The sequence below is a fragment of the Gordonia sp. CPCC 205515 genome, assembly GCF_048537925.1.
GTDB lineage: Bacteria > Actinomycetota > Actinomycetes > Mycobacteriales > Mycobacteriaceae > Gordonia.
Genome location: NZ_JBCLVJ010000007.1, coordinates 284,323 through 341,993, shown reverse-complemented (window position 1 = coordinate 341,993; position 57,671 = coordinate 284,323). Strand labels below are relative to the sequence as shown.

46 protein-coding genes and 2 pseudogenes (1 of these 48 running past the window's edge) are annotated in these 57,671 nt (G+C 67.8%); 26 read left to right on the top strand and 22 right to left on the bottom strand.

Annotated elements, in window-relative coordinates:
- Nucleotides 1-65 precede the first annotated feature (65 nt).
- Both AAFP30_RS10695 and AAFP30_RS10690 read right to left on the bottom strand, forming a co-directional pair.
- Nucleotides 66-359 (bottom strand): hypothetical protein, encoded by a 294-nt coding sequence (locus AAFP30_RS10695; protein WP_419229875.1) that lies wholly within the window; start codon nucleotides 357-359, stop codon nucleotides 66-68.
- Nucleotides 360-410: 51 nt separating this feature from the next.
- Nucleotides 411-698: a hypothetical protein gene (locus tag AAFP30_RS10690; protein ID WP_419229874.1), complete on the bottom strand. Its 288-nt coding sequence runs from the start codon at nucleotides 696-698 to the stop codon at nucleotides 411-413.
- 226 nt (nucleotides 699-924) lie between these two features.
- Here AAFP30_RS10690 and AAFP30_RS10685 point away from each other — a divergent pair, with 226 nt between their 5' ends.
- Nucleotides 925-2,052 (top strand): NDMA-dependent alcohol dehydrogenase, encoded by a 1,128-nt coding sequence (locus tag AAFP30_RS10685; protein WP_419230158.1) that lies wholly within the window; start codon nucleotides 925-927, stop codon nucleotides 2,050-2,052.
- Between the two features lie 72 nt (nucleotides 2,053-2,124).
- Here the strand turns inward: AAFP30_RS10685 and AAFP30_RS10680 are convergent, their stop codons facing one another.
- Nucleotides 2,125-2,691: a potassium channel family protein gene (locus AAFP30_RS10680; protein ID WP_419229873.1), complete on the bottom strand. Its 567-nt coding sequence runs from the start codon at nucleotides 2,689-2,691 to the stop codon at nucleotides 2,125-2,127.
- A gap of 8 nt (nucleotides 2,692-2,699) precedes the next feature.
- Nucleotides 2,700-4,697, bottom strand: a complete 1,998-nt coding sequence (locus AAFP30_RS10675) for a M13 family metallopeptidase (protein WP_419229872.1) — start codon at nucleotides 4,695-4,697, stop codon at nucleotides 2,700-2,702.
- 91 nt (nucleotides 4,698-4,788) lie between these two features.
- On the opposite strand from AAFP30_RS10675, the gene AAFP30_RS10670 reads away from it, so the two are divergent.
- On the top strand, nucleotides 4,789-6,240 hold the full coding sequence (locus AAFP30_RS10670) for a dihydrolipoyl dehydrogenase family protein (RefSeq protein ID WP_419229871.1): 1,452 nt from the start codon (nucleotides 4,789-4,791) through the stop codon (nucleotides 6,238-6,240).
- Between the two features lies 1 nt (nucleotide 6,241).
- Here the strand turns inward: AAFP30_RS10670 and AAFP30_RS10665 are convergent, their stop codons facing one another.
- Nucleotides 6,242-6,991, bottom strand: coding sequence for a pirin family protein (locus AAFP30_RS10665; RefSeq protein ID WP_419229870.1), 750 nt, complete (start codon nucleotides 6,989-6,991; stop codon nucleotides 6,242-6,244).
- A gap of 190 nt (nucleotides 6,992-7,181) precedes the next feature.
- Between AAFP30_RS10665 and AAFP30_RS10660 the strand changes: the two genes are divergently transcribed.
- Complete coding sequence (locus AAFP30_RS10660) at nucleotides 7,182-8,819, top strand: NTF2-like N-terminal transpeptidase domain-containing protein (RefSeq protein WP_419229869.1); 1,638 nt, start codon at nucleotides 7,182-7,184, stop codon at nucleotides 8,817-8,819.
- Between the two features lie 15 nt (nucleotides 8,820-8,834).
- Here the strand turns inward: AAFP30_RS10660 and AAFP30_RS10655 are convergent, their stop codons facing one another.
- A complete protein-coding gene (locus AAFP30_RS10655) occupies nucleotides 8,835-9,287 on the bottom strand; it encodes a DUF3054 domain-containing protein (protein ID WP_419229868.1) in 453 nt (150 codons plus the stop codon).
- Between the two features lie 5 nt (nucleotides 9,288-9,292).
- The gene (locus AAFP30_RS10650; protein ID WP_419229867.1) at nucleotides 9,293-10,438 is read right to left on the bottom strand and encodes a lysylphosphatidylglycerol synthase transmembrane domain-containing protein; all 1,146 of its coding nucleotides are present in this window, start codon (nucleotides 10,436-10,438) and stop codon (nucleotides 9,293-9,295) included.
- 34 nt (nucleotides 10,439-10,472) lie between these two features.
- Here AAFP30_RS10650 and AAFP30_RS10645 point away from each other — a divergent pair, with 34 nt between their 5' ends.
- The 3 genes and pseudogenes from AAFP30_RS10645 to AAFP30_RS10635 all read left to right on the top strand — a co-directional run bounded on the left by AAFP30_RS10645 (nucleotide 10,473) and on the right by AAFP30_RS10635 (nucleotide 13,595).
- Entirely contained in the window at nucleotides 10,473-11,741 is a 1,269-nt protein-coding gene (locus AAFP30_RS10645) for an AI-2E family transporter (protein WP_419229866.1), read from the top strand.
- Nucleotides 11,742-11,747: 6 nt separating this feature from the next.
- Nucleotides 11,748-12,929: a MacS family sensor histidine kinase gene (macS, locus tag AAFP30_RS10640; protein WP_419229865.1), complete on the top strand. Its 1,182-nt coding sequence runs from the start codon at nucleotides 11,748-11,750 to the stop codon at nucleotides 12,927-12,929.
- Nucleotides 12,926-13,595: pseudogene (locus AAFP30_RS10635) on the top strand (response regulator). The gene macS and the pseudogene AAFP30_RS10635 overlap by 4 nt, the downstream one beginning before the upstream one ends.
- Before the next feature lie 109 nt (nucleotides 13,596-13,704).
- Here AAFP30_RS10635 and AAFP30_RS10630 read toward each other — a convergent pair.
- The 4 genes from AAFP30_RS10630 to trmB form a co-directional block, all read right to left on the bottom strand.
- A complete protein-coding gene (locus AAFP30_RS10630) occupies nucleotides 13,705-15,057 on the bottom strand; it encodes an MFS transporter (RefSeq protein WP_419229864.1) in 1,353 nt (450 codons plus the stop codon).
- Nucleotides 15,058-15,332: 275 nt separating this feature from the next.
- Entirely contained in the window at nucleotides 15,333-18,314 is a 2,982-nt protein-coding gene (locus AAFP30_RS10625) for an MMPL family transporter (RefSeq protein WP_419229863.1), read from the bottom strand.
- A gap of 98 nt (nucleotides 18,315-18,412) precedes the next feature.
- The gene (locus AAFP30_RS10620) at nucleotides 18,413-19,075 is read right to left on the bottom strand and encodes an NYN domain-containing protein (RefSeq protein ID WP_419229862.1); all 663 of its coding nucleotides are present in this window, start codon (nucleotides 19,073-19,075) and stop codon (nucleotides 18,413-18,415) included.
- Nucleotides 19,072-19,833: a tRNA (guanosine(46)-N7)-methyltransferase TrmB gene (gene trmB, locus AAFP30_RS10615; RefSeq protein WP_419229861.1), complete on the bottom strand. Its 762-nt coding sequence runs from the start codon at nucleotides 19,831-19,833 to the stop codon at nucleotides 19,072-19,074. The genes AAFP30_RS10620 and trmB overlap by 4 nt, the downstream gene beginning before the upstream one ends.
- 90 nt (nucleotides 19,834-19,923) lie before the next feature.
- Here trmB and AAFP30_RS10610 point away from each other — a divergent pair, with 90 nt between their 5' ends.
- The 8 genes from AAFP30_RS10610 to AAFP30_RS10575 all read left to right on the top strand — a co-directional run bounded on the left by AAFP30_RS10610 (nucleotide 19,924) and on the right by AAFP30_RS10575 (nucleotide 30,326).
- The gene (locus AAFP30_RS10610; protein ID WP_419229860.1) at nucleotides 19,924-20,823 is read left to right on the top strand and encodes a hypothetical protein; all 900 of its coding nucleotides are present in this window, start codon (nucleotides 19,924-19,926) and stop codon (nucleotides 20,821-20,823) included.
- Complete coding sequence (locus tag AAFP30_RS10605) at nucleotides 20,820-22,355, top strand: hypothetical protein (protein WP_419229859.1); 1,536 nt, start codon at nucleotides 20,820-20,822, stop codon at nucleotides 22,353-22,355. The genes AAFP30_RS10610 and AAFP30_RS10605 overlap by 4 nt, the downstream gene beginning before the upstream one ends.
- Before the next feature lie 108 nt (nucleotides 22,356-22,463).
- Nucleotides 22,464-22,847 (top strand): DUF6802 family protein, encoded by a 384-nt coding sequence (locus tag AAFP30_RS10600; protein WP_419230157.1) that lies wholly within the window; start codon nucleotides 22,464-22,466, stop codon nucleotides 22,845-22,847.
- Between the two features lie 166 nt (nucleotides 22,848-23,013).
- A complete protein-coding gene (locus tag AAFP30_RS10595; protein ID WP_419229858.1) occupies nucleotides 23,014-24,840 on the top strand; it encodes a phosphoenolpyruvate carboxykinase (GTP) in 1,827 nt (608 codons plus the stop codon).
- Nucleotides 24,841-24,948: 108 nt separating this feature from the next.
- Nucleotides 24,949-25,977: an esterase-like activity of phytase family protein gene (locus AAFP30_RS10590; protein WP_419229857.1), complete on the top strand. Its 1,029-nt coding sequence runs from the start codon at nucleotides 24,949-24,951 to the stop codon at nucleotides 25,975-25,977.
- A 69-nt stretch (nucleotides 25,978-26,046) separates the two neighbouring features.
- The gene (locus AAFP30_RS10585) at nucleotides 26,047-26,892 is read left to right on the top strand and encodes an ABC transporter ATP-binding protein (protein WP_419229856.1); all 846 of its coding nucleotides are present in this window, start codon (nucleotides 26,047-26,049) and stop codon (nucleotides 26,890-26,892) included.
- A gap of 4 nt (nucleotides 26,893-26,896) precedes the next feature.
- Complete coding sequence (locus tag AAFP30_RS10580; RefSeq protein WP_419229855.1) at nucleotides 26,897-29,455, top strand: ABC transporter permease; 2,559 nt, start codon at nucleotides 26,897-26,899, stop codon at nucleotides 29,453-29,455.
- 73 nt (nucleotides 29,456-29,528) lie between these two features.
- On the top strand, nucleotides 29,529-30,326 hold the full coding sequence (locus tag AAFP30_RS10575; protein ID WP_419229854.1) for a hypothetical protein: 798 nt from the start codon (nucleotides 29,529-29,531) through the stop codon (nucleotides 30,324-30,326).
- A gap of 14 nt (nucleotides 30,327-30,340) precedes the next feature.
- Here the strand turns inward: AAFP30_RS10575 and AAFP30_RS10570 are convergent, their stop codons facing one another.
- A complete protein-coding gene (locus AAFP30_RS10570) occupies nucleotides 30,341-31,114 on the bottom strand; it encodes a class I SAM-dependent methyltransferase (RefSeq protein WP_419229853.1) in 774 nt (257 codons plus the stop codon).
- A gap of 217 nt (nucleotides 31,115-31,331) precedes the next feature.
- Here AAFP30_RS10570 and AAFP30_RS10565 point away from each other — a divergent pair, with 217 nt between their 5' ends.
- Nucleotides 31,332-32,495 (top strand): glycosyltransferase family 4 protein, encoded by a 1,164-nt coding sequence (locus AAFP30_RS10565; protein ID WP_419229852.1) that lies wholly within the window; start codon nucleotides 31,332-31,334, stop codon nucleotides 32,493-32,495.
- On the opposite strand, the gene AAFP30_RS10560 is transcribed toward AAFP30_RS10565, so the two are convergent.
- Together AAFP30_RS10560 and AAFP30_RS10555 are read right to left on the bottom strand one after the other, a co-directional pair.
- Entirely contained in the window at nucleotides 32,437-34,158 is a 1,722-nt protein-coding gene (locus AAFP30_RS10560) for a hypothetical protein (protein WP_419229851.1), read from the bottom strand. The two genes, AAFP30_RS10565 and AAFP30_RS10560, sit on opposite strands and share 59 nt — an antisense overlap.
- Nucleotides 34,159-34,165: 7 nt before the next feature.
- Nucleotides 34,166-35,143: an HpcH/HpaI aldolase/citrate lyase family protein gene (locus tag AAFP30_RS10555; protein WP_419230156.1), complete on the bottom strand. Its 978-nt coding sequence runs from the start codon at nucleotides 35,141-35,143 to the stop codon at nucleotides 34,166-34,168.
- A 128-nt stretch (nucleotides 35,144-35,271) separates the two neighbouring features.
- Here AAFP30_RS10555 and AAFP30_RS10550 point away from each other — a divergent pair, with 128 nt between their 5' ends.
- Nucleotides 35,272-36,486 carry a polysaccharide biosynthesis protein gene (locus AAFP30_RS10550; RefSeq protein ID WP_419229850.1) on the top strand — a complete coding sequence of 405 codons (1,215 nt, stop codon included), beginning with the start codon at nucleotides 35,272-35,274 and terminating at the stop codon, nucleotides 36,484-36,486.
- Here AAFP30_RS10550 and AAFP30_RS10545 read toward each other — a convergent pair.
- The gene (locus AAFP30_RS10545) at nucleotides 36,473-37,411 is read right to left on the bottom strand and encodes a LysR family transcriptional regulator (RefSeq protein WP_419229849.1); all 939 of its coding nucleotides are present in this window, start codon (nucleotides 37,409-37,411) and stop codon (nucleotides 36,473-36,475) included. The genes AAFP30_RS10550 and AAFP30_RS10545 overlap by 14 nt on opposite strands.
- 101 nt (nucleotides 37,412-37,512) lie before the next feature.
- Here AAFP30_RS10545 and AAFP30_RS10540 point away from each other — a divergent pair, with 101 nt between their 5' ends.
- Genes AAFP30_RS10540 through AAFP30_RS10525 form a run of 4 tightly spaced genes read left to right on the top strand, consistent with a single transcriptional unit; the run spans nucleotide 37,513 to nucleotide 40,676 of the window.
- Nucleotides 37,513-38,580 (top strand): MBL fold metallo-hydrolase, encoded by a 1,068-nt coding sequence (locus tag AAFP30_RS10540; RefSeq protein WP_419229848.1) that lies wholly within the window; start codon nucleotides 37,513-37,515, stop codon nucleotides 38,578-38,580.
- A 10-nt stretch (nucleotides 38,581-38,590) separates the two neighbouring features.
- Entirely contained in the window at nucleotides 38,591-39,940 is a 1,350-nt protein-coding gene (locus AAFP30_RS10535; RefSeq protein WP_419229847.1) for an MFS transporter, read from the top strand.
- Nucleotides 39,937-40,329 (top strand): YidH family protein, encoded by a 393-nt coding sequence (locus AAFP30_RS10530; RefSeq protein WP_419229846.1) that lies wholly within the window; start codon nucleotides 39,937-39,939, stop codon nucleotides 40,327-40,329. Before AAFP30_RS10535 ends, AAFP30_RS10530 begins: the two co-directional genes overlap by 4 nt.
- A complete protein-coding gene (locus AAFP30_RS10525; protein ID WP_419229845.1) occupies nucleotides 40,326-40,676 on the top strand; it encodes a DUF202 domain-containing protein in 351 nt (116 codons plus the stop codon). The genes AAFP30_RS10530 and AAFP30_RS10525 overlap by 4 nt, the downstream gene beginning before the upstream one ends.
- Here the strand turns inward: AAFP30_RS10525 and AAFP30_RS10520 are convergent.
- Nucleotides 40,654-41,799 (bottom strand): DUF3068 domain-containing protein, encoded by a 1,146-nt coding sequence (locus AAFP30_RS10520; protein WP_419229844.1) that lies wholly within the window; start codon nucleotides 41,797-41,799, stop codon nucleotides 40,654-40,656. The genes AAFP30_RS10525 and AAFP30_RS10520 overlap by 23 nt on opposite strands.
- A gap of 71 nt (nucleotides 41,800-41,870) precedes the next feature.
- On the opposite strand from AAFP30_RS10520, the pseudogene AAFP30_RS10515 reads away from it, so the two are divergent.
- Nucleotides 41,871-42,869, top strand: a pseudogene (locus AAFP30_RS10515) (acyltransferase family protein); the annotation flags it as partial.
- A gap of 62 nt (nucleotides 42,870-42,931) precedes the next feature.
- Here AAFP30_RS10515 and AAFP30_RS10510 read toward each other — a convergent pair.
- Genes AAFP30_RS10510 through AAFP30_RS10500 form a run of 3 tightly spaced genes read right to left on the bottom strand, consistent with a single transcriptional unit; the run spans nucleotide 42,932 to nucleotide 49,209 of the window.
- On the bottom strand, nucleotides 42,932-47,182 hold the full coding sequence (locus tag AAFP30_RS10510) for an alpha-(1->3)-arabinofuranosyltransferase (protein ID WP_419230155.1): 4,251 nt from the start codon (nucleotides 47,180-47,182) through the stop codon (nucleotides 42,932-42,934).
- 19 nt (nucleotides 47,183-47,201) lie between these two features.
- On the bottom strand, nucleotides 47,202-47,402 hold the full coding sequence (locus tag AAFP30_RS10505; protein WP_419229843.1) for a DUF2613 domain-containing protein: 201 nt from the start codon (nucleotides 47,400-47,402) through the stop codon (nucleotides 47,202-47,204).
- Nucleotides 47,403-47,451: 49 nt separating this feature from the next.
- Nucleotides 47,452-49,209, bottom strand: a complete 1,758-nt coding sequence (locus AAFP30_RS10500; RefSeq protein ID WP_419229842.1) for a CocE/NonD family hydrolase — start codon at nucleotides 49,207-49,209, stop codon at nucleotides 47,452-47,454.
- Nucleotides 49,210-49,316: 107 nt separating this feature from the next.
- Here AAFP30_RS10500 and AAFP30_RS10495 point away from each other — a divergent pair, with 107 nt between their 5' ends.
- Nucleotides 49,317-49,958, top strand: a complete 642-nt coding sequence (locus tag AAFP30_RS10495) for a helix-turn-helix domain-containing protein (RefSeq protein WP_419229841.1) — start codon at nucleotides 49,317-49,319, stop codon at nucleotides 49,956-49,958.
- Here AAFP30_RS10495 and AAFP30_RS10490 read toward each other — a convergent pair.
- The gene (locus tag AAFP30_RS10490) at nucleotides 49,948-50,532 is read right to left on the bottom strand and encodes a universal stress protein (protein ID WP_419229840.1); all 585 of its coding nucleotides are present in this window, start codon (nucleotides 50,530-50,532) and stop codon (nucleotides 49,948-49,950) included. The two genes, AAFP30_RS10495 and AAFP30_RS10490, sit on opposite strands and share 11 nt — an antisense overlap.
- 29 nt (nucleotides 50,533-50,561) lie before the next feature.
- Here AAFP30_RS10490 and AAFP30_RS10485 point away from each other — a divergent pair, with 29 nt between their 5' ends.
- The gene (locus tag AAFP30_RS10485) at nucleotides 50,562-51,764 is read left to right on the top strand and encodes a glycoside hydrolase family 3 N-terminal domain-containing protein (protein WP_419229839.1); all 1,203 of its coding nucleotides are present in this window, start codon (nucleotides 50,562-50,564) and stop codon (nucleotides 51,762-51,764) included.
- Between the two features lie 88 nt (nucleotides 51,765-51,852).
- Complete coding sequence (locus AAFP30_RS10480) at nucleotides 51,853-52,476, top strand: TetR/AcrR family transcriptional regulator (protein WP_419229838.1); 624 nt, start codon at nucleotides 51,853-51,855, stop codon at nucleotides 52,474-52,476.
- A gap of 95 nt (nucleotides 52,477-52,571) precedes the next feature.
- Here AAFP30_RS10480 and AAFP30_RS10475 read toward each other — a convergent pair whose 3' ends face one another.
- The gene (locus AAFP30_RS10475; RefSeq protein WP_419229837.1) at nucleotides 52,572-53,459 is read right to left on the bottom strand and encodes a MaoC/PaaZ C-terminal domain-containing protein; all 888 of its coding nucleotides are present in this window, start codon (nucleotides 53,457-53,459) and stop codon (nucleotides 52,572-52,574) included.
- A 4-nt stretch (nucleotides 53,460-53,463) separates the two neighbouring features.
- The gene (locus AAFP30_RS10470) at nucleotides 53,464-54,819 is read right to left on the bottom strand and encodes a 3-oxoacyl-ACP reductase (protein WP_419229836.1); all 1,356 of its coding nucleotides are present in this window, start codon (nucleotides 54,817-54,819) and stop codon (nucleotides 53,464-53,466) included.
- Nucleotides 54,820-54,952: 133 nt separating this feature from the next.
- Between AAFP30_RS10470 and AAFP30_RS10465 the strand changes: the two genes are divergently transcribed.
- Entirely contained in the window at nucleotides 54,953-56,248 is a 1,296-nt protein-coding gene (locus AAFP30_RS10465) for an acetyl-CoA C-acetyltransferase (protein ID WP_419230154.1), read from the top strand.
- Between the two features lie 297 nt (nucleotides 56,249-56,545).
- Nucleotides 56,546-57,671: the 5' portion of a VanW family protein gene (locus AAFP30_RS10460; protein ID WP_419229835.1), read on the top strand. 569 nt of this gene lie beyond the right edge of the window; only the first 1,126 of its 1,695 coding nucleotides appear in the window; it begins with the start codon at nucleotides 56,546-56,548; its stop codon lies off the right edge, out of view.

The window sequence follows — 57,671 nt, the reverse complement described above, 5'->3', positions numbered from 1 at the left end:
GTCGGGCGATCAGCCCCAGGGCGGTCGTCGACGGCAATTGGGATCGCGCGGTGAGTCGAATGGGTTTAGTGGTTCATCAGGTGGGTGTCGAAGCTGGCGATGTTGATCGCGAGCAGGGCGCAAATCGGCAGGAACGTGAGAAGCCAACCAATGATGACTGTGCGGAATCGGCGTGCGACCAGAAGGAGCAGCGCGACGATCGTGGGAACGGCTACCACGGCGAACCAGAAGGCGATAAGGCCCGTCGGGAGCTCACGGGCGGGATACGTGTCGGGCTGGGGAATGTGCATCACTGAAGACAGTCGCAGGCCGAGGTAGGCGATAAGCAGGACACTCGGTACCCCGAGGGCGGCGCCCACCCAAAGCCCCAACGGACCGGGTGAGACGCCTCGACCCAGTGGATGGCGGGGTTACCGGTTCCCACTTCCCGATTCGAGTGATCCGTCACCGTAGATACGATGCGGATTCGCGACTCCGTAGCCGGGGCCGAGTGCCGCGGTTTTGATGGCTTTTTGCGGAAGGTCGCCAACCGCTGGATCGTCTGCGAAAGCGAAGTCGTAAACGTCGGCCAGCGAGCTCGCCTGTTGCCACTGCACGGGGTGCTGGTTAAATGCACCGGGTTTAGCGATGACGGCTGCGCGGCTAGACATCGAGAACCGGCCGAGGTAGAGAACCTGATCGCGGGCATCTCCGGCCACGACATCCCAGGTAGTGCCCCGCGGATCACCTTGACCGGTGCTTTGCGTTCGTCAGCCTCCACGAGAGCGGCTTGAATGAGAGTCAGCTGGTGACTCTAGGGCTCAACGACACCCAAACGACCACCGCGGTAACGTGACTCACCGTTCCATATGCACATGGGCGCATAAGAGAGTAACCATGGCTAAGGACAACTCACGTCGACGTGAACAGAAGGGTGTGCTGCATATGAAGACCAAGGGGGCAATCCTCCACGCTCCGGGCGAGAAGTGGAAGATCGAGGAGTTCGAGCTCGGTGATCCGGTGGCCGGTGAGGTCCAGGTCAAGCTCGTCAGCTCCGGTTTGTGCCACTCCGACCACCACCTGCGGACCGGTGAGAGCCCGGCGCCGATGCCGGTGCTCGGCGGCCATGAGGGTGCCGGTGTGGTCAGCAAGGTCGGGCCGGGCGTCACGCACCTCAAAGAGGGCGACCACGTTGTCACCGCCTTCATTCCGGCATGTGGCGTCTGCGATCCGTGTTCGCGAGGTCACGGGAACTTCTGCGACGAGGGTGCGCGACTGCTCACCGGACTCTCGATCGCCGACGACACCAACCGCCAGACGACGCTTGACGGGCAGCCGATCACCCCGATGTGCCTGCTCGGTACATTCGCGCCGTACATCACCGTGAATCAGGCCTCGGTGGTCAAGATCGAGGACGACATCCCGCTGCAGCAGGCTGCCCTGCTCGGCTGTGGTGTCGCCACCGGCTGGGGTTCGGCGTCGTCCATCGGCGGCACCGTGGCCGGCGACGTCGTCGTCGTGGTCGGCATCGGTGGCGTGGGCATCAACTCGGTGCAGGGCGCCAAGGCCAGTGGTGCGCGCATCATCGTGGCGGTCGACCCGGTGCCGTTCAAGCGGCAGATGGCCGAAAAGCTCGGTGCCACGCACACCTTCGAGTCCATGGAAGAAGCACTGCCGGTCCTCGGTGAGATCAGCTGGGGCAAGATGGCCAACACCACGATCATCACGGTCGGTCGGATCGAAGGCTCGATGATCGCGCCGGCGCTGGCACTGACCGCGAAGGGCGGCCAGGTCATCGTCACCGGCATGGGCAACTACGCGGACATGGATGTCCAGCTGAATCTGTTCGAACTCACCCTGCTGCAGAAGCGCGTCCAGGGTGCGATCTTCGGTGGCTCGAGCCCGCGCACGCAGGTGCCGACGCTGCTCAACGAGTACCGCGCAGGCCGGCTGAACCTCGACGACCTGGTCACTCAGACCTACCGGCTGGACCAGATCAACGAGGCCTACGACGACATGTTGGAGGGCAACAACATTCGCGGCATGATCGTCTACGGCGACGACGACTACTGATCGTCACGCGGCAGAAGTAGAGCGGCGGGTTCCCCGAACATCGGGAACCCGCCGCTCGCGTCTGGGCGTACCTCAGGGCGTGTCTTTCGCCTGCTCGACCGCGTTCGACACCTGGGCCACCCTCGAGTTCACCAACACGTTGAGGAAGCGAATCCCCAAGCCCAGCAATACCAGCGTGCTGACCATCTGAATCGACACCGCAATCCGCGCGCCCTGGGACACCGCGGCGATGTCGCCGAATCCCGTTGTGGTGAAAACGGTCAGGCAGAAATACAGCGCGTCGATCCGGGTCAGGTCTGCATTGAAACTACCTGGGTCGTACTCGGAGAACAGATAGTAGGTGACTGCGAACACCACGATGTAGAACGCGGCGATCGCGACCAGCATCTCGATCGCCGTCGCCACCGGATACTTCGACCGGTTGAAGTGCCGAACCTCCCACCAGCAGAAAACAGTGAACAGAACACCGCCGACGATCAGGCCGGCGAGGTTGGCGTCGGCGGCCTTGTTGATCGGCAACACGAAGTAGCCGACCAGCAGTATCACCGCGACGGCGATGGGACGGATGATCGCCATTGTGATCGCCCGCCGTCCGGCCTCTTTGAGTCGATTCGCGGGCGACCCCACGCCCTCGGTCATCGCGGGTGCTACCAGATCCGAACGCGGTCGGTCGCGTCGAGGAACAACGCGTCGCCGTCGGACACGTCGAAGGCGTCGTAGAAGGCATCGATGTTGCGCACCACGCCGTTGCACCGGAACTCCGGCGGCGAATGCGGGTCGATGGACAGCCGCCGAATCGCTTCGGCATCACGGGTTTTGGTACGCCAGATCTGGGCCCAGCTGTAGAACACCCGCTGCACGCCGGACAATTCGTCGAGCACCGGTGGTTCGGTGCCCTCGGTGGCGAGCCGATAGGCCACCAGGGCGATGGACAGTCCGCCGAGGTCGCCGATGTTCTCGCCGATGGTGAACTCGCCGTTGACCTTGTACTCCGGGTCGAGGCCGTCCGGGGTGAACTCCCCGTACTGATCGATGAGTTTGCGTGTGCGCGAGGAGAACTCGGTACGATCCTGGTCGGTCCACCAGTCGATGAGGTTGCCGTCGCCGTCGTACTTGGCACCCTGATCGTCGAACCCGTGCCCGATCTCGTGGCCGATCACCGCACCGATGCCACCGTAGTTGGCGGCATCGTCGGCGTCCGGATCGAAGAACGGCGGCTGCAGGATCGCGGCCGGGAAGACGATCTCGTTCATGCCGGGGTTGTAGTAGGCGTTGACCGTCTGCGGGGTCATGAACCACTCGTCGCGATCGACCGGCTTGCCGATCTTGCCGAACTCCCGATCCTGCTCGAACGCCGATGCGCGCGCGACATTTCCGAGCAGATCATTGCGATCGACGACCAAGGTGCCGTAGTCGCGCCAGGCGGCCGGGTAGCCGATCTTGGGGGTGAACTTCGCCAGTTTGGCCAGCGCCTTCTGCCGGGTGTCCGGGGTCATCCAGTCCAGATCGGAGATGTTGCGGCGGTACGCGGCCACCAAGTTCTCGATGAGCTCGTCCATCCGGGCCTTGGCCTCGGGCGGGAAGTGTTGGGCCACATAGAGCTTGCCAACCGCGAAGCCCATCGCACCCTCGACGAATCCGACGCCCCGCTTCCACCGGTCCCGGTTGGCCTCGGCACCGGTGAGGGTGCGGCCGTAGAAGTCGAAGTTCTCGTCGACGAACTCGGCTGACAGATACGGTGCCGCGGAACGCAACACGCGCCACGTCAGCCAGGTACGCCACTCGTCGAGCGGGCGTGAGGTGACGAGTTCGGCGGCGCCGGTGACGAACGACGGCTGCCCGACGACCACTTCGGAAAAGGTGGTCTCGCCGGTGGTGCCCAATCCGCCGAACCAGGCGCTGAGGTCGAAACCGTTTGCTGCCTCACCGAATTCGGTAAGACTCATCAGATTGTAGGTGAGGTCGGCGTCGCGTCGACGCACGACGTCCCAGTGCTGGGCGGCCAGCGCCGTCTCCAGTTCGAGGATGGTCTGTGCCCGCGCGTCGGCGTCGTCGAAGCCGGCCAGCCCGAACATCCGGCCGGCATGTGCGACGTAGGCGTCGCGCGTCTGCGCGTGCTTGTCCTCGCGGTAGTAGGACTCGTCGGGCAGCCCGAGGCCGGACTGCGTGACGTGGACCAGGTAGCGGTCGGACTGCTTGGCGTCGGTGTCGACGTAGAACCCGAAGAGTCCGCCGACGCCGCGCCGCTGCAACTGCCCGATGCGGGCGGCAAGGTCGCCGGCCGAGTCGATCGCGGCAATCGCATCGAGCTCGGCGCGGATCGGACCGATGCCGAGAGCGTTGACCTGGTCGGTATCCATGAACGACGCGTACAGGTCGCCGATCTTCTGCGCATCGGTTCCGCTCTCCGGGTCGGACTCCGCGCACTCGGTGATGAGGTCGCGGACGTTCTCCTCGGCGCGGTCGCGCAGCACGTGGAATGAGCCGTCGACGGAACGGTCCTCGGGGATCACATGCGTGGCCAGCCACTTGCCGTTCACGTGCGTGAACAAATCGTCCTGGACGCGTACGTCGTCGTCGACCCAACTGAGGTCGATTCCGGATTCGTCGGTGATGTCGGTCTGCGAAGAGGTCACGACGTCCATCCTGACACCGCTTCGGTGATCCGTCAGCCGCGTGGTGATCGCTTTGAGCGGAACCGGCGTACTGCGGTGGGTCCGCGCTTACGGTGGAGCCATGGCCCCAGCCGAGACCGATACCTACGACGTCGTCGTGATCGGCGGCGGACCGGTCGGCGAGAACGCCGCCGACTACGCGATCCGCAACAGCGATCGCACCGCGGTGATCGTCGAGCACCAACTCGTCGGCGGCGAATGCTCCTTCTGGGCCTGCATGCCCAGCAAGGCGTTGCTCGGACCCGGCGCGGCGCTCGCTACCGCGCGTGGGCTGCCCGGCGCTCGGGAACGGGTGACGCAGGCGTCACCCGACCCGGCCGCGGTGATCGGGTGGCGCGACACCGTCACCCACGGGCGCGACGACACGTCGCAGATCGAGTGGGCGCGGGGCGCCGGTATCGACGTCGTCCGTGGGCACGCCCGGATTGTCGGGGAGCGGACGGTGGAGGTGGGGGAGCGACGGCTGACGGCTCGGCACGCGGTGGTCGTCGCGACCGGCAGCGTCGCGTCGATCCCGCCGATCGACGAGCTGCGCGAAGCGCTGCCGTGGACGTCCCGCGACGCCACCAATGTGGTCGAAGTGCCCGAACGTGTGGTCATTCTCGGCGGCGGCGTCGTGGCATGTGAGGCGGCGACCTGGCTGCTCGACCTGGGTGTTGCCGAGCTCACCATGGTCGTGCGGGGGGAGCGGCTGCTACCCAAGGCCGAACTGTTCGCCTCGGCGGCGATCGCCGACGCGCTCGGCGAACGAGGTGCTCGCGTTCGCTTCGGCTGCCAGATCAGCGCCGTGCAGCGCCCGGACGCCGCCGACACCGGCTACGGCCGAATCCACGGCGGACCGTGCCGGGTCACCCTCACCGACGCCGCCGGCGAGCAAGAACTCGAGGTCGACGAGGTGTTGGTCGCCGCTGGGCGCTCCCCGGCGACCCGCGACCTCGGACTCGACCGGCTCGGCATCGAGGCCGGTAAACCGCTGCGCGTCGACGACCACCTCACGGTGCCCGACCACCCGTGGCTCTACGCCGTCGGCGACGCGAACGGTCGCGTGTCGTTGACCCACATGGGCAAATATCAGGCACGCGTGGCGGGCGAGGTGATCGCGGCCCGTGCCGACGGGCGTTCCCTCGAGGCGCCACGTCTGAGCGCATCCGCCGACCACGACGCGATCCCGCAGGTCGTGTTCACCAGGCCGCAGTTGGCGTCGGTGGGTCGCACCGAGGCGCAGGCGCGCGCCGACGGCGTCGAGGTGCAGACCGTCGAGGCCGACATCGCGGTGGCCGGTTCCTACCTGCACGGTCCCGACGACACCGGTCACGCCAACCTGGTCATCGACCGCGCCCGCGGGGTGGTGGTCGGTGCCACCTTCGTCGGGCCCGATATCGCCGAACTCGTGCATGCGGCGACGATCGCGGTGGTCGGTGAGGTGCCGGTCGATCGGCTGTGGCATGCCGTTCCCGCGTATCCCACGGTCAGCGAGGTGTGGTTGCGGTTGCTGGAGGCAGTCGCTCCCTGAGTCACCCGCCCATCAACTCGCGCAGATCCCGGCCCATCGACCAGATGAGGAGTTCGGCGTCGGCGGTGGCGGTGATCGGCTCGCCGCCGACATCGGTGCCGCGGACGGCATCGCCCTCGTCGAGCCGATGGCCGCCGACATCGACCGATCCCCGGGTGACATAGGCGTGGGAGAAGCGTGCAGTGGGCAAACTCACCGTCGACCCCGCGGTGAGACGCACCGCATGCAGCGTGGCCGATTTGTTGGCGATCCGGATCGCGGAATCAACGGTCGGATCGCCCGACGCGACCGCCACCAGGCGGCCGTCGACGAGCTCGGCCTCGACCTCGTGTTGAGCGTAAGACGGCGCCAGTCCGGACTCGTCGGGCATGATCCACATCTGGACGAACCGCGTCGGCGTCGTTCCGGCGGTCGACAACTGCTCCCAGGTGTCGTTTCGTTCCGAATGCAGCACCCCCGTGCCGGCGCTCATCCGTTGTGCCAGACCGGGATACACGATCCCGGAGTTGCCCTCGGAATCCTGGTGCACCAGCGATCCGGAAGTGACCCAGGTGACGATTTCGGACTCGCGGTGCGGGTGTTGGTCAAAGCCCTGTAACGGACTGACCACATCATCGTTATTTACCAAGAGGACACCGTGATTGGTGTTGGATGGATCGTAGTGATCGCCGAAGGAGAAGCTGTGGCGCGACGTCAACCATTCGGTGTCGGATACCAGACGGTCTTGGCCGGGGATCACCCAGAAGGTCATACGCCCAGTATCTCCTCTCTCGAGTGAGCGGAATGGGAAAGGGGGACCCATAATGAATTCGCGATTCGGCCTGTTGCATCATGTGCGTGTGGCGGCCGACACACCCCGAGACCCGATCGTGACCGGTCGGAGACCCGAATGGAAGCCGGCAAACTCGAAATCCGGTGTTACAAGAGTGAAAATTGAGGTTATGAGGATCTGGGTGAAGCGCGCGCCGATACTGGCCTGCGTGACGGTGGCGTGCAGCGTCGCGGTGGTCGGTTGTAGCGCCGGGGCCGCCGACGACGGGACCGCGGCGGGTGCGGCCCGCCAGTTCGCCGCCGCCATGGGGCGGCAGGACGCGGGTGGCGCAGCCAAATACACCACCGCCCCCGGACAGGCCGGCGAGGCGTTGACCCAGACCCTGCAGTCGATGAATGCGCAGTCCGTGCAGGTGAGCGTCGAGAAGCCGGTCGAGTACAGCGACGGCACCGCGTCGTTCTCGCTGAAGACCACCTACAAGTGGCCCAAGAACCGCACGTTCGAGACGACGACGTCGGGGACTGCACGCCACCTGACCACTGGCTGGAAGATCACCTGGGACCCGGCGATCATCTATCCGGACCTGCCGCCGGGTGGTGCGATCCGGGAGATCCGCACCGACGCGACCCCGTCCCCGACCGTGCGCAGCCGGACCGGCAAGACCTTCATGTACCTGCAGCCGGTCAACGACATCATCCTCGACCCGACCCAGACCAAGGACGTGAACTCCTCGGTGCGGGCGCTCGCGCGCACGCTCAAGCCGATCGCGCCGCTGATAACGTCCCAGGTCCTCAGCGAGAAGCTGGCCGAGTCGCAGGGCAAGCCGATCACCGCGGTGACGCTACGGGACCCCGACATGGAGGTCCTGACGTCGAATCCGGGCGCTGTGCCGGGGGTGACCGTCCGGAAGGCCGGCATGCTGGTCATGGCCGACCGTCGGCTGTCGTCGCCGCTCGAGGACGGACTGACCAACTACTGGCAGGCCATCCGCGATGCCACCGCGGGATGGCAGGTCCAGGTGACCGCGCCGGGTATCAAGCCGCGCAAGCTCGCCGGTGAGCAGGGCCCGCCCGGTCCGAGCGTCAACACCACAGTCGACCAGAATCTGCAGCTCACCCTCGGCGATGCGGCGGTCGAGGTGGCCCAGCCGGCGACTCTCCTCGCGCTGGATGCGACCTCGGGTGCGGTGCTGGGGATGGCGCAGAACGACGCCGCCCGCTCCCGTGGCATCAACGTCGACGACGTCTACCCCGTGGGGTCCACGCTGAACCCGGTGATGGCCGCCGTCGAGCAGACCGCCAACGCCAACCAGGAGGTCAGCGGCGACATCCTCGACCGGTTGGGTCTCGGTGTGCAGTTCACGGTGCCGGGCGCGAGCGCGCCCACGGCCAACCAGCCGGGCGTGGCGACCGTTGACTTCCAGCCGAACCAGACGACCGCGTCGATGATGAACATGGGAGCACTGGGCGTGGCCATGGCGCGCAGCACTGCGGGCCAGATGACGTCGGTGGCCCCCTACGTGATCAACGGGGTGCCCACCACGGTCAGCGGCGGCAAGCTCGGCGAGCTCGACGCGGCGACAACCGCGCCGATCCTCAAGGCGATGGCGACCACGGCGAAGTCCGGCGACGCAAGCGACCTGACCCGGGCGCCGGGATTGAAGGCGCTGGTCGGCACCAACGGACCGCAGGGGCCGGGATGGTTCATCGGCCTGCAGGGCGGCAAGGTCCTGGTGGTCTACTGCGAGGGCGAGAAGTCGGGTACCGCGGCGCTGCAGGTGGCGCAGAAGTACTTCACCATCAGGTAGCGCCAGAGCGGTTCGTCAGTGGGCGGCGCGGCGTCGCAGGATGACGCCGGCGAGGGCGCGCCAGCCCAGCAGGAACACCGCGAGCACCACACTCGCGACGATCACAAAACTGGCGGCGACGCCCTGGTGCAGCAGATACCGCAGGATCATGGCGACGACGACGGTGCAGAACCAGATCGTCACGCCAGCCGGCACTAGCCGATCGGGCCGGAAGTCGTTGCGGAACCAGTCGCTGGACCGGACGTGGGAGAACACATAGCCGATCGACCAGCCCGCCGCGGTGCCGATGAGGAACGGCCACAGCGTTTGCAGGACGCCGAGGATTGCGAAACCCTCGTCGTGACTCGACCGGCCGATCAGCACGAACACGGTCACTGCGACGACGTCGATCAGTGCGGTCACCGCCAACGGCACCCGCGATACCGACGTCGAGACACCGGTGGCGTCGAGCGTTTGAGACCTGACCATGCCCTTTACGGTAGCGGGTCGCCGCGGGCGGAGCCGTCGCTGCCGTCCGTGTCGGCCGCATCGGGCTGCTCGACGGTCGGCTCTGTGTCGCGGTCGGCGTCCATCTCCGCCTCGAGTGTGTCGTTGCGTTTGATGCGGTGGCGGAACGCGACGAACACGATCACCCAGCCGATGGCCGCGATGAGGACGTAGCTGATCACGCGGTAGAGCAACACCGCGGTGATGGCGTCGGCGGCGGGCATGCCGGCACTGGTCAGGGCGGGGACGAGCACCGCGTCGACGACTCCGATGCCGCCGGGCAGCAGGGGTACCGCGGTGCCCACGGCCTTGCCCGCGGCGTAGGCGACCATCAGCCCGGCGATGCTCGGGTGTGCGCCGACCGCCCAGCAGGCGAAGGCGAGGCAGGCGACGTCGGCGACCCAGTTCCACATACTCCAGAGGAATGCGACGGCGAGGTCGCGCTGCTTCATCTGCACCGCACGCAACTGCTCGAGGGTCTCCAGGATGCGCGCCCGGCCGGCTTCTTCGGGCTTGTTGCGGATCTGGTTGTACCAGGACAGCACGCGCAGCAGCCCGGTCTGCAGCACCTCGGGATGGCTGGCCAGGTACTGGAACACGACCGCGACCGCAATGAATCCGACGATGGAGAACACCACCGAGAAGGGGCTGGTCTTGGCGCCCGCGAGCAGCGCACCGCCGAACCCGAGGACGGCCAGGCCGACGCCGGCCAGCAGTCCGGACATCACCACCTGCCACGACGCCACCACGGGTGTCGCACCCCACCTGCGGGTTTCGCGGTAGACGAACGCAGGCGCCAGCACGGGCCCGCCCGGCATCGTCTGGCTGACCGAGTTTGACGCGAGGATCACCGCCAGTGACTGCCGCTGCGTGACCCGCACCCCCGCGGACCGCAACAAGGTGCGCTGCACGTGCGCGAAGCTGTCCATCGACAGCAGTGCCGCCGCGATACTGGCCACCACCCACACCCAGTCGAGGTCGCCGATGCGGTGCCACGCGTCCTCGAGGCTCGGCGCGATGAGCACGATCTCGGCGGTGAGCACCACCACGACGATCGCCAGCAGGACCCACCGAATCCACCAGAAGCGCGACCGGGCGGCTGTGCGCTGGATATTGGGGCCATCCGACGACATAGCCCTCACCCTATCGGCGATTACTCTGGCAACCGTGAGCGATGCCGACACGGACCTGGCCACCCTGGATCGCGCGAAGGTCCATCCACTGGTCCGCGCGGGTGCCGAATGGACCTGGCGCCTGCTGGTACTGGCGGCCGGTGCGTACGTGCTGCTGACGATCTTCCGTCACTTCGAAGAGGTCCTGGTGCCCGTCGCGTTGGCCATCCTGGCCGCGGCGATGCTGGTGCCGGTGGTCGACCTCTTGGACCGCAGGCGATTTCCGCGTTCACTCGCGGTGCTGGTCACCATCATCGTCGCCCTCGGGTTATTGGCCGCGGTGATGACCTTCGTGGTCCAGGAGTTCATCCGCGGATTCCCCGAGTTGACCAGGCAGATCACCGTCACCGTCGACCGCACCCGGGACTGGCTGGTCAACGGTCCACTCGACATCGACGAAGATCAAGTACGCAACCTCGGTGACGACATCACCAATTTCCTGCAGCACAATCAGGACAAAGTGACCAGCGGCGCCTTGGCCACCGCGACCACCGCCACCGAAATCGTCACGGGCGCACTGCTGACCGTCTTCCTACTCATCTTCTTCCTCTACGGCGGTGGACAGATCTGGACGTTCGTCACCAAAGTGATCCCGCACGGCACCCGCGGACGGGTGCGCGCTGCCGGCATCGCCGGGTTCGGCACCCTCGTCGGCTATGTTCGGGCGACGGTCGCGGTCGCCTTCGTCGACGCATTGGGTATCGGGATCGGACTGGCGATTCTCCGTGTCCCGCTGGCGCTTCCGCTGGCCTCACTGGTGTTCCTGGGTGCCTTCATCCCGATCGTCGGCGCGCTCGTGACCGGCACGCTGGCGGTTCTGGTTGCACTCGTCACGCAGGGCTGGATCGCGGCCGTCATCGCGCTGGCCATCGTCATCGGGGTCATGCAATTGGAAAGCCATGTCTTGCAGCCATTTCTGCTGGGCAGATCGGTGCGGCTACACCCGGTGGCGGTGGTGCTTGCCATCGCGGCGGGCATCGTGACCATGGGTATTGTCGGCGGACTGCTCGCAGTCCCGTTGATCGCGTTTGCCAACACCGCGATTCGGCACATGGCCGGCAGTGCGCGACGGCACGCACAGGCGCAGGCCGACGAGCGCATGTACCCGGCGAAACCGGACGAACCGCGGTGGGATCGGCCTTCCGCGGTGGACGAAGCGCAGGTCGAGTCGGAGGCAGAAGACGGTGGGCGGCAGAAGGAATCCCCGCCAGAGAAGGCGGCCTCGGATACGCCGCCGGTGACCCCGCATGCCGAGGACGAATGATCTGTCATGAGCGAGCGCACGCCCGTCAGTGACGCCACCTCGCTGGCGCGGGAAGTCGACACCGACCCGGCGGGCCCGATGTGGCGGGGCGCGCAACTCCTGCGGTTCCTGTCGTATCTCTATGCCTTGGGTTTTCAGATCGCCATCAACGACGACCTGGCGCACGGCATGCTCACCTGGGTGCTGTTCGGCCTGCTGTCGGTGTGGACGCTTGCCTGTGGAATCGCGTATTACGTTGGCTTCGGGCGTAATTGGTACTGGGTCGGCACCGAGGTCATCGTCGCGTGCGGGTTGATGCTCTCGACGTCGTATGTGGCAAGCGCCGATTGGGTGCTGAGCAATCAGTCCTGGCCAACCACCCTGTGGGCGACGAACGCGGTCATCTCGGTAGCGATTCTCGCCGGACCCATCTGGGGGATCGTCGGCGGCCTCATCATCGGCGGCACAAGCATCTTCGTGAAAGGTTGGGTCAACCTGGATTTCGGCCGCAACGCCACCATCATCGTCATCATCGCGACCGGTATGGCAGTGGGGTTGGCGGCGGTGATCACGCGACGCGCACACGACGCGCTCACCCAGGCGGCCAGAATCGCCGCGGCCACCGAGGAACGCGAACGGCTGTCCCGCGAGGTGCACGATGGGGTGCTGCAAGTACTTTCGTTGATCGCCAAGCGTGGCCGCGAGATCGGTGGTCCCACCACCGAACTCGCCGAGTTGGCCGGCGAGCAGGAACGTGCATTGCGTCGGTTGATCGCCGGCACCGGGACCGACATCGCGGTCGCCGGCGGAACGGCCGATCTCGGGGTCATGTTGCACTCTTTTGCCGGAGAACGGATCTCGGTCAGTGCGCCGGCGACCCCCGTCGTCGTCGACGCCGTCTTGGCCCAGGAGATGCATCGTGCGGTGACCAATGCGCTGGACAACGTCGAGTTGCACGCCGGGCCGGGTGCGCAGGCTTACGTGCTCTTGGAAGATCTCGACGATCGCATCGTGGTGAGCATCCGGGACAACGGCGTGGGAATCGCGCCGGGGCGCCTCGCGCAGGCCGAACAGCAAGGCCGGATGGGTATCTCGCGGTCGATCCGCGGCCGCATCGAACGACTCGGCGGGACAGCGGTACTCGATTCGGCGCCCGACGTCGGGACAGAATGGGAACTGACGGTACCCATAGAGCGAGAGGGATCATGACTTCCGACGATGTGGCGCAGGGCGGATTGCGGGTGATGGTGGTCGACGATCATCCGATGTGGCGCGACGGGGTGGCTCGTGACCTCGAGGAATCGGGCTTCGAGGTGGTTGCCACCGCCGACGGGGTGGGTAGTGCCGGGCGACGAGCCGGTGCCGTGCGACCCGACGTCGTGCTGATGGACATGCAGTTGCCCGACGGCAACGGTGCCGACGCGACGGCCGCCGTGCTCGCGGCGTCACCGTCGTCGAAGGTGTTGGTGCTGTCGGCATCCGACGAGCGTGATGACGTGTTGCAGGCGGTCAAGGCGGGCGCGTCGGGCTACCTGGTGAAGAGTTCGTCGAAGGCCGACCTCGTGGCGGCCGTGCGCGCCACCGGCGACGGGCAGGCGGTGTTCACACCCGGTCTGGCCGGCCTGATCCTCGGCGAGTACCGCCGCATGTCGGCCGCACCCGACCCCGACGAGAATCGACCCAGGCTCACCGACCGGGAGACCGAGGTGTTGCGGTATGTGGCAAAGGGGCTGAGCGCCAAGCAGATTGCCACGAAGTTGTCGTTGAGTCACCGGACGGTGGAGAACCACGTCCAAGCGACCCTGCGCAAACTGCAACTGGGCAATCGGGTGGAGCTCACCCCGGTATGCGATCGAGCGCGGGCTGGACGAGTGATGCGGTTCCTACACGCCCTCGTTCCTCGGGCTGCTCAGCCAGCGACATGACGAGTGACGGCCCTCCTCGCGATGATCGCAAGGAGGGCCGTCAGCTCTGGTTTGTCGGGTTACTCGGCAGTGGCCAACCGCGCTGTGGTGGCCGGTGCCTCGACGTCGTCCGTCGGTCGCGACGGCACCAACAGCGTGGCCGCGGCGCCGGCGAGAGCGATACCGGCGAAGATGTAGAACGCCACGCCCGAGGAGATCCCGGCGCCGATCAGCAGGCCACCGATCATCGGGCCGACGATGCCGCCGAGCCGTCCGAAGCCGGCACACCAGGCCACACCGGCCGCACGGGCGTTGGTGGGGTAGTAGTTCGAGGTGTAGCCGTAGATCAGCACCTGGGTGCCGATGGTGCCGGTACCGGCGACGGCGACCGCGGCGAGCAGGATCGGCAGCGGGAATCCGAAGGTGAGCAGGATCAGTGCGAAGGCCGCGATGCAGAACGAGGTGGCCACGATGCGCTGCGGTCCGCGACGATCGGCCATGCGGGCGGCGATCAGGCCGCCGACGATCGCGCCGCCGTTGAGCACCAGCAGGAAGGCGAGCGAGCCCTTGGCGTTGAAGCCTGCCGACTTCATGATCTGCGGCAGCCAGGTGTTGAGGCCGTAGGTCAGTAGCAGACCGGCGAAGCTCATCATGCCCAGGAGCATGGTCGGCACCAGGAAACGCTTGGAGGCGAGGACCGCGAATCCGACTTTCTCGGCGCTGTCGTCGTCGGCGACCGCCGGACGGACCGGGTGCAGATCGACCGGGATGCCGGTGCGGTCGCTGACGGCCTGGGCGTCGGCGAGGCGGCCACGGGAGACCAGCCACTGCGGCGACTCGGGCATCTTCGCCCAGGCCAGCGGCAGCAGGGTGACCAGGGGCAGAGCGCCGATCCAGAACATGCCGCGCCAGCCGATGTGGTCGGCGAAGAGCATCGCCAGGATGGCCGCGACCACGCCGCCGGCCGGGACACCGCTGTAGACGATGGCGTTGAACAGGTTCTTCTTGGCGGGCGGGGCGAACTCGGCGATCATCGCGCCGACGGTGGCGACCAGGCCGCCGATGCCGATGCCGGTGAGGCAGCGCAGGATGCCGAAGGTCACCAGGTTGTTGGCGAGAGCGGTGGCGCCCATGCCGATGGAGAACCAGACGATGTTGAACAGCATCATCCGGCGACGTCCGACGCGATCGCCGAACGTGCCGGCGAGCAGGGCGCCGATCATGACACCGACCAGGGCATACGACCCGAGAGCGCCGGCCTGACCGGGCGTCAGGTGGCCGAGCTGGGTGGGGTCGGCGAGCAGCGTGGGGAGCACGGTGCCGTAGACGACCAGGTCGTAGCCGTCGAAGACGATCGCGATGGTGGCGAGGGTGACGAGCCAGAGCACGCTCTTACGGTGCTCGGGTCCGGCCCAGGTGGACGGGGTGTTCATGGGGGCTGCCTCTCCGACATATCCGACATTTGCGGTGTCTTGAGAGACAATGCTGCGGTACTGTGCGGCCGATCACACCAGGCATATGCCCAGTGTTGACCAATCCGCGATTGATAACCGAAATGTCCGAATCGGTCGACTGGGCGCGTGTGGTTTCGACACGCTCGGCTCCTCCGTCGCCGGGCTGCTCAACCAGCGGGGGCGGCGCGTGTGGTTTCGACACGCTCGGCTCCTCCGTCGCCGGGCTGCTCAACCAGCGGGGGGGCGAGCTTGCCTCAGCTGTCGCGGCGACTGCGGCGCAGCAACTCCTGCACGCTGATCTGGCCGCGCTGCCCATCCTCATCGGTGCGGGCGTGGCGGTCCGAACGCGTCGCGTCTTGGTCCGTCTGGTCGGCCGGCTTCGGCGCCGACTGCGATGCCGGCGTGGGCGCTTCCGGGGTCAGCGAGGCCGCAAGCGGACGCTTCCCGGTCGCGTCGAGCGCCGGTCGCCGGTTCATCAGCGACTCGGTCGGGGGGAGCGGTGCGGCGGGGGTGGCCGGCGGTTTCGGCGCACCGGCCGGTGGCGTGGGTTGCGGCGCAGGGTGCGGGGCGCCGTTCCGCGGCGGAACCGCAGGCCGCGCAGGTGGCTGCGCAACATCATTGCTGCCCAAGCGAATTCCGCCTGCGCCCAGCTTCCAGCCGCCGGTGTCCGGGCGATCGGACCGGCCACGGCCGCGGCGTGGTGGCATCGGCGGACGGGGTGCCGGCGGCGTCGGGGTGGCCGTCGCAGGCTGTACCGGGGCCGGACCCGACGGTGCGGGTTGGGGGCCCGGTGTCTCGGTCGGGCGCGGTGCGGTCGGCGCCGAGCGCTGCGCCATCCGCGCGGGACCGCGCGCGGAATCCGGCCGGACCGTGGGTCGCGGCATAGTGGCGATCGTCGCCCCGGATCCGGCGGCGGCCGCCGCGGCGACGAGACTGCCGGAGGATCGCGCGGCGTGCGCGTGGGCGTTGTCGGTGAGTTCATCGGGTTCGTCGTCGAGCAAGGTCTCGCCGAGGCCGATCTTGCGCTGCCACCGCTGCATCCAGCGGGGTGCCCACCAGCAGTCGTCGCCGAGCAGCTTCATCACCGACGGCACCAGCAACATGCGGATGATGGTGGCGTCGAGGATGAGCGCGGCGATCATGCCGTACGCGATGTACTTCATCATCACGATCTCGGACAGGCCGAACGCGCCGGTCACCACGACGAGGATGGCCGCGGCGGCGGTGATGATGCGTCCGGTGTGTGCGGTACCGATCCGAATCGCGTCGGTCGTGCTGGCACCCTTCTGCCGGGCCTCCACCATGCGGGACAACAGGAATATCTCGTAGTCGGTCGACAGACCGAAGACGATCGCGATGATCAGCACCAGCACCGCCGCGAACAGCGGTCCCGGGGTGAAGTTCGCGATGCTCGCGCCGTGGCCGTCGACGAAGATCCACGTGAGGATGCCGAGCGTGGCCGCCAGGCCCAGCGCCGACATCAACGCCGCCTTGATCGGCAACACCAGCGAACCGAACGCCAGGAACATCAGCAGACCGGTCACCAGGACCAACAGGATGGCCATCAGCGGTAGCCGCGACATCAGGGCGTCGATGGAGTCCTGGGTCAACGTCGGCGTGCCGGCCACCCACATGGTGAGACCCTGTTTGTCGATGGCGCGCAGATCCTTGATCGCCTCACCCGCGGTGTCGCGGTCCACCAATCCGGCCGACATCTGCAGGATCTGCGGCCCGTTGTCGCCGTACTGGCCGGACAGCGCGCCGTCGGTCGCCGAGGTACTGAACTGCTTGGTGAAGCCCGGGATCTTGTTCGCCTCGTCGGCAACCGCCTGCAGCTTCTCGCCACTGTTGTTGTCGTTCGGGTCGTAGGCGATGACCAGCTTGATCTCTTCGGTGCGCTCGGCGGGGAAGTACTTGTCGAAGTCCTCCTGCGCGATGCGACTCGGATTGTCCGGCGGCAGGTAGGCCTCGCTGATGCCACCGAACTTGATCCCGCCGAAGGGGATCGCGAGCAGGAGCAACAGGGCCACGGTCGGCACCGCGGTGGCGACCGGATGCTGCATCACCCAGCCCGACAGGCGGCCCCAGAAACCGTTTTCGATCTCTTCGCGGGTCTTGGTCCGGTTGAGGAACGGCAGGCTCAGCGCGTCGACGCGCCGGCCGAGGATGCTCAGGATGGCCGGCAGCACGGTGATCGACAGCAGCGCCGCCAGTGTGACCGAGGCGATCGCGCCGTAGGCGACCGACTTGAGGAAGCCCTGCGGCATGATCAGCAGACACGCCAGGGCCGCGACGATGATGGTGGCCGAGAACACCACGGTCTGACCCGAGGTCATCACCGATCTGCGGACCGCGGCCTTCGTCGAGTACCCCTCGGCCAGCTCCTCCCGGAACCGGCTGACGATGAACAGGCCGTAGTCGATGGCGATGCCCAGGCCGATCAGGGTGACCACCGACTGGGCGAAGATGTTGAGCTCGGTGACCTGCGCCAGGATCTTCATGATGCCCAGCGACCCGGCGATCGTCAGACCGCCGATCAGCACGGGCAGGCAGGCGGCCACCACACCGCCGAAGATGAAGAACAGCATGATCGCCACCACCGGCAGCGCGATCACCTCGGCCCGCCGGATGTCTTCGTCCATCCCCCGCGACATCGCGCCCGCCACCGGTTGCAGACCGGCGAGCTGGAAGGTCGTGCCGGGCATGTCGTAGCGTTCGGCGATGTTGTCGAAGAACGGTTCGATCGTCTTGTAGTTGTTGAGCACCGTGGTGTCGTCGTTGCCCTTGACGCCGATGCTGATGAACGCGTGCTGGTTGTTGTCGGTGAAGGTGCGTTCGCGGATCGTCTGCTGCGCGGCCTCGGCGGCCGGCGACGAATTCTGCTGGTAGAAGGGGTCGATGATGCCGGGATCTTCCCGGTTGACGATGTCGCCGTGCTCGGTGAGCAGGGCGTCCATGAAGTTCTCGACCTTGGCGCCGAACTCGGGATCGTCGACGGTGGTGCCCGCGGGCGGGGTGATCAGCAGGATCACGTCGGATCGGTGATCGCGACCGAGTGCGGTGTCGGCGACCACGGATCCCTTGGCCGACTCCGACGTCGGGTCGAACCACCCGCTCTGGCTCAGGTGCTTGCCGAGATCGAGACCGTAGAGTCCCAGACCACCCATGAGTGCGATGAGCACTGCGATGACGGCGAAGCGCATCCGATAGACGAATGTGCCGATGGCTCCGAACACGCCTTGTTCCTTCCTCACCTCGTCGCAGGACGGTTGATTCTTTCAGGTACTCCTGAGTGACGCCTGAGTCATGGCGACCCGGAACCTCGCTCGACCGCTCAGTCCAGCAGGGCCCGCAGCGGCCGGAACGGCGTCAACCAGGCGCCGTCGTCGGGCAGTGCGTCGAGGCTGATCCGCGGTAGCGGCTCCCGGAACACCCCGGCGATGTCCTCGAGATCGATGAACTGCAGCTCATCGGTCGTCAGCGCCCAGCTGGCGTGCTCGCGGAAACCGATCACCGTGACCGGGATCCCCTCGCGCGCGACATCCATCAGCGGGTCCCGGAACGCCTGCCCGTCCGCAGACGCGACGACGAGTCCCGCCAGCCCCACAGTGTGCCTGCGAAGTTCGATGTGGTCGAGCATGTCGGCGTCGACGTCGCTGTCGTCGGCCAGTTTCGGCTTGGCGAACACGGCGTATCCGACGTTGCGCAGCGCGTCCACCCACGGCCGTACAACGTCGGCGCTACCAGGCACGATGTTGGTGAACACGGTCGCCTCGGGCTCGATCTCCACGCCGGGATCCGCGTCACGCTCGACGCTCGTCGTGAGCTGCAACAACCAGCGGCCCAAAGCGTCGAATCGGGGTCGATGTGCGGCGGTGGGACGACCGCCGAGTATCCCACCGAGGCCCATGTCCATGTTCGGGGCGTCCCACACCAGCAGCACCCGCCGCGCGGAACTCTGCCCGCCCACTGCCTCGCCGAATCTGCCGTCGCTCATGCGTCGTCCCCTTCGCTCGTCCGATCCTTCGGTGTCGGCTTCACATAGACGAACTCGTTGACCCCGCGGCCCTCGCGTTCGGCGCGGCCCTCGAACTTGGTCGTGGGGCGCTCCAGCAGGATCGGCTCCGCCCGCGTCGACGGGATCACGTGTGAGCGATCCGCCCGCTGGGTGGCGAGGCGCTCGGCGATCCACTCGGCATAGTCGGCGTGATCGGTCGCGATGTGCAGGATGCCGCCCGGCACCAGGCGGTCGGCCATCAGCTCGATCGTGCCGCTCTGCAGCAACCGTCGTTTGTGGTGGCGCGTCTTGGGCCACGGATCGGGGAAGAACACCCGAATCCCGGTCAGGCTCTCGGGGCCCAGTAGCTCGCGCAGCACCACCATCGCGTCGCCGCGGACCATCCGCACGTTCGTCAGACCGTTGCGATCGACGAGACCGAGGAGTTGGGCCAGGCCGGGGCGGTAGACCTCGACGGCGACGACGTCGACGTCGGGTTCGGCCTCGGCCATCGCGGCGGTCGCGATACCGGTGCCGCTGCCGATCTCGAGCACTCGAGGTGCCTGCCGACCGAACCACGCATCGAGATCAAGGGGCGGCTCCGCCTCCGCCGACGGCGCCAGATCGCGCCCGAGCTGCGGCCACAACGTCTCCCAGTTACGCTCCTGTCCCGTCGTCAGGGAACCCCGGCGGAACCGGAAACTGGTTACCCGCGGGTACAGGCGTGACTGGTCGACACTCTCGCTCACCTGACCCATGGTTCCTCATGACACCGAACAAATGACAGTCGACACCGGTTTTGCGCCGGTCAGGCGACTTCTCCGGTGGCCGGACGCTACATTTCCCTCATGTCGCACGCCCACCCCGCCGCTTCGACGAGCGCGCTGACCCGCGCCGCCGACGACGGACGTCTGGGTGAGTTCGTCGCCGCGTCGTCACCGGCGCGGGCCGAACTCGATGCGGCGGCCCGCCGCTACACACGCCCCCTGCAGGTGCAGGTGCGCGGGCGGCCCGGCACCGGCCGCGACACGCTCGCACGTGCCCTGCGGGAACGTTTGTCGATCACTGCGATCGGCCCCGGGGAGGGCGATGACGGGCAGGTCGACGCCGACCTGTGGGTCTACCTGCTGACCGGGCCGCCCCGGCGGGCCGATCACCAGAATCTGGCCACGTTGCCCACGGATCGGACGATCGTGGTGCTCGGCAAGGCCGATATCCACGGCGACCCGGCCGTCGCCGACCGGCTCGCCGCACGGTGTGCGGACCAGATCCTGACCCCGGTGTATCCGGTATCGCCGCTGCTCGCGTGCGTTGACCTGCGCGACGACGAGTTCGACTTCCTCCGCCGCCTCGTCGCGGCCGGCGAGGAGATGCCGTCGATGGCCGCGCAGTTTCCGACCGCCACGCTCGCCGGTCGACCCACGCCGGCCGGCGCCGCACCGTTTCTCGGTGACGAACGAGCGCTGCGCGCCGGACTGCTCCGCCGAGTCGACCAGCACGGGCTCGAGCGGGCACTGGACCTCATCGCCGACCACGACCCGGCCGGCGCCGCGGTCGACGCTCTCAATGACGAGTTGCGGGCGATGGGACGGATGACGTCGCTGCTTGATCCGGTCCGCCAACGCATCGCGTCGGTGCGGCACTGGCGTGCGCTGGAACTGCGGGCGCAGGTCGCCCGGATCGCCGCGCGCGGCCACGACCGGGACACCCTCGAGTACCTGCTGGCCGGGGAGGCGGTGCCGGCGTGACCGTCGTCGACGCCGCCACCGACCCTGACCTGGTCCGGCGGGTTCACGCACTCACCGGGTTCGATTCCGGGATCGTCGACGGCACCGGGACCGAGGTCGCGGTCTTCGGGATCGGCGGAACCGGGGTGACCAGCTTCGTCGAGGCGTGTCACGCCGTCGATCCGTCGGCTGCGGTCAGCGAGGGACGGTGGCGACGTCGTCAACCACCCGGTTTGGCCGCTTCCGGCCCCACCGATCGCGCTGTCGGGATCGCGCTGATGCTGCTCGATCCGTCGTCATCGATCGGAGACGAGGAGCGGGCCGCCATCGAGGAACTCCGCTCCCGCTTCGGCATCGTCGCCCTGGTGTGCACCAAGATCGACGTGTTCTGGGAATGGCCACGCATCCTGCGCGCGCATCGCGGACTGCTCGACCCGCACGAACAACTACCGGTGTTCGCGGTGTCGTCGCTGGCCGCGCTCTCCGGCGCCGCCGACGAATCCGGGATACCGGCGGTCCTCGACTGGATTCGGGAGCACCTCGCCGCACCCGACGACCTGCGGCGCGAACGGGCCCGGGTGGCGGCGGCGCTCGGTGCGCTCGAACACGCCGAGGCGAGCATCACCCGCGCCGCCGACACCGATGCGGCCGAGATCGACGCCGAGGCACTCACCCGTCGTCGTCGGGCGGCGGTGGAATCGCGGGACCGCGGTCGTGCCGACCGGTTGACCGCGGCCCGGACCGGACTGGCCCGGGCGCGCAGCCAATCGATGGCCGAGGTCGCGAGCGGCTGCCGGGCACTGGCCACCGCGGCCACGACCCGATGCGCGAGCCTCACCGCCACCGGCGTCGACGACTACGTCGGCTGGCTGCGTGCCGAGGTGACCGCACTCGGCGAACACATCGAGCAGGCCGTCGATGCCCGCATCGAGGAGGTGCGCGCGGTGACGACGATCGGCATCGATGCCGATCCCGGCGATATCGTGGCCGACTCCGAGGCAGAGCTGCGGCGCAGCGAGGACCCGGCACCCGCGTCGACGTTCGGCCGACCCGTTCCCACCGGGCGACGCGGTGCCGAGGACGCGATGCTGGTCATCATCGGTGCGTCCACCGGCGTCGGATTCGGCCGGCTGATCGTCGCGCCGATGGCCTCGGTGCAGACCCTGCAGTGGGTGAGCATGCCGCTGACCCTGCTGCTCGGCGTCGCGATCGCCGCCTGGGTGATCCGGGTCCGCCGCACCAGTGGGCTACGCGCCGAGATCCGGGGCTGGACCACCGACGCCCTCGGCGAGACACGGGGGCGCCTCGAGCAGCTGGTCGCGTCACGCATGGCGGCCGCCGAGCCGCGGTTGCTGAGCCAGATCACCCGTTATCACGAGCGGCGGACCCGGCAGGTGGCCGCGGAGATCGCCGGCATCGACGACCAGCTGCGCGCCCGGCGTGCGGGCGGCGCCGAGCAGGGCCACCGCGACCGACTGAACCGCATCAGCACCACTCATCGCGATCTCGCCGCGCTATCGGTGGCGCTGACCGGCGAAGACGGCGAAGATTGAGCGGGATCGGGGTCCGGGTGGAACCGTTTGCTGTCGTCGTGCGTCTAAACAGTTACGGCGACTTGTGGCCGACGGTGTCCGGGCCAGACGAGGGGAGCGCACGTGGATATGTCATTTCTCGGCGGTGAGCCGTCGGACGGCCACTTCGGCGACGGGCCGTTCGAGGGTGGGCACGGCATCTCGGCCGAGACACACCCGGTGGCGCACATCACCGACGAGGCCACCTCGACCTCGCCGGTCGACCACCTGTGGATGCACTCGGACGGACGGGTCTGGGATCTCGGGCCGGCCGACGTCGACACCGACAGTGACGGCATCCCGGACTCGCTGACCCGCAGCGGACCCGACGGGCTCGCCGTCTACACCGACACCGACCACGACGGACAGGTCGACAAGATCACCGAGGTCGACGGCCATGGTGGCTTCACATCGCGCACGCTGGACCCCGCGAGCGGTGTCTGGCAGGCGACCGACTCCGGTCGCCTGGGCTGACCCGAAATTATTTGCCTCTCTAAGGTTGCGCACCCGCCGAGTGTGGGATATACCGCATCTCGTTCACCGGGGTACCTTCCGAGCGCTCGGTGAACGTATCCTGTGGTGACGACGACATCGTTGATGGCATTGACCCCGCCGTCACCTCGGAGGAGAAACCAACCAAATGACCGCAGCCGCCATTCCCGGACTCGACCCGAACACCGCGCCGACCAAACACGCCGAACTGCTCGCCTGGGTGGCCGAAATCGCCGAATTGACCCAACCCGACCGGGTGGTGTGGTCCGACGGTAGTGATGCGGAGTGGGATCGCCTGACGAGTGAGCTGGTCGAGGCGGGCACACTGGTCAAGCTGAACGAGGAGAAGAAGCCGAACTCGTTCCTGGCCAACTCCGACCCCGCCGATGTCGCCCGCGTGGAGTCGCGGACCTACATCTGCTCCAAGAACAAGGCCGACGCCGGACCGACCAACAACTGGGTCGATCCCACCGAGATGCGCGAGACCATGACCGGTCTCTACCGCGGCAGCATGCGCGGCCGCACGATGTTCGTCATCCCGTTCTGCATGGGTCCCCTCGGTTCCGACGACCCGAAACTGGGCGTGGAGATCACCGACTCCGAGTACGTCGTGCTGTCCATGAAGATCATGACCCGCGTCGGCCCGAAGGTGCTCGAACTCCTCGGTGACGACGGGTTCTTCGTCAAGGCGCTGCACTCGGTCGGTGCACCGCTCGAGCCGGGGCAGGCCGACGTCCCGTGGCCGTGCAACCCGGACAAGTACATCACCCACTTCCCCGAGGACCGCGAGATCTGGTCCTACGGTTCCGGCTACGGCGGCAACGCGCTGCTCGGCAAGAAGTGCTACGCCCTGCGTATCGCCTCGGTGCTCGCCCACGACGAGGGCTGGCTGGCCGAGCACATGCTGATCCTCAAGCTCACCAACCCGGAGAACAAGGTCTACTACGTCGCGGCGGCTTTCCCGAGCGCCTGCGGCAAGACCAACCTCGCGATGATCCAGCCGACCATCCCGGGCTGGAAGGCCGAGACCGTCGGCGACGACATCGCCTGGATGCGCTTCGGCGAGGACGGCCGCCTCTACGCGATCAACCCGGAGTTCGGTTTCTTCGGCGTTGCGCCGGGCACCAGCGACGACTCCAACCCGAACGCGATGCGCACCATCGAAGCCGGAAACACCCTGTACACCAACGTCGCTCGTACCGACGACGGTGACATCTGGTGGGAGGGTATCGACGGCGAGACCCCGGCGCACCTCACCGACTGGCTGGGCAACGACTGGACCCCGGAGTCCGACCACAAGGCCGCACACCCGAACTCGCGGTACTGCACCCCGATTTCGCAGTGCCCGTCGCTGGCCCCCGAGTGGGATGACCCGCAGGGCGTGCCGATCTCGGCGATCCTCTTCGGCGGCCGCCGCAAGACCACCGTCCCGCTGGTGACCGAGGCCCGCGACTGGCAGCACGGCGTCTTCATGGGTGCCACCGTCGGCTCCGAGCAGACCGCCGCCGCCGAGGGCAAGGTCGGCACCGTGCGCCGCGACCCGATGGCGATGCTGCCGTTCCTCGGCTACCACGTCGGCGACTACTTCGCCCACTGGATCAACCTCGGCAAGAACGCCGACGCAACCAAACTGCCGAAGGTGTTCTACGTCAACTGGTTCCGTCGTGGCGACGACGGCCGCTTCCTGTGGCCCGGATTCGGCGAGAACAGCCGCGTCCTCGAGTGGATCGTCGGACGGATCGAAGGCAAGAACGAGGGTGTCGACACCCCGATCGGCATCGTCGCGAAGCCCGAGGAGATCGACGTCGACGGTCTCGATGTGCCGGCCGAGGACGTGGCCGCCGCACTCGCGGTCAACGACGACGAATGGCGCAAGGAACTCCCGCTGATCGAGGAACTCTTCGAGTTCGTCGGCGAGCGTCTGCCGAGTGGACTCCAGGACGAGCTGGCGATCCTCAAGCAGCGCCTGAGCTGACAATTCCGGCGCATCGACCGGCCCGAGTCTCGGAGCGGTCTCGATAGCGCTGCAGGACAATACCGCACGCCACAGCACCCGCTGTGGCGTGCGGTATTGTTGTGGCCTATGAGAATCCGCTTGTGGGGGGCGGCGCTCGTGTCCGCGTGCGCTGTAGCCCTGTCCGGTGTGTCAGCTGGTAACGCGGTGGCCGCGCCGCCGGCGAAACCTGCTGCGCCGCAGCAGGTCGACTCGCGCTTCCTGGACAGCACCGTGGTCAATGCGGTGCCGACCTTCGGCGGCATCTCCGGGATGGATCGCACCGGAAATGGTACGTACGTATTCATCTCCACCGACGTGGGCCGCTTCGGTCCCGCGCGCTTCTTCACCGGGACCGTGCCGTTCAACTCCGCTGTCGGTTTCCTCGGTCAGCCATCGATCACCGGTGGCGGGACGATCCTGGGCCCCGGCATCCTCCCGATGTTGCCGGGGTCGGCCCAGTTCGAGGGGATTCGACGGCTGGGTTCGGGATATGTCGTGGTCAGTGGTGGCGCTCATCAGTTCGTACACGTGACGGGTGACCTCGGGAACGAGGTCCGCAACCTGCCGCTGCCCCCGGCCTACCGCCCCGCGGCCAAGACCGGACTGGCCGGCCAGCGCGGACTGACCGGTGTCGCGGTGTCGCCGGGCGACCGCATCAGCGTGCTGACCGCGGGCGGACTCAAACAGGACCCGCCGAACGCGGCGCGCCTGCTCACCTGGGCCGGCCGTGGCACGTCGGAGTTCGTGTATCGCACCGACGGCGACAAGGTGGCCGCAGATGTGTTGGCGGTCAACAACACCGATTATCTCGTCCTCGAACGCGGGCGTGGGCGGGTGACCAGGGTCTACTGGACCACGACACGCGGGGCGCAGCCGGTCACCGGGGTGCGCAAGCTCAACGGCGCCGAGCGCGCGATGCCCAAGCGTCAGATCTTCACCTCCGATCCGCTGGTGGCGCTCGACACCGGCAATATGTCCGGATTGTCGTGGGGCAACTGGCTTCCCGATCGCCCGTGGCTCACCTACCGGTCGCGGGTGCTGTTCATCGTCGCCAACAATGCCTTCGCCGGTCCGACCCGCATCCACGCGCTCGAGATCCGCTTCCCGAAGAGCTGATCGCGGATCAGGGTGCGTTCAGGGAGATTCCCGATGGCGGATGCGCGCCAGATTTGGCACGGTTGAGCCATGACATCGGCCTCGAAGCACAGTCTGCGCCCCGACACCGCGGCCGCGGGCGCGGAGAACCTCACCAAAACGTATGGCTCCGGCGACACCGTCGTGGAGGCGCTGCGTGGGGTGACCGTCGAGTTCCCGGCCGGTGAGTTCACCGCCATCATGGGGCCGTCGGGCTCTGGCAAGTCCACGCTCATGCACTGCCTGGCGGGTCTCGACGTCGCCAGCGGTGGCCGCGTCCACATCGGCGACGTCGACCTGACCGGCTTGTCGGACAAGGAGATGACGCTCCTGCGCCGCGACCGGATCGGCTTCGTCTTCCAGTCCTTCAACCTTGTGCCGACACTGACGGCAGCCGAGAACATCACCTTGCCCGTCGACATCGCCGGTCGTGAGATCGACCGCGATTGGTTCGACACCGTCATCGCGCGTCTGGGTATCGCCGACCGACTCGGCCACCTGCCCAGTGAACTGTCGGGCGGCCAGCAACAGCGGGTGGCGTGCGCCCGGGCCCTCGTCGGCAAACCCGACATCATCTTCGGCGACGAACCGACCGGCAACCTGGACTCGCGATCCTCAGGTGAGGTGCTCTCGATCCTGCGGGCCGCGACCGACGAGTTCGGGCAGACGGTGGTGATCGTGACGCACGATCCGCGGGCGGCGTCCTACGCCGACCGCGTCATCTTTCTCGCCGACGGGCAGATCGTCCGAGAACTGGCGCACCCGAGCGCCGATGACGTATTCGAGGTGATGCGCACCCTCGACGAGCCGGACGCCGAATCGTCTGCAGCGGCAGCGTCATCGACGTCCACATCGACGGCCGCGCCGGTCGACGAGAACCCCTACGAGGTGCGGTGAGGTCATGGCGTCGTCCTCGGTGATGCGCCGGGTCTCGCTGCGAAACCTGCGGGCGCACAAGCTTCGACTGTTCCTGACGGTGTTCTCCATCGTCCTCGGCACCTCCTTCGTTGCCGGGTCGATCGTGTTCACCAGCACGATCTCCAAGGCGTTCAACGACATCTTCGACAGTGCCGCCCCCGGCGTTGCGGTGGAGGTCACCCCGGCCGATCGGCAGTCGCCGGGCGTGCCCCAGTCGGTCGTCGACGAACTCACCTCGCGCAAGCGTGAACTCGGCATCGATCGCCTCGTGACCGACTACTCCGGACTCGTCACCGTCGCCAACGCCGACGGCAAGGCGTTACAGACCGGTGGCGCGCCGAGCGTCGGCAGCGCGTATGTACCACCCGATCAGGCGCTGTCGCCCGACGCAGGCAAGTTGCTGCCCGGAGGTCGTGGACCGGCGAATGCCGGTGAGATCGTGCTGAACTCGTCGGCGGCCTCGGAAGCCGGCCTCAAGGTCGGTTCGCCGACGAAAGTCGTTCTCGGGCAAGGGTCGGCGGCGCCCCGAGACGTGACGGTGGTTGGTCTGCTCGATCTACCGAGCTCCACCGGGGGATTCGTCAACGTGCAGTTCGATCAGGCGACCGCACGCCAATTGTTCTCCGACGGAACACATGTCGCGCAGGTGGACATGTCTGCGGTGGACGGCGTCACGCCCACCCAACTGCAGGAGCGGGTGGAGAAGGCGCTGCCCGCCGACACCTACCAGGTGCGCACCGGTGATCAGGTGCGTCAGGACCAGAAGGATCAGGTCAACCAGTTCCTGACCATCTTCACCGGAATCCTGTTGGCGTTCGCGGCCATTGGACTCATCGTCGGCACCTTCATCATCTACAACACATTCTCGATGATCGTGGCCCAGCGCAACCGCGAACTCGCGTTGCTACGGGCGGTTGGTGCGAGCAAGCAGCAGGTGTCGCGGTCGGTGTTGTTCGAGGCGTTCGTGGTCGGCGTGATCGGCGGCGTCGTCGGTCTCGGCATCGGCATCGGGTTGGCGGCCGCCTTGAAGGCCATCACGAGTTCGTCGTCGGGTCTGCCCGACGCGCCCCTGCAGGTCGGTGTGTGGGCGGTGCTCGCCGCACTGTTCGTCGGCGTGGTCGTCACGATGATCAGCGCCTGGGTGCCGGCGGTGCGGGCATCGCGGGTGCCTCCGGTGGAGGCGATGCGCGCCGGCATGGCGGAGGGCTCGGCGTCGTTGGTGCGGCGCACCGTTGCCGGTGCGGTCATCGGCGTCGCGGGGGTGGTGATCATCCTGATCGGTGCGATGGGGGTGGGGCTCGGTCCGGCCATCGCCGTCGGTGTCGGTGCCGCCGCCTGCATCATCGCGGTGGTGCTGGCCGGGCCCGCATTGTCGCGGCCGGTGGTCGGTGCGCTGGGCTCGGTGATCGGGGCGCCGTTCGGCAAGATCGGTCGACTCGCGCGCACCAACGCCGTGCGCAATCCGCGGCGCACGGCGGCCACCGCTTTCGCACTGACCCTGGGGCTGATGCTCGTCGCCGTCATCGGCACCCTCGGCACCTCGTTCAAGGGCACCGTCGACTCTGCCGTGGACAGCGGAATCAAGGCCGACTACATCGTGGCCGGCACCAACAACCTGCCGATCCCGGCGGCGGTATACGACTCGGTGGCCAAGGCCGACGGTGTCGGGACCGCGGTCAGCTTGGGCGTCGTCCAGGCCAAGGTCGGGGATGACACCGTCACCGGCTACGCCGCGCTTGGCGGTCAACCGGCAGAGGTGGCCACCATGACGATGAAAGACGGCGCCTCCGATCAACTTCCGGCCGACGGCATGTTGGTCAGTGAGCGCGCGAGTGCGAATCGCGGCTGGCAGACCGGTGATGTCGTCACGTTCACCGGCGCGACCGGCCAACAGGTCAAGGTGACGGTGGCCGGCGTCTACGCCGACAACGAGGTATTGCAGCCGTGGCTTGTCGGACCCGACGTGTACAACAAACTCGTCCCGGCGGCAGCCAGGGTCAGTGTCGCGATCTTCGTCACGCCGTCCTCGGGTTTCTCCGACGACGATCTGCGCCGCAATCTCGAAGCCGCGACCGACTCGTATCTGACCGTGCAGGTGCAGGATCGCCAACAGTTCAAGAACTCGGCGTCGGCACAGATCGACCAGATGCTGGCGACGTTGTACGCCATGTTGGGGCTCGCGCTGCTGATCGCGGTGCTCGGCATCGTGAACACCTTGGCGCTCTCGGTGGTCGAACGGACCCGCGAGATCGGGATGCTGCGGGCCGTGGGCATGCTGCGGTCCCAGGTACGACGCAGCATCTACCTGGAGTCGGTGCTCATCGCGATCTTCGGCGCCATCGTCGGCGTGATCCTCGGCTGCCTCATCGGGTGGGCATTGGTCCGCACCTTGGCGAAGTGGGGTCTCGGTACGCCGGTATTGCCGTGGGGTCTGATCGTGTTCACGCTGATCGCGTCGGCGGTCGTCGGTGTGCTGGCGGCGTTGTGGCCTGCGGTGCGGGCCGCCCGCACCCGCCCGCTGGAGGCGATCGCCGAGGCCTGACGGTGGTGAGACACGCTCCGCGGGGTGTTGCTGGAGGCACGCTTCGAGTGGTGCGGATGACACAATCGGTGCCATGACCCGACCTCCCGACGACCGCTGGGACCCGAACCGCGAGAACCCGGAAACCCGGCGTTTCGACCCCGCCGACGAGACGGCCGCCTACCGACCCGCCGAGCCACCGCAGGCCGACTATCCGCCTGCCGGCCACCCGTCGGCCGCGGAGCCGCCACCCGCTGCGGGCCATCACGGTCCGTACGATCCGCCGCAGGCCTACACCCAGGCCGGTTACGGGCAACCGCAATACGGCCAGCCCGGCTACGGTGCACCCGGATACGGCGAACCGGGGTACGGCGAGACGGGTTACGGGGAACCGCCGGAGCCACCCAAGAACACCGGCCGCACCGTGGGACTCGCGCTCGCCGCGCTGGCCGCCCTCGTCGTCGTCGCGCTGGTCGGCCTGCTGATCGCGCGCGGCGGCAACAAGGACAACGGCAACAGTGCGGCGGCCAGCACCACGACGACGCCGAGCACCACCACGACGACGAGCACCCCGACCACCACCACGACCACCGAGGAAGAAACGACGACCACGCCGCCGCCGACCGTCGCGCCCGGCGCCGTGGTCTATCAGATCACCGGCAACGGCGACATCGTCGGCGTCCGTTACCGCAGCGGCGACCAGTTCACCTTCGTGGCCGCCGTCGGATCACCCTGGTCACAGGCGACCACGGTGACCGGAGGCACCGCCGAGATGACCGCGATCGTCCTCCGCGGTCCGGTCACCTGCAACATCCTGCACGGTGAGGACCTGCTCTCGTCGTCGACGAGCAACGGTGGCCCGCTGCGCTGCGCGGCCACGCTGCCCGGCTGACATCCAGTCGACCGTCACCGCTTGCGCAGCACCAGCACGAGGTTGGTGCCCAATACCTCGCGTAGGCCGGGGACCCGCATCACCCACCACAGCCAGTGCGGGAGATAGCGGGGGAACGCGCCGACCAGTTCGGCGTCGGGCTCCACCGCCCGCGCCCACCGCAAGCCCTCGGTGGCGGTGACCGCGAACAGCGACGTGCCGTACAGGTTCTTCGGCGGGTGACCGTGCCGGCGGGTGTACCACCGAGCGGCGCGGTGCCCGCCCAGGTAGTGGGTCAATCCCATCTCGTGACCGCCGAACGGTCCCCACCACAGGGTGTAGCTGACGATGACCGTTCCGCCGGGCCGGGTCACCCGCAGCATCTCGCGCGCCATGGCCCAGGGGGCGGAGGTGTGCTCGACGACGTTCGACGAGAACACGACATCCATCGAGGCGTCCGCAAACGGCAACTGCTGCCCCGATCCGCGGACCGTGGCCCGGTGCTCGAGACCACCCGCGTGCATCTCCGACGGGTCGGGCTCCACCGCGATGTAATGCGCCCCGACCGTGTCGAAGGCGTCGGCGAAATAGCCCGGACCGCCACCGACGTCGAGGACCACCGCACCGTCGATCGGCGCGGCGTGCCAGTCGGTCACCATCGTCGCGGTGTCGGCCGCGATCGCCCCGTAGAAGCGGGCCGGATCGGTCTGCTCGAACCGGAAGTCGTTCAGCAGTCGCGTCGCCCTCGCCAACGTCGCGTGGCGCGCAAATCCGGGGGTGCGCCGATGCCGCCGGCGGGTATCGCTCATGGTGTGCGTGTCCTCCAATCGTGCAAAACTTACAACACACGTTGTAATGTCCGAGAAATACAACTATCGTTGTAGACGCGCGGGTGATCGCCGGCTACACGGTAGCGGCACCAGTCCGCTGCACTCGCAGAGTCCTCGGTGGTCAGACGCGGTATGGAGGGGATACCACGTACGACCTCCGAGGACTTTCCCGTCTTCTCGGTACCCTGATCTGACGATGACCGAACCCACCGACATCCTGCTGCTGTGCTGGCGTGACACCGACCATCCCCAGGGTGGCGGGAGTGAGCGCTACCTCGAGCGGGTCGGGGCCGAACTGGTGCGTCGTGGCATGCGGGTCACCATGCTCACCGCAGGCTACGAGGACGCCGCCGACGCGGAGGTCCGCGACGGCATTCGCGTGTTGCGGGCCGGCGGTCGACTGTCGGTCTATCCGCGGGCGCTCGCCACCATCCTCGCCGCCCGATTCGGACGCGGACGTCTCGCCGGCGTCTCACCCGATGTCATTGTCGACACCCAGAACGGTGTCCCGTTCTTCGCCACGCTCGTGTCGGCCGCGCCCACAGTCGTGCTCGTCCATCACTGCCATCGCGAACAGTGGCCGGTCGCCGGTCGGACGCTCGGACGCGTCGGCTGGTTTCTCGAATCGCGGATCTCGCCGTGGGTGCATCGCCGCAATCGGTATGTGACGGTGTCCGGGCCATCGGCCACCGAGTTGACAGAGTTGGGCGTCGGTGCCGACCGCATCACTGTAATTCGCAACGGCGTCGACCCGGTGCCGATACCCGGTGTCGATGCCGAGCACACCGAACGCACCGCTATCCGGCTGTGTGTGCTGTCGCGTCTGGTGCCGCACAAGCAGGTCGACGACGCGCTGGAGGTCGTCGCCGACCTGCGCCGAACCCGCCCCGATATTCACCTCGACGTCATCGGCGGCGGGTGGTGGGCCGACGAATTGCATGCTCGAGCAATCGAACTCGGTGTGCGTGAGAATGTCACCTTTCACGGTCACGTCGACGAGCTGGACAAGCATCGGCTCCTGGCGCGTGCGCACGTCCATCTGATGCCCTCCCGTAAGGAGGGGTGGGGGCTCGCGGTGATGGAGGCGGCGCAACATCAGGTGCCGACGATCGGCTACCGCAGTTCCGTCGGTCTCGTCGAGTCCATCGAGCACGGCACGACCGGCCTGCTTGTCGACGGTGTCGACGAATTGACCAGTGCCACAAGGAAGCTCGTCGACAATCCGGAGGAGGCGGCGCGCCTCGGACGGAACGCGCAGCGCAAGGCCGCCGGGTACGACTGGCCGGCGACCGCGGCCGGTTTCATCGAGGTGTTCGACGACGTGTGCCGAGCAACGTCAGAACGAGCCCGCCGATCATAGCGGCGAGCCAGATCGAATGCGCCGCAATCACTGTCGCGCGCGCCGGGGCGGAGGCGCCGAGATCGGCGACCGCTCCCGGAATCCGGTAGAGCGTCAAATACTCCCCCCGATAGGCGATCTGCGCCTCGCGACGCAGCTGAGCCGGGGGTGATCCGTTTTCCACCACCACCCAACCGACGCCGAGTCGCGCCAGATCGTCGACCCGGCCGCCGGTGGTGAGTGCGTCGTCGACGAGGGCGCCCCGCCCGGCCGGCGGATCGACCTCGACGCCGTCGACGGTCAGTCGGCCGGAGTCGGTGACCGTCGCCCGGATCATGCGCGGCAACGGATTCAACGAGACCGTGTCGGTGAAAGGGTAGCGGCGCACCGTCCCGGCCGGCCACACCGCCACATCCCCGCGATCGGCGGGGATGATCTGCGCGACGGCCGTCCAGTCCGCGGGGTACTCGACCGGGCGGATGGTGCCGCCGACACCCCACGCAAGGTCGGGGAGCGGCGCGACCACCAGCAGCGCGGCCGCGGCCAGGGCGAAACCCGCAGGTACCCAAAGCCGCAACCACGTGACCGCGGCCGCCGCGGCGATCGCGAAGAACGGGAGCTCCAGAGCCAGATACTTCTGTGTATCGCGGAACAGGCCGACACCCGGGACCGTCTGCGCGAGCGCGGACAGCCCGTCGGCGACCGGTCCGATCGCGGCCACCGACACCGCAACCGCGGTCGCCGCGGCCAGTACGGCCAAGGCGCCCACCATCGGATCGAGTTCCCGACGACGACGCCACAGCCACCACGCACCCGCCGCCACCACCGCGAGCAGAGCGATGGTGGCGACCGCCGCCCACCAGATCGTGCGACTGGCCGGAACTGCGTCGGCATTCCAGATACCACCCAACCCGAGTGCGGTGCCCAGCGTGCCGAGTCCGGGCTCCGCCCGCAACCCGAACACCGCGAACCCCGACTCGCCACTGGTGGCCGGGGCATGCCCGACGAGGGTCGCGGTCAGCCACGGTAGGGCGCCGAGAATCCAGACGCCGCAGCCGAGTACGAGCCGGCGCCACTCGCGGGTCCGCAGCCACGGGGGCAGGAGGGTGGCGGCCATGATCGCGGCCGCGAGGACCGAACCGGTGGGGGTGAATCCCGCGACGCACACAGCGCTGATCAACGCAGCCCACCGCCACGCAACCGGTTCGTCGCGCAACCTTCGGGCCGAGTACGCGATCCAGCCGAGCGCTGCGCACGAGGTGAGCAGGCTCCAATGTCCTTGCAGAAGTCGCTCCGCCACATACGGATTCCAGACCGCGACCACCGCGGCGGTGATCGCCCCGGACGTACCCGCCTTCGGGACGAGTGCGGCGGCCAGTCGGCCGAAGCCGACACCCAACAGTGTCAGGGAGATAAAGAGGATCGCCGCCACCAGCCATCCGCCGTCGACGAACCGACTCGCGACCGCGATCACCCAATCCTGCGGTACCGCACGGGGAGCCACGTCGCCGAGCCCGAGCGCGGGATCGGTGACGAACGAGCGCGGCGTCGACACCGCATCCCGATACAGCAGATGGCCCGGCCGGAACACGGTCGCGAGGATCAGTGCTGCCGCGCCGGCCGACACCGTAAACAGAATCCATTGGCGGACAACGGGACTATCGTCGTCGCGCCGGGAGGTCACTGAATCCTCAGTAGTGGTAGGTGTCCGACGGGGCCTGCGCGTGGACCGGATCGTCCTCGTAGTCCGACGCCACAATCCCGTACGCCCGTGCCAGATCCAGGATCTTCGTCGCCCGCGAGATGCGCGGCAGATCGGAGCCGTTGCGGATCTCGCCGCCGTCGCGTTCGAACTCGGCGAAGAACTCCTTGGCCCAACTGATCTCGTCCTGCGACGGGGAGAGTCCCTCGTTGACCGGGTGGCACTGATCGGGGGTCAGGCAGATTTTGCCGGTCATGCCGAACTCGGCGCTCACCGCGGTCGCCTCGGAGAGCTTCAGGGCGCTGGACCCGACGGTGGGTCCGTCGATGGCGCTCGGCAGATGCGCGGCCTTGGCCGCGATGGTGAATCGGGATCGGGCGTAGGCCAGGGTGGCCGGGTTGTCGCCGAAACCGGTGTCCCGCCGGAAGTCGCCGATACCGAAGGCCAACCGGAAAGTTCCCTTGGCCGCGGCGATCTCACTGATCCGCTCCAGCCCGCGTGCCGTCTCCACCAGCGCCACGATCGGCACGTCGGGCAGCCGCTTCGCGGTCTCGACGACGTGATCGACCGACTCGACCATGGCCAGCATCACGCCGCCCACCCCGGCTTCGGCGAGAGCGTCGAGATCGTCGGCCCACCAGGGGGTCCCGAAACCGTTGATCCGCACCCAATCGCGACTGCCGTGGTCCCTCGGTCCGCTCGCTTCGCTCCCGGCGCCGGCGTCATTCGGCCCGCTCGCTTCGCTGTTGAGCCACTGCATCACGTTGTCGCGAGCCGTCAGCTTGTCCTTCGGGGCCACCGCGTCCTCGATGTCGAACACCACGATGTCCGCGCGTGACCGGGAGGCCGCCGCGAACTTGTTCGGCTGCGCGCCGTTGACCAGCAGCCAACTACGGGCCAGCACGGGGTCGATGCGGAAGCCGAGGACCTCGGGGTCGGACTCGTCAGGACTGTCGTGGTCGTACATGGTGAGCTTCTTCAGCGGGCTTTCTTCGTGGTCGGACAAACGGGTGATCCCATCGTTGCCTATCCGCGTCGAGACGTGCAAAGCGCCCCTGCCGCGCTGGCGGCGCGATGACGTGCACACTTGATCGCATGGCACGGACCGGCGACCCCACCCGCACCGGACTCGGGGTCTCGCTCGGGGCCGTCGCCGCCGGATCGATGGTCGCCAACATCTGCACCTACGCCATTCATCTGACCGCCACCCGCTGGTGGCTCGACACCGCCGAATACGGGGAGCTGGCGGTTGGACTGTCCGCGATGTTGGTGCTCGGCGTCGTCGCGATGGCGGTGCAAGCGGTGGTGGCGAGGTCGGTGGTTCGGCATGCCGACCCGGCGCGGATCGCGCGGGTGACCTGGCAGGCAACCGCATTCGTGATCGGCCTCGCGGTGCTCGGCGCACCCTTCGCCGCGTGGGTCACGTCGATGGGTGTGGGCACCGCGCTGGCCGCGCTCAGCGGGGCGGTGCCGCTGGTTCTGGTGGGCGCGGGTCAAGGTGTCCTGCAAGGACGCTCGGCCTTTCGTCTGCTCGCCTGGGTGTTGGCCGCGGTCGGGGTCCTGCGCACCGTACCGGTGATCGGGGTCCTGGCGGCCGGGGCCGGACCGGTTGGCGCGCTGGTCGCCGGCGCCGCGGGAACCGTGGCGGCCGCGGCGATGGTGGGCTGGGCGGTCCGGATGTCCGGCCCGGCCAACCCGACAGAGTGGCCGTACTCCACCGACCGACTGTCCGCGCTCGACGTCCTCGGCGCGTCTGGGGTCCAACTCGTCCTGATCGTCGCCGCGTCCATCGACCTCCTGCTGTCCCGCACGGCGCTGAGCGCCGGCGATGCCGGGGTCTACGCGCTCGGTGCGATCGCCACCAAGGTCGCGTTCTGGCTACCGCAGGCAATCGGTGTGGTCGTCTATCCGCAGTTGTCGGATCCGGCGTTGTCGGCGAACGCATTTCGCCGCGCGGTCGGGGTGGTGGTCGGGCTCGGGGTGGTGCTTACCGGCCTTGCGGGGTTGGCCGGGCCGATGATCCCGATCCTCATCGGCGACGACTACCGCACGCTGGTCCCGATCCTGTGGGTGTTTGCCTGGACGGGATCGGCGCTCGCCGTCCTGCAAGTCGCGTTGTTGGCCGCCATCGCCCGCGACCGGCCCCGAATCGCGCTGGCCACCTGGGCGGTGATCTCGGTCGAGGTTCTCGTCATCGTGACGTGCGCGCACTCGGTCGTCGCGCTGGCCGGTGTCGCGGCGGTGTCGGCGACCGTCGCCGCGGCCGGCACCTGTTGGTACTGCATGTCCGGGCCGGTCATCCGTCGGTAGTGTGCGCCCACATCCCTGGCTCGGTCTGTTCGTGGATCGCGCGCAGCGTCGTGATGGCCTCGGCAATCCTGCGTGACCGCGACCGGTTGCCCATCGTCACGGCGATGGCCGGGTTGTCCACCTCGTCGGCGACCGGGACGTGCACCACCTCGAGACCTTCGAATGTCCGGGTCGACGGGTGTGGCACGGCGTTGACCAGCGAGAATCCCAGGCCGCGTGCGACCAGCGAGCGGATGGTCTCGGCGCTCGACGACCGCCACCGCACGTCGACGTCGAGTCCGTGCCTGCGGATGCGTTCGACGAGAAGATCGGCCACCGGTGGGGTGTCCAACAGGATCGCGGGCAATCGGACGAGGTCGGCCATCGACACCGTCTCCTGCCGGGCGAGCGGCGAATCGGCGGCGAGCACTGCGTGCAATGCGACGCTGCCGAGACGGTGCGTGATGAGGTCTTGTCGTTCGAGCTGGCGCGTGTAGACCATGGCGACATCGAGTCGACCGGCGGCGACCAGGTCTTGCAGACGGCGCGACGTCTCCTCGACCAGACGTAGTTCCACGTGCGGCCAGTGTTCCTCGAAGTGGGCCACCAGTCCGGGCAGCATCCGCGGACTGGCCGTGTGCAGGCAGCCCACCGAGAGCGGTCCGCGCAGGTCTGCGCTGCTTTCGTCCACGGCGTCCACCGCGTCGTCGACCGCGCTCAGGATTGTCCGGGCGCGAGCAGCGAACTCCTCACCGGCGGCGGTCGGCCGGGCACGACGAGCGGGTCCGCGAGCCAGCAGCACCGCGCCGAGGCTCTTCTCCAGTTGGGCCAGCGCGGCCGAGACCGTCGCCTGCGAGACGTGCACCGCGGCCGCCCCGGCACTCACGGAGCCGTGATCGAGTACGGCGATGAAGTACTCCATCTGCCGCAGCGTCACATCATTCATAGCCTGAGACTATGTTATTCGACAAATAATATTGCTTTTCCTCTCTTATGGTCCGGAGCACACTCGTCGGCAAGCACCAATTCAGGTCACAGGAGGAACAGATGCACTTGCCGACTGCCGAGATCGGCGGCACTCGAGTTGTCACTTTGGGCACGACTGGTGGGCCTCGCTGGTGGAAAGGCGACGCCAAAGACCGCTGTGGTATCGCCACCGCAGTGGCCGTCGGAGACCGCTTCTATCTGGTCGACGCCGGCCAAGGCGTCGGGCGCCGTATCCGCCAGGCCGGTCTGGAACTGGCCGACCTCGGCGGCATCTTTCTGACCCATCTGCACTCGGACCACACCATTGACCTGCCGTCACTGTTCGTGGTCGGGATGCACGAATTGCAGAACCGACAGGCAGCGCCGGTCCGGGTGTTGGGCCCGGGAAACCGCGGAGTGCTGCCGGCCATCTCGCCGCACGCGACGGTGGCACCGCGTCCGGTCGCCCCGGACAACCCGACACCGGGAACGCGGGAGATGTTCGACTCGATCCTGCGGGCGTATGCCACCGACCTCAATGACCGGGTGCTCGACTCGCTGCGGATCTCGCCGGCCGAGCTCTTCGACGTGGGCGACATCGCGATTCCCGAGTTCACCGGATATCACCCGAACACCAATGCCACCCCGGCCATGGATCCGTTCGTCATCTTCGAGGACGACCGCGTACAGGTCACAGCGATCCTCGTCGAGCATCCGCCGATCGCGCCGGCGTTCGCGTTCCGCTTCGACTCCGAGGGTGGGTCGGTCACCATCTCCGGTGACACCTGCGAGACCGACAACATGGTGACCCTCGCCCACGACACCGACCTGCTACTGCACGAAGCGATCGACTTCGGCTGGGTGGACTCGCAGTACGCCCACGCAACCGACGACACCGGCCGCGCATCGCGCGCGCACCACTACAAGTCCCACACGTCGGTGGAGGGGGCATGCCGCATCGCCGAACGCGCGGGCGCGCGACGCCTGGCGCTGCACCACCTCGTACCCGGCTCCGCCGACCCGTCGGTGTGGGCGCGCGGTGAAGCGCTACTGCCGGGCCGGTTCCTGGTGCCCGACGATCTCGACGTCATCGCGCCCCGGCCCAATGGTCGCCGGGTTCCGAACACCGCCGCCGTTCTGGCAGGCTGAGGGAGTCACCATGAGTATTTCTGACCAGACCGGCCCCACCCGCCAGACCTCGCTGAACACCGGCGAGATGCGGCGCATTCTCGCGTCCAGCTTCGTCGGTTCCGCAATCGAGTTCTACGACTTCATGCTCTACGCGACCGCTTCGTCGATCGTCTTTCCGAAGCTCTACTTCGCGGACCTGGGTCCCGGACTCGCCGTCGTCGCCGCATTCGCCACGCTGGCCGCCGGCTACTTTGCGCGACCCATCGGCGGAGTCCTGTTCGGGCACTTCGGCGACCGGTACGGCCGCAAGAAGGCGCTGGTCGTGTCGATGGTGGTGATGGGCGGCGTCACCGTCGCCATCGGCCTGATGCCGACCACTGCGCAGATCGGCATCATCGCGCCCATTCTGTTGCTGGTGCTCCGGTTGGTCCAGGGGGTCGCGGTCGGCGGTGAATGGGGCGGAGCTGCGTTGATGGCTGTCGAGCACGCGCCGAAGAACCGACGCGGGTTCGCGGCGGCGTTCGCGAACGCCGGCGGTCCGGCCGGTGCGGTCCTCGCCACCCTCGTCCTGTCGCTGATGACTGTGCTCACCGGACCCGCGTTCACCACCTGGGGATGGCGCATACCGTTCCTGCTGTCTGCCCTCCTGATCATCGTCGGATTGATGATCCGGCTGAAAGTGTCGGAGACCCCGGCATTTCAGGCCCTACAGGCGGCCAGCCACGAGCGGCGGCTACCCGTCGTCGACGTCCTGCGACATCACAAGGGTGCGGTGGTTGCCGCGCTGATGGTGACGATCAGCGTGTACACGACGCAGGCCATCGTGACCGTGTGGGGCGTCTCGGTGGCGGTGGCCGCAGGTGAGGACAAGACCGCCGTGCTCAACTGGAAGGCGGCCGCGGCAATCCTGACCGTGATCGTCACCTTCGCGTCCGCGCGGGTCAGCGACCGCGTGGGTCAACGTCGAGCGCTCACCTTCGGCTGTCTGGTGACCGCGGCATCCGCATTCCCCCTCGTATTTCTGGTCGGCAGTGGCGAATTGGGCCAGTATGCGGTGGCGATCATGCTCGGTAACGGCGTGGCACAGGGACTCATCTACGGTCCCATCGCGGCGTACGTGGCAAGCCTCTTCCCGGCCGACGTGCGGTACACCGGGGCGTCGATCGGATATCAGGGCGCATCCGCGCTCGGAGCCGGGCTGACACCGGTCATCGCATCGGCACTGGTCCTGCTCCCGGTGGGCGGACTGTGGTGGGTCGGTGCGTACTGGGCCGGCTTGGCCTTGGTCAGCGCCGCCGTCGCAGCCTTCTACCGACCCGGCACGGACACCCAGCCCGCGGCGACGACGATGGCGCCCGCGGTCGCCGCGCACCGATGACTCTCCAGGAACGGCCGGCGACAGCACCGCGAAGCGATCTGGCAGAACGGCTGTTCCCCGGCGGCAACGAACCCGACCCCCGGTTCACCCTCGCCAACGAGCGAACCTTCCTGGCGTGGATACGGACCTCGCTCGCGTTCGTCGCCGCCGGTGTCGCCCTCGAGGCGTTTGCGCTCGGTGACCTCGCTTCCTGGGTGCGCAAGGTGCTGGCCATCGCGCTCATCGTTGCCGGAGTGGTCGGCGCGATGGGTGCGGTGATGCACTGGTGGCGCGCAGAGAACGCGATGCGGCACGATCGGCCGCTGCCGTTGCCGGCGATCGTGCCGGTGCTGGGCGGGGTGGCGGTGGTGGGTGCCGTCGGTGCCCTCGTTCTGGTTGTCGCGGTATGACATCCGCGGCTCGGCGGACCGGCCCCTCGCGGGTCGACCCGGGCCTGCAGCCGGAGCGGACGATGCTGGCGTCGGTGCGCACTGCGTTGTCCTTCGTCGTGATCGGACTCCTGAGCCTGCGGCTCGCGGGCTCGGTGTCCGCCACGATCCTCCTCGTCGTCGGCGTGACGATGCCGGTCGGAATTGTGGTATTCGCTTGTCTCCGTGGGGATATCGAGGACTATGCGAAGCACCTGGCACACGGCGGCGGTTCGGATGCCCGCCGCCGGGTCCGCCGGGTTGCCGCGCTGACAGTCGCCACGGTGCTCATCGGCGCCATCGCGATCATCGCCGTCGCCACGGCCTGAGTCCCGCAACAATCGCCCCCACCCCGGCAATCGCCGCGATGATCGGAATAACCCGCCCCCACACCGTGATCGGCGAGGCCAGCGCGGTCGCACGACGGACCTGGGCGCGCTGCGACTTGTCGTCATAGGCGAAGGTCGCCGACAGATAGGTGACCCGATGATCGGGCAGCGACGTGTCGATGAAGCGGTACTCCTCGAGCACGGTGATGCGCTCGTCGAGGATGGTGCCGGTCGCGGTGTCCACCGCCAGCTCCCAGCGACCACTGTGGTGCAGGGTCGCGGTCAGCTCGCGGGTCGCGTCGACGCCGGCCACCCCGAACCACGACGCCGGGCGGGTGATGATCGTCGGCGGAGTGCTCTGCGCGTCCCCGTTGCCGATGGCGTGCAGGTCGGTGTCGGGGACGTCGGCGATGAAGCGGGCGGCGTCGTGCCCGTGCACCGTGGTCTCCTCGGCGAACCGCAGCGGTACCGTCCGTCGGGTCGTGACGTCGAAGAACAGATGATCCGACGACGACGTGTCGAACGGCAGCACATAGGTGTAGCCCCGGCGATCGGGGGCGTGGATCGGTGCGGCGCCGCTGTCGTACTGGATCTCCGAACTGCCGGGTTGGCCGTTCGCGCCACCCGCGAGGTCGGGCAGGGCCGTCGAGCGATCGAGGGTGACTCGGTCGCGGACCGCGCTGACCGTCGGGTCGGTGCACGCCGTCTCGCCGGCCGGGATTCGGGTGCTGCCCGGACGTGGTGCCGTCGGATCGACTGTGCGGCCGTCGATCGTCAGCCGGTCGATCCGAATCGATGTGCCGGCCTGCAAGGTCACCCGATCCGCGTCCGAGGGCTGCACCGCGACAAACCGTTGCTGTCGGGTCAGGTCCGCCGGCACGACCCGCGCCGATGGTTCAGTGAGCGAGCATCGGTCCAGGACACGCGCGGTTGGCGGATCGGCCGCGTTCTCCGAGTCGGTGGTGCTGGGTGCGGTGGTGGTGACATCGGTGCTCAGCGGGATGGTCCGCAGGTTGTCGACGAACAGCGTGGGCAGCGCGAGCGCGACCGCGAGGAGGAATCCGCCGAGGAAGATCAGGACCGGGCCGACGAGGTCGGAGGTCGACAGACGTGGGGCGGACATAACTGGCGAGCGTACCGACCGTCTCCGGGCGCGGCCGGACGGTGTGGCCTGCCGGTACGCTGTCTCCCAGCATGACCAGCCGCTTTTATCCTCAGCTCGAAGGGATGCGTGCGCTCGCCGCCATCGGCGTGCTCACCACGCATGTCGCGTTCCAGACCCGCGCCGTCGAGGTGCCGGTTCTGGGACAGCTGCTCGGTCGGCTCGACCTGGCCGTGGCGTTGTTCTTCGGCCTGTCCGGCTTCCTCCTCTGGCGTCCATGGGTGACCGCGGCCCACGACGACACCCAGCGCGCACCGTCGGTGCGGCGGTACCTCGCGCACCGTTTCGTGCGGATCTGGCCCGCTTACGTGGTGGTCGTCGTGGTGGTGCTCACCCTGCTGCCGGACGCGAAGAACGCCGATCTGACGGTCTGGCTGGCCAACCTCACACTCACGCAGGTGTTCGTCCCGCTGTCGCTGACCGCCGGGCTCACCCAGATGTGGAGCCTCTCGGTGGAGGTCGCGTTCTACGCGCTGCTCCCGCTGATCGGCTACGCACTGCTGCGCCTGCGTGGGCGACGGGTGACGTTGCGCATCCCCGTGTTGGCACTGCTCGGCGTGGTGAGTCTGGGGTGGGGGTGGCTGGCGGTCGTCCTGCCGCACGCGGCCGGCGTCGAACCGAAGAACTGGGTGTTCGGGCACCTGCCATGGTTTCTCGCGGGTCTGGTGATGGCTGAACTTGTCGGCACCGGGAGCGGAGGTCCGCGGTGGATGCGGGCCGTCGTCCGGGTGAGTTCGCGGCGGTGGCTGATGGTGGCGGTGTTGGTGATCGCCTACGGGCTCGCGTGCACGCCGCTGGCCGGACCCACCGGCCTCGGCGACCTCGCGGCCTGGCAGTTCGCCATCAAGATACTGCTCGGCGCGATCTGCGGGTACGCGATCCTCGCGCCGCTGGTGTGTGGGCCCGGACCCTTCCGGTTGCTGACCTCTCCGGTGATGCTGGCACTGGGACGCTGGTCCTACGGCATCTTCATCTGGCACCTGGCCGTGCTCGCCGCCGTGTTCCCGCTGTTCGGCATCGTCCCGTTCGACGGCGATTTCCTGCTGGTGTGGACGATCACCCTCGGGCTCACCGTCGGTGTCGCGGCCGCGAGCTACGCGTTCATCGAGGAACCCGCGCGGCGGTGGCTGCGCAATCGAGAAGCACGCAATCGGGACCGCAGCGTGTCGAGCGACTCGTCGCCGACGATCACCGACCAGACCGTCAGCGATACCGCGACGAACGCCGGGAACTGAACCCACCACGCAAACCCGTGATACCCGGCCGACGCGTGCCATGGCCCGCTCGCCAATCCCACGGTGGCGCAGAGCATCGCGACGAACACCGCGACCACCCGAGCCGGCGGCCGCAGCCACCACGCCACCCCGGCCAGCGCCACCGACACCAGTAGTCCCCACCAACCCGTCAGCAGCCACGAACCGGCCAGCCAGGCGACACTACTCGCGATCTGCGCGGTGACCGACAAGGTTGTCTCTCCGGCGACCTCGCCGGCCGACGGCACCCGGGCTGACCGACGCGGCCACCAGGCGAGTAGTAGCAAGACCGCCATGATCGCCAATCCGATTCCCAGCGACCACCGGTACAGCGAGTCGAATTGATAAGTGAGGGTGACGGTTCCGGCGGCACCGACCGGTACCACCCAGCCCTGCTGCCAGCCGTTGACCACCACCGGTTGCAACGTCTGATCGGCGAGTGTTGCCCGCCAGCCCGGGTTGGTGCTCTCCGGAACCACCAGAACACGCTTGGCCGCAGCGGGTTTCACCGCAACACTGCGCTGCGTCGACGACCACTCGGTCACCTCGGGACTGGTCATCGGTTCTACCGGTTGTCCGACGGACGGCGTGGCCAGCGACGCCTGCTCGACGGTGAACGCCGACCCCGGGTTGATCGACAACTCCTGCTCACCCGACCCGAGACGGATCGGCGTTGACGAACACGGCCGTGCGACAACCGGTTCACCGTTACGGAGCGCCTCGCTGGTGGTGCGCACCGAGAGTCCGACGACCTGCCCGGAGATGGTGACGCCGATGCCGGCGTTACAACCGATCACCACCGGCCGGTCGGTGGCGGAAACCGTTGGTGCCGGACTGATCTCGACCTCGCTGAGGCCCACGGGTGCGGGCCGGGCGAAGCCGAGGCTGTTCACGTCGATGAGGTCGGCCGACTTGGTGACCGTGAGAGTGATGCGGTCGGTGACGGCAGGCTTCAACTCGATCACCCCGTCGCGTCCGACGGTGCGGGTCTGCTTGCCGGCGCCCAGATCGACGGTGACCCGCTTCGGCGCCGCCGGATAGTCGCGCGGCGCGACCAGCCGGAGACTGTCCACCCGTTGCGCCTTCGGCAGGTGAATCACCAACTCCGGATCATCTTTTCGCTTACCGCCGGTGGTCTCGGGTGCAGTCCAGGTGGTGCCGGCATCGCCGTCGACCGCCGCCGACGGGCTGCCGCGCGGATCGTCGACGGCGGTCGCCCCGTCGGCGGTCACCTGCTCGGGAGTGGTGAGGAGACGGCGCAGCCCATCACCCGGCTGGGGGCGCAGGATCACCGTCGGAGAAACGTCGACGGCAGTCGGTACCGACAGCGCGCGGGTCACGATGCCGGGGTTCTCGGGCGACAGCCCCAGGCCGGCGGCGCACCGGACCGTATTGCCATCGTTCACGCACGACGACCGACCCGACAGTTCCTGGGTAAGCAGCCATTCGGATACCTGGGTGCCGGCGGGGAGCGTCGGCAGCACCACGCGGTGGCGGATCGTCAGCGGGCTGCGGGTGGCGAGGTCGGCCACCGACAGCTCGCCGATCGCGAACTGGTTGCCCGGCAAACCGTCTGCGGTGGAGATCGCGCGGATCTGCACCCACCGGGTCGGTCCGCTCGGCGCGGTCACCGTCACGGGTTTGCCCGGGCGCACGCCCTGCACGACGGAACTGCCCGCCTCGGTCGACACCAGGATGCCGCTCACGTCGGAACCCAGAGCCTTGGCGGTGGTGATCGACAGCGCGAGATCCGACCGGGGCTCGGTGAAGTCGAGTCGTAGCCACTGCCCCACAGCCGAATCCAGGCCGCTGCTGACCCAGGCGGTGGCGGGGTCGCCGTCGAAGGCCGCCGCCGGTGCGTTGGCCGGTGATGTCTGCCCCAACTGGGTTGCGTCCGAGGCAGATCCGGAAGCCGACACCCGCACCTGGTCGGGCTGGTTGTTGAGCAGCCATTGCCCGTGGACGAGCGGTTGGCCGTCGACCGGGTAGTCCGGGACGGCGTTCTGCGTGCGCCGCGGGTCGCCGACCGCGCGGATCGCGGAACTGTGGTCGTCGACGCGCCCGAAGTCGGTTTCCCGGTCGGCGGGGGTGTCGGTGACGACAGTCGGTCCGGCGGGCAAACCGGCGCGCCGCGCGTCGGCGTCGAGGAGCGCCGGCCCGAGTGGTGGCGCGCCGGTCCAGCCGTGTTGCGCCTGTATCGCGGCCAGTGCTTCTGGGCCGCCGCTGATCCGGGGCATCGCCGCAGCGTCGACGAGTGCGGGCCCGGTACCGCCGAACGCGTTCCCGGTCCGCACCGCGTAGATGGCGATGGCCGGCATCTTCGGGCGTAACCCGTTGTCACGCACTACTCCGGGCACGGTCGCGGGGCCGACCTCGGGGCCGAACTCGGCGACCCGCACCAGTCCCGCCGACGTGTCGAGTGCTTGTTGCGCGACCAGCGGACGGGCCGCGCGGGAGGTGTCCGGGTCCAGATCGGCGCGCAGCACCACGAAGCCGATGCCCTGCTGCGCCAATGTCGGTGCAAGGCCTGGTGATCCGCGTCCGTCGGCGATGTCGCGCTGTACCGAGTCGAGGGCGCGGATGGCGCCCGGCGGGGTCAACGGAATGGCGTCGCGGACTGCCCAGGGCGCGTCGGCCAGCGGTTGTAACGGTTCGTCGCGGGTGAGACCCCACAGTTGGTCGGCGAACGGTGCGCCCGGCACCACGAGGCTCCGGATCGGTGCGGCGGTCCCGGCCGGACGTGCCTGTGCGGACAGCCATTTCGACGTCTGCTGCCAGTAGCCGGGCAGCGCGCGATAGGTGTCGGCGGGGGCGATCTGGCCGGTCCACATCAGCGACCCCGCCCCGATGGCCGCGACCAAGACGACGATCGCCGCCGCCACCGGACGGGAACGTTGTGGATGAGCGAAGCCACTGAGGGTCTCACGTACGGTTGCGCTGCCGGGCAACGGAACCCGCGCCAGCAGATGCCCGACGCCGAGTACCAACGGAATCCGGATGAACGGCTCGAACTTGTGGATGTTGCGCAGCGGTGCGCCCGGGCCGTCGAGAAAGGACCTGATCTGTTCGGCGATCGGCGACCCCAGCTGACCGGCATACCCGAGGCACATCAGCAACAGCCCGACCGCCAGGATCGTCACGAATCGTCCACGAAACGGCATGTGCCGCATGCACAGACCGGCGAGTCCGGCAGCGGCGAGGGTGCCGGTCGCGAGGACCGCGGCCGGTTGATTCACCAGCACCGCGCCGGCCACCCGCTCCGGGGATACAAACGGTGTCCACGAACTGGTGCCGCGCAGCACCTCGGTCAGCGACGTCCATTCCGTTGTCACACGCGAGGATTCAATGAAGTCCAGGAACGGCGGGGAAACCCGTGAGAGGATCAGCAGCGGAACGATCCACCACGCGCACGCCAGGACCAGACCGAGTGCCCACCAGGCACCGAATCGCCACCAGCGGCGGAGTGCGTCGCCACGCGCGCCCAGCGGTACCGCGACCATCCACCACACCACCGCAACTCCGAGCGCGGCGATGGTCGCGACCGCATTGACCGCACCCATCAGGGCCACGGCGGCGGCCGAACCGAAGGCTCGGCGCCACAGTGGGTCGTCGTGGCGGTCCAGCGCGCGGACCACAGGGATCAGTACCCACGGCGCCAGCACCATCGGCAGCGTCTCCGACGATATCGACCCGAGGGTGGTCAGGACTCGCGGACTCAGCACGAAGACGACCGCAGCGATGACCCGCGAACCGGGCGAGCCCACGCGTAGGGCCTCGGCCAACCGGACGATGCCGACGAATCCGACGATCAGCAGGATCGCCCACCACAGGCGCTGGGTGACCCACGGTGGGAGGTGGAGCAGGTGGCCGAGCGCGAAGAACGAGCCGTGCGGGAAGAAGTAGCCGTAGGCCTGATTCTGGACCTGCCCCAGCGGGGCATTGGGCGACCATAGGTGCGCCGCGCGACCGAGGAAGCCGAGTGGGTTGGCGGTGAGGTCGAGTTTGGTGTCGGCGGCGATGCGTCCCGGTGATTGCAGGAAGGAGACGATCAGCGCACAGACGGCGACAACGAGGACACCCCGACCGGACAGCCGCCGATCGAGGCGAGTGTCAGTTGTTGGCTCCGGTGTCACCACGCGTGCCGTAGTCCACCGATCCCTGGACAAACCCGTTGTTTGCGTTGACGCTGTTGACGTCGGTCGACGGGCTGGTCTCCGCGGACAGGAATCCGCCGAGGAACACGGCGCCCAGTCCCACCAGGATGCCGGCGATACCGGCGATCGCTCCGGTCAGGAGACGGTTGTTGGTCATGGCGACGAAAGTACCATTTCGGCCTGATCGCGAGCTGAAGACAGGCGGATCAGTGCGCCAGGATCGGCAGCAGCAGGCGCGACGAACTGGCGATCGTGTTGCGGCTGGGTTCGCCCACGTCGGCGTGGCGGAAGCCCAGAATGGTCGGTGCGTCCTTGCCCTGGTCGGAGCTGGTGAGGACCAAGCGCACGCGGTGACCGGCGGCGACGTGCCGCGCGTTGGCGACGACCGGGATGCGGTAGGTCACCTGCTTGCCCACCGGGATGGCTTCGGGGGTGGTGCACGGCAGCAGTGGTCGTCCCGGGCGGCTGCGGTGCTCATCGACGGTGCGCAGCGATGCGCGGAGCCAGCCGCCGGTGATTGGTGTCGCCCGGTCATCGGGGTCGACGTCGTAAAGGATGGCCATCCAGGCCGTGTCCAGCCCGGTGATGGTGGCGTCGAGGCGCAGTTCGAAGTCCCCGGCGAGATCGAGTGCGTTCTCCACCAGCACGGGGCCGTCCCAGATGAGCCGGTCGGCGGGCGCCTGCTCGCGGGCCGGGTCGGCGGCGGACGGCATGTTCATCCCCGCCGGGATATGGAAGTACGTGCGATCGCCCGGCTCACCCTCGTCTCGGTCGAGGACTCCGTCGGCGCGTAGCGCGTACTCGACGATTTCGGACTCGGCCGGTGGCCAGTTCGTCGCGGTCCGCCATTCGTCGCTGCCCGGCATCGCATAGCGGATCGGGTCGCCGTCGGTGATCCCGGTGTCGGCACCCTTGAGCCAGTGGTCGTACCAGGCCAGCGCCTCGATGTGCATGCTCTCCCACGGCCAGTTGAGCCCGCCCTCGGGTAGCAGGCTCATCCGCACATTCGGGTTGTGCGCCAATGCTTCCCAGCTGGTGAACGTGCCCGGAAGATGCATGATCACGTTGTCCCAGTCGCATCCCAGGTAGACCGGGATGTCCACGTCGGCCAATGCGGCCAGGCAATCCCGCGCCGCCCAGAAGTCGTCGTAGGTCGGATGTTCGACGGCGACGTCACGCCACAGCTGACCGAACGGATCGTCGGGGTAGTGCGTCTTGAGAACCGGCTTCAGCGACGCGGCGATCGCCTCGCCGTTCAGGTTGGCGAGTCGATGGTGCACATGCTTTTCGGAGAACGCATCCCCGATCAGCTTCAGTGCCTTGCTGCGCCACACCCGGTCGGTCCGTTGGCTGAGCAGTCCGACCGCGCTGATCCACGGTCCCATGAACGACGACACGAACAGCCCGTGGTGCGACACCAGGTCGTAGCAACTCTCGTTGGTGCCGAGCGCAAAGATGGCCTTCAACGACGGCGGGCGGCCGACGGCGGCGCTGATCTGGGCCATCGCGAAATAGCTGATCCCGAGCATGCCGACGTTGCCGTCGCACCACTCCTGGGCGGCGACCCATTCGATCAGGTCGTAGAGATCGTCGCGTTCCTGCTGGTCGAAGAACGTCCACGTGCCCTCGGACCCGGCGGTGCCGCGCGCGTTCGCGATCACGTGGACGTAGCCACGCGGGACGAAGAAGTCGCTCGCGCCGGCTTCGACGAGGCCCAGCGGAGCTCGGGTGTTCTGGATCTGTCGTGGGTAGGCGGAGAACGAGATGAGTGCGGGCGATGGCGTTTGCGTGTCCGGGCGAAACAGGTCGGCGCGCAGATCGATGCCGTCGCGCATCGGGACCGCGACGTCGTGGGTCTCGGTCATCGTGTGCGTCGGCTCGCTGAGGTTGCGGAACTCGCGGTCGGTGGTCTGGATGCCGTTGAGGTGACGTTGGCCGGGAACAACGCCGGATGCCTGGGTCATGGGGGAATCTCCGTGGGTGAGTATTTTAGTGACATGCAAAACAATTTAAGTGGTGCTAAAAAGCATGGCATGATGGTGGGGTATCCGCAAGAGGGGAGAATGATCGGATGGCACGGACGACCCGGCAGCGTGAGGCCGGAGAGCAGACCCGACGGGAGACGCGTCGACGTCTGCTCGTCGCCGCGCGGGAGGAGTTCGCCGAACGCGGCTATGGGCGCGCGACGGTTGCCCGGATCGCCGAACGGGCCGGGGTCACCGTCCCGACCTTGTATTCGGCCTGGGGGAGCAAGCGGGAATTGCTCCGCGGGGTGATGGAATCGGCGGTCAGCGGGTCCGACGACAAGGGCGTCGACGACAGCGCCCCGCCGGTGCCGATGGCGCCGCCCGATCCGGACGCCACTCCGCACCAGTTACTCGTCTTTCTGGTACGACAGTTCCGTTTGCTCGCCGAACGATCCGCGTTCGGTTGGCGCACGTACCGCGATGCTGCGGCGATCGACCCAGAGGCGGCCGACGACTGGACTGCGCTGATGGAGATCCGCCGCGCCAACTTTCGTCACCTCATCGGGCGGTTTCCGACGGATGCGCTCCGACCCGGACTGAGTCGCGAGGCTGCCGCCGACACGGCCTGGGTCATCGCCAGTCCCGACACCTACGACCAGCTGGTGCGGTTCGGCGGCTATACGTTGGACGAGTTCGAGGAGTGGGTGGCGACCACGATGGCCGCCGCGATCCTCGCTACGGGGTGACGGCCGGCTCCTGTTCGCAGCGCGCCGGGACGATGAACACCGGTCGGTGGCAGTGCTTGAGCACGCGTTCGGCGACGCTCGAATGCAGCAGTGCCTTGAGTCCGGACTCGCCGCGTGTGCCGGTGACCAGCAGATCGACCTTGAGTGCGTCGGCCGCCGCGACCAGCGCACCCCAGACCGTTGACTCCACCTCGACCAGGTTGCCCCGCGCGTCGAGGCCCACCAAATTGGCGAGTTCCACACCGCGCGTGTTGATTTCGGCTGCCTCGGCACGCAACTCCTGGTCCACGCCTGCCTCGAGGCGGGTGTCGATGAACGGCTGCATGCCGCCGGTCAACGACGACAGTCGGGCCGGTGCCATGCCGCCGGGTTCCCACGCGGTGACGACGACGGCGTGCTCGGCGCGGAGGAACTGTCCGGCGTAACGGATGGCGCGATCGGCGTTGGGTGAGCCGTCGTAGGCGATCATCAGGGTTTGTCCGGCGCGCTGAGCAGGAGTATCCGAGTCCAGGCCACCGGGCGCTGCTGCGGTCTCTGCGGTGGTGGACTCTGCCGGGCTGGACCCCACGTCCATGCGGTAAGGGTACATGCCAGACTCGTCGCATGGGCTCATCTCGGCGTCGTCAGCGGGTTCGTGCCGCACTTGTGATCGTGACCGCGGCCATCACCGGCCTCGCCGCAGGGTGTGCGAGTCCGCAATCGGAGACCTCGCCGACGAGCGTGACCTCCGCCTACAGCAGCCCGTCGAGTTCCGTTGCATCGTCGACATCGGTCGCCGCTGCTCCGGTATTGGCTTGCGGGGCACCACAACTGGAGAAGATGACGCTGCGACAGAAGCTGGCGCAGATGCTCGTCGTCGGGGTGACCGGTGCCGCCGACGCCGAGGCGATCGTGCAGAGCGAGCAGATCGGCGGCATCTTCGTCGGTAGCTGGACCGACAAGTCGATCCTGACCAGCGGCGCGGCCAAGCGGATCTCGGCGAACAGTGCCACCCCGCTGATGGTCACCGTCGACCAGGAGGGTGGTCGGGTGTCGCGACTGTCGGCGTTGGGCATCGACAGTCCGTCGGCGCGGCAACTCGCCCAGACACAGACCCCCGCGCAGGTGCGTCAACTCGCCGCCTCCATCGGACGGCAGATGCGAGCGCTCGGCATCACAGTGGACTTCGCACCCGACGTCGACGTCAGCAACGAGGCCGACGATGAAGTGATCGGTGACCGGTCGTTCAGCAACGACCCGGACGTCGTCGCCGAATACGGTGCCGCGTTCGCTGCGGGCCTCCAATCCGCCGGCGTCACCCCGGTCTACAAGCACTTCCCCGGACACGGTCACGGTTCCGGCGACTCGCACCTGGGTGTCGTGGTCACCCCGCCGCTGGCGTCGTTGCAACAGAGCGACCTCGTGCCCTACCGGACGCTGCTGCAGAACCCGGGCAACGCCGCGGTCATGGTGGGACACCTGATCGTGCCTGGTCTGACCGGCCCGGAGACCCCGGCCAGCATCAGCCCGCGCGCCTACGGCATGCTGCGCACCGGCCGCGGCTACGGCGGTCCGGCGTTCAACGGGGTGGTGTTCACCGACGATCTGTCCGGCATGGCCGCCATCAGTCAGCGGTACCCGATCACCCAAGCGGCCCCGATGGCCATCGAGGCAGGCGCCGACATCGCGCTCTGGCTGGCCACCGACCAGGTCCCGGCGGTGCTCGACTCACTGCAGCAGCAGGTCAAGGCCGGCAAGCTGTCGGTCGATCGGGTGAACCGGTCGGTGGTGCGGATTCTGCGGTCCAAGGGTGTTGTGCGCTGTTAGTTGGTTGCGAATGGAACTGACCCTCAGGTAAGTAGTCCGGTAGGCTCGAACTCTGGTCAAGTGATCCAGACGACCGAGGAGGTGTGTGATGGCCGGTGGCACGAAGCGGCTACCCCGTGCGGTGCGTGAGCAACAGATGCTCGACGCGGCGGTCAAGGTCTTCTCGGAAAACGGGTTCCGCGAGGCGTCGATGGACAACATCGCGGCCGAGGCGGAGATCAGCAAACCGATGCTCTACCTCTATTACGGATCCAAGGACGAACTGTTCAGCGCGTGCATCGAACGTGAGTCGGGACGATTCATCGACGCGATGAGTGTCGGCTTCGACCCGACGCTGCGTCAGCGCGACCAGGCCCGCACCGTCGTCAAGGAGTTCCTGCGCTTCGTCGACGAGCACCGCCAATCGTGGAAGGTCCTCTACCGCGTCGCGGTCGGCACCCAGACGTTCTCGCACTTCGTCTCCGACAGCCGCAAGCGCGTCACCGAGATGGTCACCGAACTGATCCGCGCGGGTACCACCGTCGAGGGCGCCCGCGATATCGACTTCGAGCTCACCGCCGTTGCGCTCGTCGGCGCGGGGGAGGCCGTGGCCGACCGGATCACCGAGGGCGACGTCGATCTCGAGACTGCGACGGATCTGCTCGTCGGTATCACCTGGCGTGGCCTGAAAGGCGTTGGCACCGGCGAGCCCTCGTTGCACACGGGGGAGTAGCGGCCGGTACCCGGCTTCAGACAGTTCTTCCCCCGAGTCCACGACGATCCCCCCGCTGCAACTGGGGGACCTTCACGGAGCCGGGGGAAGAACTTCTATCCCGCCCGCGTGGTCGCAGTCAGGTGCGGGAACCCCTTGCGGCGGTCGCGGATCGAGATGTCGAACGCGCCGGCGCCGTCGATCCGCCGCGTGTAGAGATTCACCTTGGCAGGCAACAGGATCGGCTTGCCGAACCGTACCGCGTAGGTGACATCGTCGGGCAGCTGCGCCTCGACGTTGGCCACAGCCGCTGCCGCACTCCACATTCCGTGCGCGATGGCCTTCGGGAAACCGAACGCCTTGGCCGTCAGATTGCCCATGTGGATCGGGTTGCGGTCACCCGAGGCCTCGGCGTACTCGCGAATCCGGCCCAGATCCACCGACAGCACGACGTCGGGAGGTGGCGGCGCAACCTGTTTCGGCTCCGGCCCCCGCGGCTCGTCGGACAGGCTGGTGCGTTGCTGCTTCAGGAACGTCGCCACCTGGGTGGTGACCAGCTCGGTGCCGACGCTGAACTGCGACACCATGTCGATCATGAGTCCCTTGCGATGTTCCCGCAGATTCTCCGCATGGGTCTCGATCGTGAGCGGCTCGCCGACCTCGATCGGGCGCAGTCGATGAATGCTGTTTTCCACGTGCACCGAACCGATGGCGCCGAATGGAAAGTCGCTGTCGGTCATGACCTTCATGGCCAACGGAAACTGCAGCACGAACGGATAGGTGAGCGGCAGTATCGAACCGAAACGCTGGCCGGTCACCCGCGTGTACGCGTGCAGCTTGTCGGCATCGACCCGGACGTTCTCCAGGCGGTAACGTCGGTCCGGGATCTCGGCGTCGACCTGCACGCGTGCCGGCTTGCCCACGACCGGCAGCATCGCCGACACGGCCTTGCCGTAGACCTCCGCGGTGTTCGGCGGACCGGAGAGGGTGATCGTCTTGCTCATCGACTCACGCTCCCAGGAAGCCTTGGCCGCACACGCGGACCACATTGCCGGTGATCGCACTCGACGCCGGATTGGCAAAGTAGGCAACGGTTTCGGCAACATCGACGGTCTGTCCGCCCTGCTGCAGCGAGCTCATGAGGCGGCCGGCCTCGCGGGTGGCGAGCGGGATCGCAGCGGTCATCTTGGTCTCGATGAAACCGGGTGCGACGGCGTTGATGGTGATGCCCTTGCGCGCCAGGATCGGCGCGTAAGCGTCGACCAGACCGATGACGCCGGCCTTCGATGCGCCGTAGTTGGTCTGGCCGCGGTTGCCCGCGATGCCGGCGATCGACGACACGTCGACCACCGCACCGCCCTCGCGCAGTGCATCCTTCTCCACAAGCGCGTTGACAAGCGACTGCGGTGCAACGAGATTCACGCCGATGACGGCATCCCAGCGGGCGTCGTCCATGTTGGCGAGCAGCTTGTCGCGGGTGATGCCGGCGTTGTTGACGATGATGTCGAGGCCGCCGTGACGTTCGAGCACATGCTCGGCCAGCTTGGTGCCGGCGTCGTCGGCGGTGACGTCGAGCGGGAACGCGGTGCCCTTCACCTTGTTGGCGGTCTCCGAAAGCGCTTCTCCCGCTTGGGGGACGTCGGCGACGATGACGTGGGCGCCGTCGCGGGCGAGGACCTCGGCGATGGTTGCGCCGATACCGCGCGCCGCGCCGGTCACCAGGGCGACTTTGCCGGACAACGGCTTATCCCAATCCTGGGGCGCGGTGGCGTCGTCGGCGCCTACCCGGATCACCTGTGCATCCACGAACGCGGACTTCGCCGACAACACGAACCGTACGGTCGATTCCAGGCCGGTCAGTCCGGTCTTGGCGTCGGGGGAGACGTAGACGAGTTGCACGGTCGCCCCCTTGAGCAGTTCCTTGCCCACCGAGCGGGTGAACCCCTCGAGCGCGCGCTGCGCGACGTGCTCGTTGGGTTCCTCGATCAGTTCCGGAGTGGTGCCGAGCACGAGCAGCCGTGCGCACGGCGCGAGCGAGCGCATGGCGGGCTGGAAGAACTCGAAGAGCTGACGGAGTTCGCCGGGCGCGGTGATGCCGGTGGCATCGAATACCAGCGCTCCGTACTTGTCGGCGCTGCGGCCGGTCGTCGCGTTGTGGATGACGTCGTAGTCGGGCGTCGAGAGCATCTCGCGCAGCGGCTCGATCAGGCGGCCGACACCCCCGAGCAGTACCGGGCCGGGCAGCGCGGGCTCGGACGCCTTGTAGCGCCGCAGCGTCGGCGGGACCGGCAGGCCGGCTTGTTTGGCGATGAAGGAGCCGGGTGCGGAATGAACGAAGTTCGAGTACAGGCCAGTGGCTGCCACGGAAGTTCTCCTCTGTCTTTCGGCAGGTCGAGTGGTTGTGCGACGACACTCACGCGAGCGACGTTCGACAACTAACTTACTCATGAGTAAGAATAGCGTACATAACCCGAACTACACCCCCTGGGAGATCGAAGTGGCTCACACACCCAAGACCCGCAGCCTGCGCCCGGTGGCGATCCTTGGTGGCAACCGGATCCCATTCGCGCGGCAGGACAAGTCCTACGCACGGGTCAGCAACCAAGAAATGTTCACCGCCACCCTCGACGGCCTGATCAGCCGCTTCAACCTGCAGGGCGAGCGGCTGGGCATGGTCGCCGGTGGTGCCGTGCTCAAGCACTCACGCGACTTCAACCTCATCCGCGAATGCGTCCTCGGCTCGGCGCTCTCGCCCTACACCCCGGCCTTCGACATCCAGCAGGCGTGCGGGACCGGACTGCAGGCGATCGTCGCCGTCGGCGACGGGATCGCCTCGGGACGCTACGACGCGGCGATCGGCGGCGGCGTGGACACCACCTCCGATGCCCCGATCGGCGTCTCGGAGTCGATGCGTCGCCAGATGCTCGAGGTCAATCGGGCGCGCAGCACCAAGGATCAACTGCTCGGCGCGGTGAAACTGCTGCCGAAGCTCGGCATCGAGATCCCCCGTAACGGCGAGCCGCGCACCGGGATGTCGATGGGCGACCACGCCGCGATCACCGCCAAGGAGTTCGGCATCAAGCGCGCCGACCAGGACGCCCTGGCCGCGGCCAGCCACCGAAACATGGCCGTCGCCTACGACGAAGGGTTCTTCGACGACCTCATCACCCCGTTCATGGGCCTCACCCGCGACGAGAACCTCCGTCCGGACTCGTCGGTGGAGAAGCTGGCCAAACTTAAGCCGGTCTTCGGTGTCGCCCTCGGCGACGCGACGATGACCGCAGGCAACTCCACCCCATTGACCGACGGCGCGTCGGCGGTGCTGCTGTCGTCCGACGAGTGGGCGGACGCCAAGGGGCTGCCGGTGCAGGCCTATCTCGTCGACAGCGAGACCGCGGCCGTCGACTACGTGAACGGACCCGACGGACTGCTGATGGCTCCGACCTACGCGGTGCCGCGGCTCCTCGAGCGCAACGGGCTGACCCTGCAGGACTTCGACTTCTACGAGATCCACGAGGCCTTCGCCTCGGTGGTGCTGGCGACCCTGCAGGCCTGGGAGTCCGAGGAGTACTGCAAGGAGCGACTCGGACTCGACAAGGCGCTCGGTGCGATCGATCGCAGCAAGCTCAACGTGCACGGCTCGTCGCTGGCCGCGGGTCACCCGTTCGCCGCGACCGGCGGCCGGATCGTCGCCCAGGCCGCCAAGACCATCAAGGAGAATGGCGGCGGTCGAGCATTGATCTCGATCTGTGCGGCCGGCGGTCAGGGCGTCACCGCGATCGTCGAGGGCTGAGGGTCTGGCTCGTTCGCGGTCCGAAACACTAAGTGAGACAAATTCACAGCTAAGTATCGCAAACTAAACACTTGAGGGCCTGACCTGCGAAGACCTTGTCGTAGGTCGGGCTTCTCACGTATCTGGCCTGGTAGACGCGCGCAAATATATTTTCGGGATAGCTGTAACGGAGTCGAAAGTAGCGTAGATATACGAGTAGCTCCGGCTGAGCTGCCAGACCCCCGACCCGGCAGCTCGGCCGGGGCGCCTTCCTTTTTCAGGTGCCCCACGCGCGGTGCCCGCCCAATCTCTCCACATATGGTTGACCCTGTGAGTACTCATCTGCCCCTGCGCCTGTTCGCGCGCGTGGCCATCGGAGTGCTCGCGATCCTCGGCATCATTCTGGCCGCCGATCTGCTGCACACCCACGGCAAGACCGCTCGCGGCACCGTCATCGCCGGGATCGACGCCGGCAACCTCGACCCGGAACAAGCGCAGGTCGTCGTCGACGAACTGAGCGCTCGCGCCACCCGCCCGGTGGCGATCCGGACGTCGTCGGGCACCGCCACCCCGACCGCCGACGACCTTGGCCTGACCTTCGACGCCGACGCCACCACCGCGCGGCTGATGGAACAGTCACGCAACCCGATCACACGGCTCGCGACACTGTTCGGGATGTCGCGGACGGTCGACCCGGTGGTCCGGATCAATCGGGACACCTTCGACACCACCGTCGACGACCACCGTCGCACCCTGGAGAAGGCCGCGGTCGAGGGCGGCGTCCACTACCGCGACGGAGTCCCGATCGGCGATCTCCCGGCCGCAGGCAAACGCGTGGCGCGCACGGCCGCGGCATCGACGCTGACCCAGCACTGGCTCGACGGCTCGACCGTCGACCTCCCGATGGAAGACTTCGCGCCGACCGTCAGCGCGGACACCGTCCGGGCCACCGTCCTCGGTCCCGCCGCCCAGGCCGTGTCCGGTCCGCTGACTGTCCAGGGCACTGAGAACGCCACTATTCGCGTCACCCCGACCCAACTCGGCACTGTGCTCACGTTCGTGCCCGACGGACACGGGGGTCTGCGTCCCGAGGTCGACGACAAACGCGCCATCGCCCTGCTGCGACCGGCCCTCGCGCGCACCGAGCACGCACCCCGCAACGCGACGTTCTCCCTGAGTTCCGGCTCGCCGACCGTCGTACCGTCGCGTGACGGCGCCAAGATCGACTGGCCGGCCACCTTCACGTCGCTCAACACGGTTGCGGTGGGCACCGGCCCCGAGCGTGTCGTCGAGGTCGCCTATCGCACCACCAAACCGCGGCTCGACACCGCCGCCGCCCGCAAACTCGGCGTCCGGGAAGTGGTCAGCGAGTTCAGCACCGGCGGCTTCTCCAGTGCATCCGGGGAGAACATCCGGCTCGTCGCCCAGGAGGTCGACGGGGCCG

Coding starts and splice junctions, on each gene's coding strand:
- AAFP30_RS10685 (WP_419230158.1), top strand. CDS start 925: ATGAAGACCAAGGGGGCAATCCTCCACGCTCCGGGCGAGAAGTGGAAG.
- AAFP30_RS10680 (WP_419229873.1), bottom strand. CDS start 2,691: ATGACCGAGGGCGTGGGGTCGCCCGCGAATCGACTCAAAGAGGCCGGA.
- AAFP30_RS10675 (WP_419229872.1), bottom strand. CDS start 4,697: ATGGACGTCGTGACCTCTTCGCAGACCGACATCACCGACGAATCCGGA.
- AAFP30_RS10670 (WP_419229871.1), top strand. CDS start 4,789: ATGGCCCCAGCCGAGACCGATACCTACGACGTCGTCGTGATCGGCGGC.
- AAFP30_RS10665 (WP_419229870.1), bottom strand. CDS start 6,991: ATGACCTTCTGGGTGATCCCCGGCCAAGACCGTCTGGTATCCGACACC.
- AAFP30_RS10660 (WP_419229869.1), top strand. CDS start 7,182: ATGAGGATCTGGGTGAAGCGCGCGCCGATACTGGCCTGCGTGACGGTG.
- AAFP30_RS10655 (WP_419229868.1), bottom strand. CDS start 9,287: ATGGTCAGGTCTCAAACGCTCGACGCCACCGGTGTCTCGACGTCGGTA.
- AAFP30_RS10650 (WP_419229867.1), bottom strand. CDS start 10,438: ATGTCGTCGGATGGCCCCAATATCCAGCGCACAGCCGCCCGGTCGCGC.
- macS (WP_419229865.1), top strand. CDS start 11,748: ATGAGCGAGCGCACGCCCGTCAGTGACGCCACCTCGCTGGCGCGGGAA.
- AAFP30_RS10630 (WP_419229864.1), bottom strand. CDS start 15,057: ATGAACACCCCGTCCACCTGGGCCGGACCCGAGCACCGTAAGAGCGTG.
- AAFP30_RS10620 (WP_419229862.1), bottom strand. CDS start 19,075: ATGAGCGACGGCAGATTCGGCGAGGCAGTGGGCGGGCAGAGTTCCGCG.
- trmB (WP_419229861.1), bottom strand. CDS start 19,833: ATGGGTCAGGTGAGCGAGAGTGTCGACCAGTCACGCCTGTACCCGCGG.
- AAFP30_RS10610 (WP_419229860.1), top strand. CDS start 19,924: ATGTCGCACGCCCACCCCGCCGCTTCGACGAGCGCGCTGACCCGCGCC.
- AAFP30_RS10600 (WP_419230157.1), top strand. CDS start 22,464: ATGTCATTTCTCGGCGGTGAGCCGTCGGACGGCCACTTCGGCGACGGG.
- AAFP30_RS10595 (WP_419229858.1), top strand. CDS start 23,014: ATGACCGCAGCCGCCATTCCCGGACTCGACCCGAACACCGCGCCGACC.
- AAFP30_RS10590 (WP_419229857.1), top strand. CDS start 24,949: ATGAGAATCCGCTTGTGGGGGGCGGCGCTCGTGTCCGCGTGCGCTGTA.
- AAFP30_RS10585 (WP_419229856.1), top strand. CDS start 26,047: ATGACATCGGCCTCGAAGCACAGTCTGCGCCCCGACACCGCGGCCGCG.
- AAFP30_RS10580 (WP_419229855.1), top strand. CDS start 26,897: ATGGCGTCGTCCTCGGTGATGCGCCGGGTCTCGCTGCGAAACCTGCGG.
- AAFP30_RS10575 (WP_419229854.1), top strand. CDS start 29,529: ATGACCCGACCTCCCGACGACCGCTGGGACCCGAACCGCGAGAACCCG.
- AAFP30_RS10570 (WP_419229853.1), bottom strand. CDS start 31,114: ATGAGCGATACCCGCCGGCGGCATCGGCGCACCCCCGGATTTGCGCGC.
- AAFP30_RS10565 (WP_419229852.1), top strand. CDS start 31,332: ATGACCGAACCCACCGACATCCTGCTGCTGTGCTGGCGTGACACCGAC.
- AAFP30_RS10555 (WP_419230156.1), bottom strand. CDS start 35,143: ATGTACGACCACGACAGTCCTGACGAGTCCGACCCCGAGGTCCTCGGC.
- AAFP30_RS10550 (WP_419229850.1), top strand. CDS start 35,272: ATGGCACGGACCGGCGACCCCACCCGCACCGGACTCGGGGTCTCGCTC.
- AAFP30_RS10545 (WP_419229849.1), bottom strand. CDS start 37,411: ATGAATGATGTGACGCTGCGGCAGATGGAGTACTTCATCGCCGTACTC.
- AAFP30_RS10540 (WP_419229848.1), top strand. CDS start 37,513: ATGCACTTGCCGACTGCCGAGATCGGCGGCACTCGAGTTGTCACTTTG.
- AAFP30_RS10535 (WP_419229847.1), top strand. CDS start 38,591: ATGAGTATTTCTGACCAGACCGGCCCCACCCGCCAGACCTCGCTGAAC.
- AAFP30_RS10530 (WP_419229846.1), top strand. CDS start 39,937: ATGACTCTCCAGGAACGGCCGGCGACAGCACCGCGAAGCGATCTGGCA.
- AAFP30_RS10525 (WP_419229845.1), top strand. CDS start 40,326: ATGACATCCGCGGCTCGGCGGACCGGCCCCTCGCGGGTCGACCCGGGC.
- AAFP30_RS10520 (WP_419229844.1), bottom strand. CDS start 41,799: ATGTCCGCCCCACGTCTGTCGACCTCCGACCTCGTCGGCCCGGTCCTG.
- AAFP30_RS10505 (WP_419229843.1), bottom strand. CDS start 47,402: ATGACCAACAACCGTCTCCTGACCGGAGCGATCGCCGGTATCGCCGGC.
- AAFP30_RS10500 (WP_419229842.1), bottom strand. CDS start 49,209: ATGACCCAGGCATCCGGCGTTGTTCCCGGCCAACGTCACCTCAACGGC.
- AAFP30_RS10495 (WP_419229841.1), top strand. CDS start 49,317: ATGGCACGGACGACCCGGCAGCGTGAGGCCGGAGAGCAGACCCGACGG.
- AAFP30_RS10490 (WP_419229840.1), bottom strand. CDS start 50,532: ATGGACGTGGGGTCCAGCCCGGCAGAGTCCACCACCGCAGAGACCGCA.
- AAFP30_RS10485 (WP_419229839.1), top strand. CDS start 50,562: ATGGGCTCATCTCGGCGTCGTCAGCGGGTTCGTGCCGCACTTGTGATC.
- AAFP30_RS10480 (WP_419229838.1), top strand. CDS start 51,853: ATGGCCGGTGGCACGAAGCGGCTACCCCGTGCGGTGCGTGAGCAACAG.
- AAFP30_RS10475 (WP_419229837.1), bottom strand. CDS start 53,459: ATGAGCAAGACGATCACCCTCTCCGGTCCGCCGAACACCGCGGAGGTC.